This is a genomic window from Psychrobacter sp. CX21, from assembly GCF_057396255.1.
Genome location: NZ_JBXYJG010000010.1, coordinates 57,672 through 113,544 on the forward strand (window position 1 = coordinate 57,672; position 55,873 = coordinate 113,544).

Annotated in this window: 43 protein-coding genes; 20 read left to right on the forward strand and 23 right to left on the reverse strand. The window is 40.5% G+C overall.

From position 1 onward, the window contains the following. Positions 1–85: 85 nt before the first annotated feature. Positions 86–1,486, forward strand: a complete 1,401-nt coding sequence (locus AC2SLP_RS07300) for a UDP-glucose/GDP-mannose dehydrogenase family protein (RefSeq protein ID WP_486536012.1) — start codon at positions 86–88, stop codon at positions 1,484–1,486. A gap of 49 nt (positions 1,487–1,535) precedes the next feature. On the opposite strand, the gene AC2SLP_RS07305 is transcribed toward AC2SLP_RS07300, so the two are convergent. Next, on the reverse strand, positions 1,536–2,987 hold the full coding sequence (locus AC2SLP_RS07305) for a phosphohexomutase domain-containing protein (protein WP_486536013.1): 1,452 nt from the start codon (positions 2,985–2,987) through the stop codon (positions 1,536–1,538). A gap of 523 nt (positions 2,988–3,510) precedes the next feature. Between AC2SLP_RS07305 and mazG the strand changes: the two genes are divergently transcribed. Beyond that, complete coding sequence (mazG, locus tag AC2SLP_RS07310; RefSeq protein WP_486536014.1) at positions 3,511–4,362, forward strand: nucleoside triphosphate pyrophosphohydrolase; 852 nt, start codon at positions 3,511–3,513, stop codon at positions 4,360–4,362. Further along, positions 4,355–4,735 carry a ComEA family DNA-binding protein gene (locus AC2SLP_RS07315; protein WP_486536015.1) on the forward strand — a complete coding sequence of 127 codons (381 nt, stop codon included), beginning with the start codon at positions 4,355–4,357 and terminating at the stop codon, positions 4,733–4,735. Before mazG ends, AC2SLP_RS07315 begins: the two co-directional genes overlap by 8 nt. Before the next feature lie 49 nt (positions 4,736–4,784). On the opposite strand, the gene AC2SLP_RS07320 is transcribed toward AC2SLP_RS07315, so the two are convergent. The 3 genes from AC2SLP_RS07320 to AC2SLP_RS07330 all read right to left on the reverse strand — a co-directional run bounded on the left by AC2SLP_RS07320 (position 4,785) and on the right by AC2SLP_RS07330 (position 7,663). Next, on the reverse strand, positions 4,785–5,366 hold the full coding sequence (locus tag AC2SLP_RS07320; RefSeq protein WP_486536016.1) for a hypothetical protein: 582 nt from the start codon (positions 5,364–5,366) through the stop codon (positions 4,785–4,787). 162 nt (positions 5,367–5,528) lie between these two features. Next, positions 5,529–7,397 (reverse strand): sodium:solute symporter family protein, encoded by a 1,869-nt coding sequence (locus tag AC2SLP_RS07325; protein ID WP_486536017.1) that lies wholly within the window; start codon positions 7,395–7,397, stop codon positions 5,529–5,531. 5 nt (positions 7,398–7,402) lie between these two features. Next, positions 7,403–7,663, reverse strand: coding sequence for a DUF4212 domain-containing protein (locus tag AC2SLP_RS07330; RefSeq protein ID WP_486536018.1), 261 nt, complete (start codon positions 7,661–7,663; stop codon positions 7,403–7,405). Between the two features lie 1,047 nt (positions 7,664–8,710). Between AC2SLP_RS07330 and AC2SLP_RS07335 the strand changes: the two genes are divergently transcribed. Continuing rightward, positions 8,711–10,195 carry an alanine/glycine:cation symporter family protein gene (locus tag AC2SLP_RS07335; RefSeq protein ID WP_486536019.1) on the forward strand — a complete coding sequence of 495 codons (1,485 nt, stop codon included), beginning with the start codon at positions 8,711–8,713 and terminating at the stop codon, positions 10,193–10,195. Positions 10,196–10,301: 106 nt separating this feature from the next. On the opposite strand, the gene AC2SLP_RS07340 is transcribed toward AC2SLP_RS07335, so the two are convergent. Beyond that, positions 10,302–11,969 carry an electron transfer flavoprotein-ubiquinone oxidoreductase gene (locus tag AC2SLP_RS07340; RefSeq protein ID WP_486536020.1) on the reverse strand — a complete coding sequence of 556 codons (1,668 nt, stop codon included), beginning with the start codon at positions 11,967–11,969 and terminating at the stop codon, positions 10,302–10,304. Between the two features lie 348 nt (positions 11,970–12,317). Between AC2SLP_RS07340 and AC2SLP_RS07345 the strand changes: the two genes are divergently transcribed. The 3 genes from AC2SLP_RS07345 (at position 12,318) to AC2SLP_RS07355 (ending at position 14,987) form a co-directional block, all read left to right on the forward strand. Beyond that, positions 12,318–12,929, forward strand: a complete 612-nt coding sequence (locus tag AC2SLP_RS07345) for a DUF1285 domain-containing protein (RefSeq protein WP_486536021.1) — start codon at positions 12,318–12,320, stop codon at positions 12,927–12,929. Between the two features lie 275 nt (positions 12,930–13,204). Beyond that, a complete protein-coding gene (gene murI / locus AC2SLP_RS07350; RefSeq protein ID WP_486536022.1) occupies positions 13,205–14,434 on the forward strand; it encodes a glutamate racemase in 1,230 nt (409 codons plus the stop codon). A 247-nt stretch (positions 14,435–14,681) separates the two neighbouring features. Beyond that, complete coding sequence (locus AC2SLP_RS07355) at positions 14,682–14,987, forward strand: hypothetical protein (protein WP_486536023.1); 306 nt, start codon at positions 14,682–14,684, stop codon at positions 14,985–14,987. Between the two features lie 373 nt (positions 14,988–15,360). Here the strand turns inward: AC2SLP_RS07355 and AC2SLP_RS07360 are convergent, their stop codons facing one another. Further along, positions 15,361–16,776, reverse strand: a complete 1,416-nt coding sequence (locus tag AC2SLP_RS07360; RefSeq protein ID WP_486536024.1) for a lytic murein transglycosylase — start codon at positions 16,774–16,776, stop codon at positions 15,361–15,363. 481 nt (positions 16,777–17,257) lie between these two features. Between AC2SLP_RS07360 and AC2SLP_RS07365 the strand changes: the two genes are divergently transcribed. The 3 genes from AC2SLP_RS07365 (at position 17,258) to AC2SLP_RS07375 (ending at position 23,288) form a co-directional block, all read left to right on the forward strand. Beyond that, positions 17,258–19,228 carry a site-specific DNA-methyltransferase gene (locus AC2SLP_RS07365; protein WP_486536025.1) on the forward strand — a complete coding sequence of 657 codons (1,971 nt, stop codon included), beginning with the start codon at positions 17,258–17,260 and terminating at the stop codon, positions 19,226–19,228. A 13-nt stretch (positions 19,229–19,241) separates the two neighbouring features. After that, positions 19,242–20,258, forward strand: a complete 1,017-nt coding sequence (locus AC2SLP_RS07370; RefSeq protein WP_486536026.1) for a virulence RhuM family protein — start codon at positions 19,242–19,244, stop codon at positions 20,256–20,258. Positions 20,259–20,363: 105 nt separating this feature from the next. After that, a complete protein-coding gene (locus AC2SLP_RS07375) occupies positions 20,364–23,288 on the forward strand; it encodes a restriction endonuclease (RefSeq protein ID WP_486536027.1) in 2,925 nt (974 codons plus the stop codon). Here AC2SLP_RS07375 and AC2SLP_RS07380 read toward each other — a convergent pair. The 3 genes from AC2SLP_RS07380 to msrA all read right to left on the reverse strand — a co-directional run bounded on the left by AC2SLP_RS07380 (position 23,230) and on the right by msrA (position 26,047). Next, positions 23,230–24,354, reverse strand: a complete 1,125-nt coding sequence (locus tag AC2SLP_RS07380) for a D-hexose-6-phosphate mutarotase (protein WP_486536028.1) — start codon at positions 24,352–24,354, stop codon at positions 23,230–23,232. The genes AC2SLP_RS07375 and AC2SLP_RS07380 overlap by 59 nt on opposite strands. Positions 24,355–24,513: 159 nt before the next feature. Then, the gene (locus tag AC2SLP_RS07385) at positions 24,514–25,290 is read right to left on the reverse strand and encodes a class I SAM-dependent methyltransferase (RefSeq protein ID WP_486536029.1); all 777 of its coding nucleotides are present in this window, start codon (positions 25,288–25,290) and stop codon (positions 24,514–24,516) included. Positions 25,291–25,522: 232 nt separating this feature from the next. Then, positions 25,523–26,047: a peptide-methionine (S)-S-oxide reductase MsrA gene (gene msrA, locus AC2SLP_RS07390; protein WP_486536030.1), complete on the reverse strand. Its 525-nt coding sequence runs from the start codon at positions 26,045–26,047 to the stop codon at positions 25,523–25,525. Between the two features lie 118 nt (positions 26,048–26,165). Between msrA and cmoA the strand changes: the two genes are divergently transcribed. From cmoA to AC2SLP_RS07415, 5 genes are all read left to right on the forward strand, one after another. Further along, on the forward strand, positions 26,166–26,984 hold the full coding sequence (gene cmoA / locus AC2SLP_RS07395; RefSeq protein WP_486536031.1) for a carboxy-S-adenosyl-L-methionine synthase CmoA: 819 nt from the start codon (positions 26,166–26,168) through the stop codon (positions 26,982–26,984). After that, positions 26,981–27,577 (forward strand): bifunctional adenosylcobinamide kinase/adenosylcobinamide-phosphate guanylyltransferase, encoded by a 597-nt coding sequence (locus AC2SLP_RS07400; RefSeq protein ID WP_486536032.1) that lies wholly within the window; start codon positions 26,981–26,983, stop codon positions 27,575–27,577. The genes cmoA and AC2SLP_RS07400 overlap by 4 nt, the downstream gene beginning before the upstream one ends. A gap of 244 nt (positions 27,578–27,821) precedes the next feature. After that, a complete protein-coding gene (locus AC2SLP_RS07405) occupies positions 27,822–28,148 on the forward strand; it encodes a hypothetical protein (RefSeq protein ID WP_486536033.1) in 327 nt (108 codons plus the stop codon). Between the two features lie 116 nt (positions 28,149–28,264). Further along, positions 28,265–29,326 (forward strand): tRNA 5-methoxyuridine(34)/uridine 5-oxyacetic acid(34) synthase CmoB, encoded by a 1,062-nt coding sequence (gene cmoB / locus AC2SLP_RS07410; RefSeq protein WP_486536034.1) that lies wholly within the window; start codon positions 28,265–28,267, stop codon positions 29,324–29,326. Positions 29,327–29,489: 163 nt separating this feature from the next. Beyond that, on the forward strand, positions 29,490–30,596 hold the full coding sequence (locus tag AC2SLP_RS07415; RefSeq protein ID WP_486536035.1) for a DUF1176 domain-containing protein: 1,107 nt from the start codon (positions 29,490–29,492) through the stop codon (positions 30,594–30,596). 82 nt (positions 30,597–30,678) lie between these two features. Here AC2SLP_RS07415 and AC2SLP_RS07420 read toward each other — a convergent pair whose 3' ends face one another. Then, positions 30,679–30,909, reverse strand: coding sequence for a DUF2788 domain-containing protein (locus tag AC2SLP_RS07420; protein ID WP_486536036.1), 231 nt, complete (start codon positions 30,907–30,909; stop codon positions 30,679–30,681). Positions 30,910–31,420: 511 nt separating this feature from the next. Between AC2SLP_RS07420 and argS the strand changes: the two genes are divergently transcribed. From argS to AC2SLP_RS07435, 3 genes are all read left to right on the forward strand, one after another. Next, complete coding sequence (gene argS / locus AC2SLP_RS07425) at positions 31,421–33,253, forward strand: arginine--tRNA ligase (RefSeq protein ID WP_486536037.1); 1,833 nt, start codon at positions 31,421–31,423, stop codon at positions 33,251–33,253. Between the two features lie 99 nt (positions 33,254–33,352). After that, positions 33,353–34,198, forward strand: a complete 846-nt coding sequence (locus tag AC2SLP_RS07430; RefSeq protein ID WP_486536038.1) for an SPOR domain-containing protein — start codon at positions 33,353–33,355, stop codon at positions 34,196–34,198. 109 nt (positions 34,199–34,307) lie between these two features. After that, entirely contained in the window at positions 34,308–35,066 is a 759-nt protein-coding gene (locus AC2SLP_RS07435) for an IclR family transcriptional regulator (protein ID WP_486536039.1), read from the forward strand. Positions 35,067–35,293: 227 nt separating this feature from the next. Here AC2SLP_RS07435 and mmsB read toward each other — a convergent pair whose 3' ends face one another. The 13 genes from mmsB to AC2SLP_RS07500 all read right to left on the reverse strand — a co-directional run bounded on the left by mmsB (position 35,294) and on the right by AC2SLP_RS07500 (position 53,308). Continuing rightward, positions 35,294–36,232, reverse strand: coding sequence for a 3-hydroxyisobutyrate dehydrogenase (gene mmsB, locus AC2SLP_RS07440; RefSeq protein ID WP_486536040.1), 939 nt, complete (start codon positions 36,230–36,232; stop codon positions 35,294–35,296). A 100-nt stretch (positions 36,233–36,332) separates the two neighbouring features. Continuing rightward, positions 36,333–37,580, reverse strand: coding sequence for an enoyl-CoA hydratase/isomerase family protein (locus tag AC2SLP_RS07445; protein WP_486536041.1), 1,248 nt, complete (start codon positions 37,578–37,580; stop codon positions 36,333–36,335). A 282-nt stretch (positions 37,581–37,862) separates the two neighbouring features. Further along, complete coding sequence (locus AC2SLP_RS07450) at positions 37,863–38,645, reverse strand: enoyl-CoA hydratase (protein WP_486536042.1); 783 nt, start codon at positions 38,643–38,645, stop codon at positions 37,863–37,865. 75 nt (positions 38,646–38,720) lie between these two features. Beyond that, positions 38,721–39,899 (reverse strand): acyl-CoA dehydrogenase family protein, encoded by a 1,179-nt coding sequence (locus AC2SLP_RS07455; protein WP_486536043.1) that lies wholly within the window; start codon positions 39,897–39,899, stop codon positions 38,721–38,723. Positions 39,900–39,907: 8 nt separating this feature from the next. Further along, positions 39,908–40,804 carry a DMT family transporter gene (locus tag AC2SLP_RS07460; protein ID WP_486536044.1) on the reverse strand — a complete coding sequence of 299 codons (897 nt, stop codon included), beginning with the start codon at positions 40,802–40,804 and terminating at the stop codon, positions 39,908–39,910. Between the two features lie 222 nt (positions 40,805–41,026). After that, on the reverse strand, positions 41,027–42,511 hold the full coding sequence (locus tag AC2SLP_RS07465; protein ID WP_486536045.1) for a CoA-acylating methylmalonate-semialdehyde dehydrogenase: 1,485 nt from the start codon (positions 42,509–42,511) through the stop codon (positions 41,027–41,029). A gap of 238 nt (positions 42,512–42,749) precedes the next feature. Next, positions 42,750–44,801 carry a propionate--CoA ligase gene (locus AC2SLP_RS07470; RefSeq protein WP_486536046.1) on the reverse strand — a complete coding sequence of 684 codons (2,052 nt, stop codon included), beginning with the start codon at positions 44,799–44,801 and terminating at the stop codon, positions 42,750–42,752. 471 nt (positions 44,802–45,272) lie between these two features. Next, the gene (locus AC2SLP_RS07475; protein WP_486536054.1) at positions 45,273–46,400 is read right to left on the reverse strand and encodes an MFS transporter; all 1,128 of its coding nucleotides are present in this window, start codon (positions 46,398–46,400) and stop codon (positions 45,273–45,275) included. A gap of 233 nt (positions 46,401–46,633) precedes the next feature. Beyond that, on the reverse strand, positions 46,634–47,626 hold the full coding sequence (locus AC2SLP_RS07480; protein WP_486536047.1) for an SDR family NAD(P)-dependent oxidoreductase: 993 nt from the start codon (positions 47,624–47,626) through the stop codon (positions 46,634–46,636). Between the two features lie 388 nt (positions 47,627–48,014). Beyond that, positions 48,015–49,289, reverse strand: a complete 1,275-nt coding sequence (gene clpX, locus AC2SLP_RS07485) for an ATP-dependent protease ATP-binding subunit ClpX (RefSeq protein WP_486536048.1) — start codon at positions 49,287–49,289, stop codon at positions 48,015–48,017. 368 nt (positions 49,290–49,657) lie between these two features. Next, entirely contained in the window at positions 49,658–50,284 is a 627-nt protein-coding gene (clpP, locus tag AC2SLP_RS07490) for an ATP-dependent Clp endopeptidase proteolytic subunit ClpP (protein WP_486536055.1), read from the reverse strand. 438 nt (positions 50,285–50,722) lie between these two features. Beyond that, positions 50,723–52,066 (reverse strand): trigger factor, encoded by a 1,344-nt coding sequence (gene tig / locus AC2SLP_RS07495; protein ID WP_486536049.1) that lies wholly within the window; start codon positions 52,064–52,066, stop codon positions 50,723–50,725. Positions 52,067–52,570: 504 nt separating this feature from the next. Next, complete coding sequence (locus AC2SLP_RS07500) at positions 52,571–53,308, reverse strand: non-canonical purine NTP pyrophosphatase (RefSeq protein WP_486536050.1); 738 nt, start codon at positions 53,306–53,308, stop codon at positions 52,571–52,573. Between the two features lie 617 nt (positions 53,309–53,925). On the opposite strand from AC2SLP_RS07500, the gene AC2SLP_RS07505 reads away from it, so the two are divergent. Together AC2SLP_RS07505 and AC2SLP_RS07510 are read left to right on the forward strand one after the other, a co-directional pair. Beyond that, positions 53,926–54,555 carry a superoxide dismutase gene (locus tag AC2SLP_RS07505; RefSeq protein WP_486536051.1) on the forward strand — a complete coding sequence of 210 codons (630 nt, stop codon included), beginning with the start codon at positions 53,926–53,928 and terminating at the stop codon, positions 54,553–54,555. A 192-nt stretch (positions 54,556–54,747) separates the two neighbouring features. After that, positions 54,748–55,835, forward strand: a protein-coding gene (locus AC2SLP_RS07510; RefSeq protein ID WP_486535860.1) for an IS3 family transposase whose coding sequence is annotated in 2 segments (ribosomal slippage) — positions 54,748–55,000 and positions 55,000–55,835 — 1,089 coding nt in all. Because the reading frame shifts where the segments join, the coding sequence is not laid out codon by codon here. Positions 55,836–55,873 lie beyond the last annotated feature (38 nt).

The window sequence follows — 55,873 nt, forward strand, 5'->3', positions numbered from 1 at the left end:
AGTACACTGTGCACAGCGACTTAATGTTGTTATGATATGGATGTTTAGGGCTACATCTATTTGAAAAATTAAGGATTATGTGAACATGGAAACAAGGGCATCTAAAGGCAATAAAGCAGCTTCTCATAGTGTCATCATTGGTAATTCTATTGATGCGATCACTACCGCTACGGTCATGGTAAGCCTTGGCAATACAGTGAGTTTGTACGCCAATAAAACACAGTTGCAGCATACTTTAGATAACTATAGCTTTGAGCATCAGCAGCAAGCGTTATGGCAACTCTATATTGACCAGCAAACCATCAAAATTCACGATATCCCACTGCAAGCGAGTGAGGTGTTCGCTGGGAATAAAGCGCTGTCTGAAAATGAGGCACTGTCTGAAAATCAGAGACTGGACGACAATGATGAGCTGGCTGACAATAAAGCTGACTTATTTTGGATATTTTATAATGATCTTCCAGACGCTTGGATTGAACAAGATGATTCACAGCAAGCCTGGGTAAGTCAGCTAAATAACAGCACTGTATCCATTCAAACGCCCATTGTATTAAGTGGTATTAGCACGCTAGGATTGTTTGATAAGCTAAGTCGGCATTGTCAAAGACCATGGGTCTACTACGTGCCTTTTGTGTTTTTGCAAGATGGCAATGCCTATCCTTCAATGTTATCTCCAAAGCTATGGTTAATGGGCGAGAAAACAAATGATTCGCTGGATAAAATCGTACTGCTACAACCTTTAATTGCCCAAGCTAAAAGGAAGTATATTAGTGATATCGCCACCATTGAGTTTTCACGCAGTGCCATTATGAGCATGTTGGCCACGCGGGTGAGCTTTATGAATGAATGGTCAAGATTGGCGGATCATCAAGGGGTCGATATCCTAGAAGTAGCAGATATTATGGGGCTTGATTCGCGTATTGGTAGCAGTTATCTAAAAGCAGGATGGGGGTTTGGCGGGCGCTCATTACCTGCTGAAATAAACGCATTGAATCAAACCCTTGAAAACACTCAAGTAGAGCATCGTTTGATGAATGCTGTCGACCTCATAAACGATGATCAAAAAGAGCTTATCTTCCGTAAGTTTTGGCAGTATTTTGATGGGGCCATAGAAAACAAAAAAGTCAGTATATGGGGTGCAAGCTATAAATCAGGCTCTGGACGTACCTCTGAAGCGGCGATTCATCCTTTACTACATTTATTGTGGTCCTATAACATCACGACTTATGTGTATGCAGCAGAAGCAGAGTGCGAGCTTGCTAGTCTGTACCCAGATGAGCCTTTACTTAAGTTTATTAAGTCCGCTAACGATCAGTTATCTAATAGTGATGCACTATTTGTATTGTCTTGGCCAACCATAATGCGCCTACCTATCAGCGCTATAAATGATGCGGTTGTGCCAATATTTGATGCTCAAAACGCCTTCTCTAAAGATCAGATAAAGGCGCTAACTGGCGACTATCAAGGGATTGGGCGTTATAAATAAAGTCGATGAATGATGATTAAGCCCAAACTTAAGTAAAAAACGGACCTTGCTATGCTATCTTTGCGCCTTGGCTGGCAAGCCATTGTTTAATTTCAGTCGTTTTTTTTGTAAGTAAGCTCTCATTGCCTTTGGTCTCGATGTTAAGCCGAATCAAGGGCTCAGTGTTTGAAGCTCTAATATTAAAACGCCAATCGCCAAAGTCTAGACTTAAGCCATCCAATGTGTTTTTCTCAGGATGTTGGTCACTATAATATGATTCAATAGCGCTGATGATTTCATCACTTCCCGATTCAGTCAGTTTGAAGTTTATCTCTCCAGAGCTTGGATAGGCGCTAATACGCTCATCAACCAATTGTCCCAGTGACTTGCCTGTTGTAGATAAAAGCTCAATGGTTAGTAGCCAAGGGATCATGCCACTATCACAATAGAAAAAGTCTTTAAAATAATGATGCGCACTCATCTCGCCGCCATAAATGGCGCCAGACTCACGCATCACTTGTTTAATGAATGAATGGCCAGACTTGCTGATAACGCCCTCACCCTTACCTTCATCTATTATGGCTTCAGTATTATAAATAACACGTGGATCATAGACGATGGCTGCGCCTTTATTCTTTTGTAAAAATGCCTGGCTCAACATTCCTACCACATAGCTGCCTTCGACAAACTCACCGCGAGCATCAAACAAGAAACAGCGATCGAAGTCGCCATCAAATGCAATACCCATATCAGCCTCATTCTCAATGACTGCTTGTTTGGTTGACGTACGATTAGCCAATATCATTGGATTTGGGATACCATTTGGAAAGCTACCGTCAGGGGTATGATGCACTTTGATAATATCAATGGGTGCACTGCGCTGCTGTAGACGTTGTTCTATTAAATCAATTGTAGGGCCAGCGCTTCCGTTACCTGAATTAATAACAATTTTTAAGGGTACTAGCTTGTCTGTATCAATAAACCGCATCAAATGATCGACATAGGCGGTTTTATCCGTCTCTTTTATCACATTTCCTTGTTCTTGAGCGGCAAACTCTCCTTTTTGTGCCAGCTGCTGAATATCAGCTAAGCCTGTGTCGACACTAATAGGTTTAGAGTTTTCACGGACCAGTTTAAGTCCGTTATAATTTATTGGATTGTGACTGGCAGTTACCTCAATACCTCCTAAAGCGTTAAAATGACTGGTCGCAAAGTACACCTCTTCGGTGCCCGTCATTCCCAAATCAATAACATCCACACCAGCGTCCGTAATTCCTTTAATTGTCGCCTGTTTTAAGGTTTCACTTGAGTCTCTAATATCGCTACCAATCGTAATACAGTTATTTATATGGTTCGGTACCCCATTCTCATCACGGCGACTGGACAAAATTTGTGCAAACGCACGTCCAATCCGATAAGCAATGTCTTCATCTAAATTAACGCCGAGCTCACCTCGGATATCATAAGCTTTAAAAGAAGTGATTTCACGATAAGGTAGGGCAGATTGATTTGATGTGGTCATGTGTTGCCTTTATGATTAGGTTTAAGATATGGGTATATTAAAGACGATTTAATGATAATGCGTGTGCTTAGAAATATACCTTAATGTGGCGCGGCTGTTAAGAGCATTTAACGATAGCCACACACAGATACTGCACCGCTCAGATTAAAACAATATACATTAGCCGCTAATAACGCGATTTATCATAGCGATATAAAGTTGACGCTATATAATGTCGCTATAAAATGCTTTAAAAATTACCGACACAACGGTGTTATATAGTCGAAGAAGTCTAAAATAATTACAAGGCAAACAAGTGAAAGTACTACTTGTGTAAGCTTAGCGAGGTTTACACCGTCATCGTTAAGAAGTTCGCTGACTATGAATTTAAAATCTTTAAGTGCCTTGTATTAGCGTCTTGTATTCGTGTCTAATTATAAAGTCTTGTATTAATGGTACACTGCCAATATTAAGAGTCAACGGACTCAAATTTAGATTTATATTTTAAATGTTTTGTCATATGCAAATAATAGAGAATAACGGTATGAAAGCTGATTTAATTCACCCGCCAACGCCCGTAGAGGGCATACCAAACGCCAGTCGAAACTTGGATGATTTACTAGCGCTTATGGCTCGATTGCGTGCCGATTGCCCTTGGGATATTAAGCAAACCAATCATAGCTTGATCCCTTATGCAATTGAAGAAGCCTATGAGCTAGCAGAAGCAATACAAGATGGCGATATCGAAGATATCAAAGGCGAGCTAGGGGATGTGCTGCTGCAAGTGATTTTTCATTGTCAGATTTATGCAGAGCAACATGAGTTTGATTTGGGTGAGGTGGTTTATACGCTGCAAAGTAAACTTATTCGCCGACATCCGCATGTTTTTGAAGCCGACAAACTGTCAGATGATACAGCGGTCAAACAGCGCTGGGATGAAATAAAGGCGCTCGAAAATTTAGAGCGTGAGCGCCGAGGCAAGCCTAAAAGACGTTTGGATAGTATTAAATCAGGTAGTGCCCTCATGCAAGCGCAAAGTCTACAAAAATCCGCCAGTAAGATGGGATTTGATTGGGAGGGTATTGAAGGCGCAGTAGAAAAACTTGAAGAAGAAATCGCTGAGCTAAAACAAATACTGCCCAAACAAGGCGAGCATGTGGATGATCAAACCAAAATTGAATTAGAAAAAGAGCTTGGCGATTGCGTATTTGGATTGGTGAATGTTGCTCGAAAGATTGGTATAGATGCCGAAGCAGCCACGCTGACTTGTGTGCATAAGTTTCGCTCGCGATTTGCCTATATAGAAGATGAGCTTAAAAAACAAGGCCGCACGCCTGAAGATAGCAGTATAGATGAGATGGATGATTTGTGGGAAGCTGCTAAGCAATATGAATAAACAACCGTTAGCAGTCCTCCTTGCTAAACGAATTAAGCAGGGTATTTGTATCTTATTGATGTTGTTAGTAAAGCCTATTTATGCGCAGCAGTGTTTTAGCGATGCCAATAGTGCGTATGCGTACTTGATATCGCAAGAGCAATTGGCGGCTCAAGAAACCAAGCTTGCGAGTCGTCATCGTCTGGTGTATATCAATAGGGCAACGGAGGCTGAATTAACCACGTTAGAAGGTATTGGAAGTAATAAAGCCAAAGCAATTATATTGTATCGAGAGACTTTTGGTCCTTTTGCTTCTATTAATAGTTTGACTCAAGTCAAAGGCATTGGCGCAAAAACCATTGAAAAAAATAGAAGTAGACTGTCTATTGAATAAATGCCTAGGGGTAAAGCTCGCTTAAGTTTGGATAGACATGCTTGACGATTTACTGACATACGGTTTTAAATAATGCATCATCAGCATTAATTTTAGACCATTTAAGCTGTTTTAGTGCTGCTACGTAAACTGTGGTATCTGACGCCGTATCTGGCGCAATAGATGTGGTGGTGTGTTTTGTACAGTTTATGAGCTGCGGAATAATCTTAGTGCTTATGCGTCTTTCAAATAAATATATATTCGTGCGTTTAATGTCGTCATTAAAATCCTTATTGGCGTTATTTTCATCAGTATCTTTATCATCTGCGTTATCTATAATGTTTAAGTCGTGAACTTCACTGACAGCCATAAATCGAATAACTTGTGGCTTTAAATAACTCCAAGGTCGATACCAGACCTTGTCTTCAATGGTTTTGACTACTTGTACTTTTTCTGAAAGAATGCGAATTTGCTGTGCTTGCCAGTTGTACTCTTGATGGATTTGAAATCCTAACATACCCAGTCCGGCGAATATAGGAATGAGCCACTTTGGTGTTTGAATACCAACAAGTTTGGTTAATTGTCTGATCAATAGAGCAAGTCCTGCCATGCCAAATCCAGCAGCAACCGTCGCAATAAATTCGTAAATCATTAAATATTTCCAGTAGGAGGTATAAAGGTGAGTATATACTCAAAAGCAAGTTTATATACTAAAAAGGGTGATTAAATCAGTTGCTGACTTAATCACCTTAAAGTTATTCTTTTAATTTATTTATCAAATCTAGTTATTGAAACTAGCAATGATACTTAGCTTTTAATGATCTACTGCGGTTCCAGCACCACGTGGCATACGAACACTTTCAACCAATTCTTGAATGTGTGCAGGCGGCGGCGCAGTCATTGAAGACACAACAAAGGCAACAACGAAGTTGATTAAGGCACCAATTGCACCAAATGATAGAGGTGAAATACCCATAAACCAATGCTCGACAGTATCTGGGAAGTTTGCTGTTCCTGATACAAAGAACCAGCCTTTGAACATAAAGATATAAACTAAGGTAATAATCAGACCGGCTAACATACCAGAGATGGCGCCAATACTATTAATACGTTTAGAGAATATACCCATCATTAATGCTGGGAACAATGACGCACCCGCAATACCAAAGGCCAATGCAACAACCTGTGCTGCGAAACCTGGTGGATTGAGTCCTAAATATGTGGCCACCACAATAGCAACTGCCATTGATATACGCGCAGCCATCAGCTCACCTTTATCCGAAATATTAGGATTAATATTACGTTTGATTAAATCGTGACTAATGGCGGATGAAATAGCCAACAATAGACCAGCAGCAGTTGATAATGCAGCAGCAAGGCCACCGGCCGCGATCAGACCAATAACCCATGGTGGTAAATTTGCAATTTCAGGGTTGGCAAGTACCATGATGTCTTTATTAACATCAAGCTCATTACCTGCCCATCCTGCTTGAGTAAATTTACCGTCAAGCTCGCTATCTTGAGCCGCTTGAGCTTGTTGTAGTGCCGTGGTAGCAGCGGCAACATCACCGCCTTCAGCTTCAGCAGTAGCAAGTGCTGTTGTTGCTGCACCTAGACCGCCATCGTTATACATTTGAATACGGCCATCATTATTGAGATCGTTATACTTTATCAAACCTGTGTCTTCCCAAGTTTGCATCCAGCTAGGACGATCTTCATATTTGAGGGCAGGCGCATCAACACCTTGGGGATAAACGGTGTCAATTAAGTTCAAACGAGCCATAGCGCCAACAGCTGGTGCTGTGAAATATAGTAGAGCAATAAATACTAATGCCCAACCAGCAGACCAGCGTGCATCTGAAACTTTTGGTACGGTGAAAAAGCGAATAATAACGTGAGGAAGACCTGCTGTACCAATCATCAGCGATAGCGTAAACAGTACCATATTAAGCTTATTCGGTACGTCTGCCGTGTAAGCGGCAAACCCAAGATCGGTAACTACCTGATCAAGCTTAGTTAATAACGGTACGCCTGTATCGCCATATTCTGAAAATAGACCCAGACCCGGTATTGGGTTACCCGTCAGCTCCAAAGAGATGAAAACAGCAGGTACGGTATAGGCCACAATAAGTACCATATACTGTGCAACCTGTGTGTAAGTAATCCCTTTCATACCACCAAGTACGGCATAAAAGAAAACCACAACGGCTGCAATAATAAGCCCAGTGGTATTATCTACTTCTAAAAAGCGGGAGAATGCCACGCCCGCACCAGTCATCTGACCGATAACGTATGTGGTAGAAGCCACAATCAAACAAACAACGGCAACAAGGGCAGCTGTTTTTGAATAGAAACGATCGCCAATAAAGTCTGGAACTGTAAACTTACCAAATTTGCGTAAGTAGGGGGCTAATAATAAAGCCAATAGAACATAACCACCTGTCCAGCCCATAAGATAGCTTGACGCACCATAACCACCAGCGGCCAATAGACCTGCCATGGAAATAAACGAAGCCGCACTCATCCAATCAGCACCAGTCGCCATACCATTAACGACGGGATGAACACCGCCGCCTGCAACATAAAACTCTTTCGTTGACCCAGCGCGGGCCCAAATTGCTATGCCAAAATATAATAAAAATGACGCACCAACGAATAAAATATTAATCGTAAATTGACTCATTAGACTTATTCCTCATCTACACCGAATTGTTTATCAAGCTTATTCATACGCCAAGAGTAGAAGAAGATGATAGCGATAAAGGTCCCAATGGACCCTTGCTGAGCAAACCAGAAGCCTAAATCAGCACCGCCGAATTGAATTCCTGATAGAAGAGGTCTTAGTAATATGGCAAAGCCATAAGGAACAATTGCCCAAACAGCTAGGCAACCTAATATGAGCCGGACATTGGCTTTCCAATAACCTGATGTGTCTTGAGGGGAATGCATAAGACAAACTCCTTTTGTCGTTAAGAGTTGAAATAATCAACTCTAGTGGGGGAACTGCGTCCTGCAGTTATGAAGTAAAAAACGACTTAAGAATACTATCGTTAGTCGCTATTAAGTGACGTATTAAATTTCGATGAATTTAATCTAGAAATTTAATCTAGATAAGTCACTTATGTTTTTATTCTACATAGGTGACGAGCATTGAGCAATCACCTATTTTCAATAAATCATGATTAATAATAATGTGATTAGCGATAATATATGAAATAAAGCTTGTTATCATATTAATTAGCTTCTCTAAACGCATAATTAATTAAAAAATTGCATCAGTATATGTGCAGCTTAAAGGTATTATTTAAATCAAACTGAAAAGTTACCTCTATTAACACTATTAAGGCGTTTATAAATCAGATGTTGGGAGATGTTAAGTAATCATGATCCCTAAAAGATTAAGAACATATCGAGATTAGATTAATTACAACTTTTATATAATAATTTCTTAAATAACGATGTAAGCCTAAATTTTATTTATCGTTTTTGTAAAATTTACTATGCGCATACTTAATCATAAACGCATCTATGATTAACTATACAGTTTAGCGGTCTCACTTACACAGTCTCACAATATTGAGATAAAAGGGTGAAATCAATAATTTTATTCACACAGTTTTATCCAAACTAGGGGCTGTATAGAATTTATTTATGGAACTGGCAGTAGCTATTTTTTAGTCAATATGCAGGGAAATTTTCGCAGCTTAGTTGTTCTAAGTTAGATAATTTCACAATATATTGGCAAAAAATAGCCCTGCCCTGTAAGGCTGATGCTAAAATTGCCCCAAACGTTGTTGTAAACCTAGCTAAGGTCCAATACGCTTCGGGTATTATCGTCGGTTTACGCCTAGTTTGGAACACAGCTTGGGTAAATTGGTAGCTATCAGCAGTCCTAATTAATCAATTCTATACAACCCCTACAAATACTAAATTTAAGCCATTGAACATGAACGTTTAAACATAAACAAGAAAAGTTTGGGGTAAAGGAGAGACATTATGGTAGATGCTTTTAATGCATTTGTTGGTTGGGGGAACGGAATTATTTGGGGGAATGATGACTGGCTCATCTTCAATAACCCATGGTTTGGTTTGCTAGTCTTTGTTCTTATAGGTGCAGGTTTGTATTTTACAGTGGCCACGCGCTTTATCCAAATACGTCATTTTGGTCATATGTGGTCATTGCTACGTACGTCAAACCAAGGCCGCAAAGATGGTGGTATTAGCTCGTTTGAAGCATTGATGACCTCACTGGCTGCCCGAGTAGGTACGGGTAACTTAGCCGGTGTTGCTATTGCTATATATATCGGTGGACCCGGGGCGATATTTTGGATGTGGATGACCGCTATTGTAGGGATGTCTACCAGCTTCATAGAGTCCACCTTAGCACAAGCTTACAAAGTACCTCATAATGACAACGTATATCGTGGGGGTCCGGCTTATTATATTGAAAAGGGACTTGGACTACGCTGGATGGCCATTTTATTCTCAGTGTGTTTATTAATCGCTTTTGGCTTAGCCTTTAATGGCGTGCAAGCCAATACCATTGCTCAAGCAACTAATGAGGCATTTGGAATTCCAACTTGGGCAACAGGATTGGGTTTGGTGGCTTTGGTGACACCTGTTGTGTTTGGTGGACTGCGCTCTGTGGCGCGTGTGGCAGGTAAAGTTGTTCCTATTATGGCAATACTTTATATCTTGCTTGCACTGTTCATTATCCTGACCAATTTTACCCAGTTCCCAGCTGCCATTGCATTAATCTTTAAATCAGCATTTGGATTTGAGCAAGCGGCGGGCGGTGTATTAGGCTATGGTATTGCTCAAGCCATGATCAATGGTATTAAACGTGGTTTGTTCTCGAACGAGGCGGGTATGGGTTCGGCGCCGAACGCTGCTGCGACCGCTCAAAGCCATCCTGATCATCCTGCGGTTCAAGGTTTTATGCAGATGCTAGGTGTGTTTATTGATACGCTAGTTATATGTACGGCAACTGCTTCAATCATTATTTTATCTGGCGTGGTAGATCCTAATGTAGAACAAGAAGGTATTCAGTTAACTCAGCTTGCTTTATCAGAATATGTGGGCGATTTAGGGGTTTACTTTATTGCCATAGCTATTTTCTTCTTTGCGTTTACCTCAATTATTGCTAACTATAGTTATGGTGAATCTAATCTTGAGTTTATTTCTGGGGCCAAAAGTGCAAAGATCGCTATCATGATCTTCCGTGTGTTTGTATTGGCGATGGTATTTATCGGATCTATTGCAAGCTTACCTGCTATTTGGAACTTTGCGGACTTATCAATGGGGCTGATGGCGCTCACTAACTTGGCCGCTATTGTCATGTTGACCCCTGTGGCGCTACGTATCTTAAGGGATTATGAGCGACAAATAAAAGAGGGTAAGTCGCCTGATCAAATCAAATTTGATCCAGATAAGTTTGTGAAGCTTAAAGATGAAGCAAACCGTGATGCGTGGTCAGATTAAGACATTCATAGTGTGCTATAACACTTATCCAAAATAAAAAAATCCCGTTCATAGATTGAACGGGATTTTTTGTACTTTAAGACTGGGTCAATAGCGCCCTATGCCGCTACATATTAGGGTAGTTTGGACCACCGCCACCCTCGGGCGTTACCCAAATAATATTTTGCGCAGGATCTTTGATGTCACAGGTTTTACAGTGAACACAGTTTTGCGCATTAATGACAAATTTTGCCCCTTCAGCGTCTTTAACAACTTCATAAACACCTGCTGGACAATAGCGCTGAGCAGGCTCTGCATAAATTGGTAAATTTACTTCAATTGGGACCGTAGGATCAACAAGTTTCAAATGACACGGTTGATCTTCAGCGTGATTGGTATTTGAGATAAATACTGAAGACAGCTTATCAAAGGTGAGTTTGCCATCTGGTTTTGGATAGTCAGGCTGATAAGTGGTACTTGCCTTTTCTAATGCGTCATAATCTGGCATCGTATCACGAATTGTTAAAGGCATATTTCCTTTGAGCACATTGTGCTCAATAAACGTAAACGCACCACCCATTAATAGGCCCATACGGTGGATAGCAGGGGAGAAGTTACGCGACGATTTATTGTCTTCATACAACCAAGATGCTTTATATGCATCCGCATATTCTGTCACTTCATCATGTTGTCTACCAGCAGCCACAGCGTTATAGACAGCTTCAGCAGCAAGCATGCCAGACTTCATAGAAGTATGCGTTCCTTTAATCTTGGCAGGGTTTAAGAAACCGGCATCATCACCAACCAATACGCCACCTGGGAAGGTGAACTTAGGTAGTGAGTTAAGACCGCCTTTGGTTAATGCACGTGCTCCATAAGAAATACGCTTACCCCCTTCAAGTACTTCTCTAATGACAGGATGCGTTTTTAAACGCTGCAACTCATCAAAGGTAGACAGATAAGGGTTATGATATGACAAGTCGATCACTAAACCAAAGCTAACTTGGTTATTCTCATCGTGATATAACCACCAGCCGCCAGTAGAACCCGTTTCAGTTAGCGGCCAGCCTAGTCCGTGCATCACTACGCCTGGCTCGTGTTTACTAGGATCGACTTCCCATAGCTCTTTTAGACCGATGCCGTAATGTTGTGGATCGCTGTCTTCATCTAGACTAAAGCGGCTAATCAAACGCTTACCTAAGTGACCACGGCTACCCTCAGCGAATATCGTGTATTTTGCTAGCAGCTCATACCCGGGCTCATAGCCCGATTTTTGAGAACCATCCTCAGCAATACCCATATCACCAGTTAAAATTCCGCGTACTGAGCCATCGTCATTATATAAGATCTCAGAAGCTGGGAAACCTGGGAACATCATTACCTCAAGCTCTTCAGCTTGCTCGGCCAACCAGCGTACTACATTGCCTAACGAGACAATATAGTTGCCGTGGTTGTGCATAGGAGCAGGTACAAGTGCATCAGGTACTCTGGTAGAACGGGTCGCAGAATTGAGATAGTAAATGCGGTCTTCAGTCGCAGGTACGTTAAGCGGCGCGCCTTTTTCTTTCCAATCTGGGATAAGCTCATTTAAAGCGCGTGGCTCAATAACCGCACCCGATAGGATGTGAGCGCCGAACTCTGAGCCTTTTTCGACAACACAGACCATAAATTCATCATTACCAGCTTCTAATGCAAGCTGACGCAGACGAATGGCTGCTGACAGGCCAGAGGGACCACCCCCAACAATAATGACATCAAACTCCATCGACTCACGTTCTATTTGTTCATCTTGCATTTCTAACTCCTCGTAGCTGGCTCAATAAAACCACTCTGTACCCTTAATATGTTCGAGTGGATTATTATACTTTGATCAAAAGAAAACTAATTGCATTTTATAAATAGTGTATAAGTACTATTTATATAAGCGGTTGTTCATAGGGATGATACTGATATCAGTATGACCTAAATAGCAGTGCTTTTCGACCAAGGCTGGCGGAAATATAAAAAAAGGGTTGCATTTGGTTACCTATTATAAAATAAAAGTTAGATAAAGACGACAAGATTTGTGACTCAGTCGTGATAAAGTAGTCTAAAAATGTATTTATACTCATATGTATAGACCATAATGAGAAAGGATTTATAAATGACAGAACAAGATAACGATAATTTTCCGGTAGGGCGTAGTTTAGATAGTTTATCTGAATATCTTAAAGCAGAAACCAGTGAACGGCGTGGACGCTCCATTCCACCTCTTGATAAATGGCATCCTGAACGTGTTGGCGATATAGATATGGTTATAAAAGCCAATGGCGAATGGTGGCACGAGGGCAGTCAAGTTAATCGTCAGTCTTTGGTCGATTTGTTTGCTACTGTATTATGGTCAGAGGGTAGCGGCGAGTCAAAAGCGTATTTTCTCAAGACTCCTGTTGAGAAGCTCCGCATTACTGTCGAGGACGTGCCTTTTTTGATTACTGAGGTTAATTTAGTTCATAAAGAGGGCGAGCAGTTTGTCGAATTTTTGACCAGTACGGGTGATGTCGTATATTTAGATAATGAGCATCCGTTAGAGATGGGGTCATATGATGGCGAAGACAGACCTTATATTCCAGTACGCTTTGGTATGAAAGGGCTAATCTCAAGAAACGTCTTTATGCATTTGATAAAACTTGGGGAGCTAAGTGAGGAGAATGGCGAGACCACCCTCACTTTGAAAAGTGGTGGGCAAACTTATTCTGTCTCTGTACCGAATCAATAGCGCGATTAGTGTTCCCTAAACTTTTGATGTAACCTAAACGAGTGGTTCAACCTTAAAACGTGAAAACCAAAGCTACGGCTATTAGGACGTGCCCATAATTGGTACTCTAGAGATTGATGGCCAAAAAAATGGCAATACTCTCGCTAATCTTTGCAGATTTTTAGATAATATATCTATATTGTATGCAAAATTTACTTTAATTAGCAAAAATCTATCTCATTTTTAGCCTCACCTACCAAATAGGGACACGCCCTAAAAATCTGTGACTCATTCCTATGACTACTGCGCTATCTGAGCATGAACATCCACCATCTAATCAGATCAATAGAGCTTCTGATGTACTTGAACAGCAGCAGGCACCTATTGGCTTGTTCGATTCTGGCGTGGGCGGTCTGTCTATCTATATGCATTTGCAAGAGACTTTACCCAGTGAGCGCTATATTTATTATGCTGATACGCTTAATGTTCCTTATGGCACGCGCAGTAGCGATGAGATAACGCAATTAACGTTAACAGCAATTAGCTGGCTGGTACGTTCTGGTTGCAAATTAATTGTTATCGCTTGCAATAGCGCCTCAGCGCACGCTCTTGAAAAAGCGCGTATCCATTATCCAAACATTCCAATTGTCGGTCTTGTGCCCGCGTTAAAACCTGCAGTCTTAAACAGTCAAAGCAAAAGCGTGGCAGTTTTGGCAACCAAGGCTACCTTAGAGGGCAGCTTGCTAAACAATGTTATTGATAATTATGCCAAGCCATCAGGTATCAAGGTCATCAAATGGTTTGATCCCCAATTAGTGCCTTGGGTTGAATCGGGCATGCCTAGCAATAGTGATACTGCACGAAACTTAAAGCAGCATCTAAAAGAATTTGCTCACAATCAAGTTGACCACTTAGTGTTAGGGTGTACTCATTATCCATTTTTTAGAGAGTTTGTGACCGATGAGATTCGTAAGCAGGGGTTAAACATATCGGTGATAGACTCAGGCTCCGCCATTGCCGCACGTGTTAAAGACATCCTACATTCCACCAATAAGCTTGCGCCCATTAACATATCTGAGTCTGTCAATAACCATAACCTTGTAGTTAACAACAAACAGTATGGTAAGCCTTCGGTTGATAACGATAATACTGATGTTTCCATAAGCTCAAACGGGCTTGATCAAGAGGGTGTTGAAGATATTGAAGATATTAAAGTCAATCCAATCCACTATCAAGACATTCGCGTGGGGGTTATATATACTATAGATACCGCGCACCATACCAGTAGCGAACCCTTAACGACAACTCATACAGCTGTTATAAGTCATACAACGACATGTAACCCTAGAACCGCTCACACAACAACAGACAATTCAACAGCAGCTATGCCCAGAACGCCTGTTACTGACGTAAGTGTGAAACAACCTAAGCAAAATAATAATAGTCATTTAGCATTTTATGTTACGGATACTAATACCGATATTGAAGAGTTGACAAAAATGATCAAACGGCTGATATGTGATTGATGAATGAAGTTGTTATAAAATGATGTAAGAAATATAAATATTGAGCCTTTAAGTAAGTACTAATCGACAAAGCCAATAAACAACTTTTAATATAAATCATACGCGTTAAAATTGTTTAATAAGTATGCTTACAGTATGATTTATACAATCAACTATAATTATAGAGTCAAATGGCTTTTAACGCTTGTTTTCGATATAGATCAATAAAGAACTGACTAAATCTCCACGAATATAAAAGGATAATAATATGTCTGATAGAAATAATTTGAAAAATGAGATTAATGAGATTAACGAATTAGAAGACAGCATGCATGATGCTGAGCAGTTTCATACGCTGGAAGAACAAATTGCCGATATGAAACGCCGTGGCATCGATCCTAGTAAATCGTTTAAAAAATGGGATGACGGAAAAGAAGAAGACGATGACTGGGGTGATGACACGTGGAAAGAGAATGGTAAGTGGGAACGTAAGACACCTGCTGACTTAGACAAAAAAGCGCAAGAAGAATGGGATGGGGAGACAGGTAAGCCAAATCCACCGCCTATCGTTTAAACTAAACAACCGTCTAAGCGAAAAGACAAGATGAGTTAATTCGTCCAGTTTACTTGCAATAGAACAACCTAAATAGCAAAAGCCGTGTTATACACGGCTTTTTTATGTCTAACATACTTTATAGTCAAAGAAGTCTAAAATGGTTACAAGGCAACCGAGTGCAAATAGCAATTAATACAAAGGCAGCAGTAGGCCTAGCGAGTTTAACAACGTGACGCTTTGTGACTCTTTATAAGTTCGCCGACTATAGTTCTTTGACTATATTACTCAAAGTAGCTAAATGTTCAAAGGATTTGGATACCTATCAATCCTCATGTGATTAATCCTCATGAAATCCTCCTACAACCTACCTGCAAAATAAACTTTTTAGCGTCTATTGCCCCGTGTCAATACGAACCAAGCGCACATTGCCATTAGCATCAACAGTACGGCGATAACCATCTTGCTTTTCAATGAGCTGACCAATGGTGTCACTGGATGTACTAGGGACTCTATTGTTTGAAGAAGGGTATTGCCGAAAGGAATTTTGAGTAGGCTGCACTTGTTGATTGCCCATTGTGCCATTACTCATAATTAAACGATAGAACTTCTGCCCTGCACGGCCGTCAGCAGGATACACACCTTGGCTGGTTTGATATTGCTGAATGGCAGTACGGGTATTGTCACCGATAATGCCATCAACCGCACCTATATCATAACCTGCATTAAGTAAGGCCTGCTGAATCTCTTTAGCTTGCTTGCGGCTGATACCTGGATCGTCAGTTGGCCAAGCGGTGATAAAGTCTATCTTATTACTATTCTCGCTTTCAATCAGATCTGACAAATGAGCAATGGCTAACGCGTAGTTTTCTGACGCATTGTACGAATAAAAGGTATCAAAGTTTTTACCTACCAAAAATGCGGGACCATCCATACCTGCCGGTAATAATAAGCCTGCACGGTCTAAATCATATGGTAGTGGACGACCATCTGCTAAAGTAATACCTTGATTGCGCCAGTGACTCATTGTTTTCTTATTTTTGCGACTGCTAGCGCCCCAAAACCCATCAGGGAGTTTTACCTCATATCCCCAAGGCTCGCCGCTACGATAGCCGCGATTTTTTAAGAAGTTTGCCGTAGAGGCCAGCGCATCAGGTTTACTATTAACTAAATCTCGGCGCCCATCGCCATCAAAGTCTACGGCTAAATCGAGGAAAGTACCGGGCATAAATTGTGTTTGCCCAAACGCACCCGCCCATGAGCCTTTCATATCACTGGGCGCAATATCGCCGTGTTGAACAATTCTAAGCGCGTTGGCAAACTCACCACGGAAGTAGGATTGACGACGATCGAAGCACGACAGCGTCGCCAAAGAGCTAAATAAATCTTTTTTACCTAAGGTCTGACCAAAGTTAGACTCAACACCCCACACACCTAACACGTGCTCCGCTTTAACGCCATATTGGGATTCAATACGGCGCAAGGTATCTGCCATTTCACGCTTAGCCTGAATACCATCTTCAACACGTTCTTTATCAACGAGTGACGACAGATAGTCCCACACGTCTTTTTGAAACTCAGGCTGATAGTTGAGTGATTGAATCACGCTTGGGTCTGGGGCGGCAGGACGATAGTTGTTAAAGGTATAGCTATCTACATCAGCAAATTTACTCGAATTTTTTAATGAGTCTAAACATTGCTGGAACTCTGCATTAGATAAATAAGGCGCAGGTGGTTTGGCAGCTTGAGCACTGGTGGCAGCTAAAGCGAGTCCAATAGTAACGGCAGAGGTAATGGCAGTAAGACGCATACAGATCTTCCTTCAAAATAAATATTTACTAACTTTAATATAATCACAGAGGTAACTTAGCCTAGAGTAACTAAATTAGATTTTAAATTAAAGCGGTTGTGTTATTTGGTTACGATAAGATGACGTGCTGAGAGTTTGGAGTAGGATATAAAGTCGCCCATTAGAAAAGCGTATGCAATAGACTATTGTTTGAAACAATAAAAGCTAAAAGATAAAAAGCAAAAGACTAGCTTCTGCATATCTAGATTATCAAGATTTGAATTATGCGGTAAAAAGGCGGTCTATTCTACATTACTTTGCTCGGCTCTCGTCCCTCGAGCAAAAGCAAAGCTTTGACCTTTTTATGGTATTTGCGATAGGTTTTTTATAAGTCTCAATTATCTTTTCTAAAGCTTAGCTGTGGCTAATTTGTTTGCTCGCTTTTTTGGGCTTGGCATTGGTATACTAAATCACCAAAAATTCAATTAATTAAAAGACGATTATGACCGACTCTAATACAAAAGCCGCAACTAATAATATCTCCCCTGTGAGTCAAACGCCTGATAGCATCTTAAAAGACAAGCTTAAGCAGCTTATCCCCGAAGCCTTTAAGGAGGGCAAGCTAAATATAGACACGCTAAAAGCCGTATTGGGTGACAACATACTTGCGCCAAACTTTGAATCCTATGGGCTAAATTGGGCAGGCAAGCATGAGGTGTATGGCGAGCTGAAAACGCCAACCAGTCAAACGCTTACACCGCAGCCTGATGAGTCAGTAGATTTTGATAGCACCCAAAACCTATTTATCGAGGGTGATAATTTGGCTGTCTTAAAAATACTGCAAAAAAGCTATTACAACCGCATCAAGATGATATATATCGACCCACCGTATAACACAGGTAATGATAGATTTATCTACCCCGATGACTTTAGCGAAAGCATTAAAGCTTATAAAGAGCGGGCAGGGCAGACCGATGATGAGGGCAACCTTACTCATAGCGATGGCATGCGCTCAAACCGTAAAGAGAACGGACAGTATCACAGTAATTGGCTGAATATGATGTATCCACGATTGGCATTGGCAAAGAATTTATTGCGTGATGATGGGGTGATCTTTGTATCGATTGATGATAATGAAGTGGCAAATCTGCGGTTGTTGATGGATGAGATATTTGGGGAGGAAAATTTTGTTGCAAGTTTTATTTGGGAAAAGCGAACAAATAGAGAGAATAGAAAGGTAGTTTCTAATAGACATGATTATGTTTTATGTTATCGAAAACACGATTTACCAAATGAGAAACCTTTAAAACAGTTACCAATGACCAAGAAAGCATTATCTAGTTATAAGAATCCAGATAATGACCCAAGAGGATTATGGAAGTCAGATCCTGCTACAGCGCAGGCAGGTCATGCAACCAAAAGTCAGTTTTACGAACTTAAAGCTCCTAACGGAAAGATTCATCATTTACAGAGTGGTCGTTGTTGGCTTTATACCCAAAAAGAAATGAATGAAGCCATTAAAGACAACCGTATTTGGTTCGGCAAAGACGGTAACGGTGTTCCAAGGGTTAAAACATATTTAGAAGCTAAAGAAAGAGGCTTAACTCCAGAAAGTATCTTATTTTCAGAGTTAAATGGTACGAACGAATCAGCTAAAAACAACCTTAAAGAAATTTTCGATGGTGTCGCTGTTTTTAATACTCCTAAACCTATTGAGTTGATGAAAACCCTTGTTCAAATGACAGATGATGAAAACGGAATATACTTAGACTTCTTTGCAGGTACTTCAGCTTTAGCTCAAGCAGTTATAGAACTGAATAGTGATGATGGCTATAAACGTAATTTTGTAATGGTACAAATTCCTGAAGCTATCGATTCAGATAGAATGAAAGATGCCTATGAATTCTGTATCGTAAACGATTTACCGCCAACCATCGCCGAGATATCCAAAGAACGTATCCGCCGAGCAGGTCAGCAGATATTAGCAGACAATCCCGACCTGAAAGATTCAAACCTAGATATTGGCTTTAAAGCCTACAAGCTTACTGACAGTAACTTTATACCGTGGCAACAGCCAGACAGCTACGATGCCGATAGCTTACTGGCGCAACTTGAAAAACACGTCAATCCGATAGTAGAGGATGCGACCGATAGCGGACTCGTTACCGAGCTGATGCTTAAAGAGGGCTATCCGTTGACTGCTAATATTGAGCAGAAAGACGGTTATTATCTCGTCACTCAAGACAATTCAGCTGGTGTTAATAACGAGATAAATACGAACAGTACGACAACAGACGAGCTAATGACGCTAGCTGTGGTATTAAAAGATATGACCACTGGAAAAGCCAACCAAATTATCCAACTTGAACCTAGTAAAACCATTATTATCGACAATGCCTTTAGCGATGACGCCAACAAAGCCAATATTGTGTTGCAGTTTGAGGATGCAGGTATTTTGGTTGGGTGTGTTTAGGAGTTTAAAAATTATGGAAGAACAACAATCGCAATTAGTTATCTATCAAACACCAAATGGTGATACCCGATTAGATGTCCGTTTCTATGAAGAGACGGTATGGCTCACACAAAAACAAATGTCTGAGCTGTTTCAAACAACTACGGATAATATAGGTTTGCACTTAAAAAATATTTACAATGAGGGTGAATTGATAGAGACTTCAACTACCGAGGATTTCTTAGTAGTTCAAACGGAGGGCAGCAGACAAGTTAGAAGGCAGCTTAAACACTATAACCTAGACGCTATCATTTCAGTTGGCTATCGAGTACAAAGCGTGACTGCTACCAAATTTCGTCAATGGGCAACCAAGCATTTGCGTGAATATTTGATAAAAGGTTTCGTTATGGATGATGAACGCTTAAAAAATCCAGACCTTCCTTTTGATTACTTTGATGAATTATTACGTCGTATTCAAGATATTCGGACAAGTGAACGACGTTTCTATCAAAAAATCACTGATATATATGCGACTAGCGTTGATTATGACCCAAACTCAGAGTTGAGTTTGATGTTTTTCAAAACAGTTCAAAATAAAATGCATTGGGCTATAACAGGGCATACTGCAGCGGAATTGGTCTATAAGCGAGCGGATGCTTCTAAGATAAATATGGGTCTAACAAGTTGGAGAGGAATGGATAAAGGTTACCTACCTAAAAAATCTGAGGTTAGTGTTGCTAAAAACTATTTAAATGAACAGGAGCTAGCAGCATTAAACAACTTAACTGAGCAATATTTAGTATTTGCTGAGAGTCAGGCTATGCGCCGAATACCAATGACTATGAAAGATTGGTTAACTAAATTAGACGGTTTTTTAACCTTGAATGATAGAGATATTTTAACGAATGCGGGCTCTATGTCTCATAAAGTAGCTAAAAAAACCGCAGAAAAGCAATATGAATTGTTCAAGCAAAATGAACTAGCAAAGCCTAAAGAAGTCGATAAACTACTTGCGGATATCAGTAGCAATACCAAAAAAATAAAGAAATAAGTATTTAAAATCGGAATGTAAAGTTTTGTAATCTAACTACCGAGTAATCCTCGGCAGTTCAAATTATATTAAATATTGATAATAATTTAAGTCGATGTCCCCACCATGATAACCCTAAACTTCGAGCCCAATCTAGAGCACCAAACCCACGCCATCAATGCCGTGGTAGACTTGTTTAATGGACAGTCCACCCAAGCGAGTGGCTTAAACGATAGCTTTAACCTTATACAGCCCTTAGATGCTATAGGCAATAATACGGGGTCAGAAAGCTCGCAAGCTAGCCAAACCTCGATGAGACAAGCTATCAACAGACAAGCCATCGACAGCCAAACTATTGCCAACCAGCGTATCATCAGTGATGAACAACTACTCGATAACATTCAATCTATTCAAAAAGCCAATGGTATAGAGCCCTCAAACCTACTCTTTGATGAAGAAGTAGAGTCAAAATCAGCAAAAAGCAAGCAAGTCATCAAATATGGTCTGCCTAAATACGGTATCAACGCCTCGATAGAGATGGAGACAGGCACAGGGAAAACCTACGTCTATTTGCGCAGTATTTTTGAGTTATACCAAAAATACGGCATGCGTAAATTTGTAATAGTTGTCCCATCAGTAGCGATACGAGAAGGGGTGCTTAAATCTATTGAAATGACAGAGCGTCATTTTGCAAATTTGTATAACAATACGCCCGTTAATGCCAGAGTCTATGACAGCAAAAAATTAAACTTATTGCGAGACTTTGCTACCAGCAATGTACTACAAATCTTAGTGATGAATATTGATGCCTTTGCCAAAGATGAAAACATCATCAACCAAGTACGTGAGCGAGGTATTGCTCCCATTGAATACATTCAAGCCAGTCATCCCATCGTCATTGTGGACGAACCACAAAATATGGAAACGCAAAAGCGTCTTGATGCCATTGCCAGTTTAAACCCGCTGATTACTTTGCGCTATTCAGCAACACATAAATACAGCCGCCATCTACTTTATAGTCTTAACCCTGTCAAAGCCTACGATGCAGGACTGGTCAAGCAGATAGAAGTCGATTCTGTCATGTCGCAAGATAAGTTTAATGACGCTTATATTGAGCTATTAGACATTGTTCCCAAAAAGACCAAAATCACTGCAAAAATTAGCGTCTATGCCAATGTCAAAGGGGTGGTTAAGAAAAAAACCATCAGTATCAGTGATAATGATGATCTTTATAAAAAAACAGGACGTGAAATTTATGCCAATGGCTATGTCGTTGCAGGTATTAATGCCGTCGATGGCTATATAGAGTTCAGCAACGGGTCACTGGTTCAATTAGGTCAACAGCTTGGCGGTATGAATGATAGTGTCATGCGTTATCAAATTGAGCGCACCATTGAGGCGCATCTAGATAAACAGCGCAAACTATTGCCAAAAGGTATCAAAGTATTGTCGTTATTCTTTATCGATAGGGTGGATAACTATCTGCAGAATATCGCATCAGATGAGGGTAGTGCAAGTTATGCACGTACGGGTAAATTTGCAAAATGGTTTGAAGCTTTATACCAAACTATATTAAACAAACCAAAATATAGCAACCTAAAACAACAGTTAGCAACTCTTTATCAGACGGACACTAGCGGTATTCATAACGGTTATTTTTCAGTAGATAGCAAGGGCAGAGCCAAAGATACCTCTGGTACGACCAAAGCAGATGATGATACGTATAGCCTAATTATGAAAGATAAAGAGAAACTGCTGGATTTAGCAAATCCATTACAGTTTATTTTTAGTCATTCTGCGTTGCGGGAAGGGTGGGATAACCCAAATGTATTTCAAATATGTACGTTAAACGAAACCAAGTCGACACTAAAAAAACGTCAAGAAATAGGGCGAGGGTTACGTTTGTGTGTTGGTGCAGATGGCAATCGAGTATATGATAAGCAGGTAAATATTCTTACCGTTATCGCTAATGAAAGCTATGAAGACTTTGCTAAAAACTTGCAAAACGAGATAGCAGAAGACTACGGTATCGAGTTTAAAAATCGTATTAAAAACCAAGCTGATAAAAAAGAAGTCACCTATCGCAAAGGCTTTACACTTGATGAAAACTTTAAGTCTATTTGGGAGCTGATTAAACATCAAACTCAATACCAAGTTAAGTTCGATACTAACGAGTTGATAGATGCAGTGAGTTATGAGTTAAAAAATATGGAAGCGGTAAATCCACCGCAACTATCTGCAACTAAAATGCGCTTACAAATTAGTGATGATGGAATTGATAGTAGCGTCGTTGCTGTGAATAGTCGTCAGCACAAATATCAAGTTGAGCAAACGACAGATTTAAATGATCAAAAACCAGACGAACATCAATCTGATTCTGTTATCAGTCAATGGCAACTACCCGACGTATTAACTTATTTAGCCAGACATACGAAGCTAACGAGACAAACCTTATTGCAAATTTTGCATCAAAGTGGACGCATTGGTGATTTGTTAATCAATCCTCAGCTGTTTTTGGACAGAGTTGTGGCAATCATTAAGCAAACCCAAACTAACTTGATGGTACAAGGTATCGAGTATCGTAGAAATGGTAGAAGCTATGCGCAGCGATTGATTGAAAGCTTAGAGCATCAACACTCCGTAGTATACGATAGTGATTATCACTTTGAGGTCAATGATACGGCCAAAACTATTTTTGAAAATCTTATTCCACTTGACTCTAATACCGAACATCAATTTGCTAAAGATTGCGAAAGCATGGAAAATGTTCGATTTTACTTTAAACTACCAAATTGGTTCAAAATTAATACACCAGTAGGTAATTATAATCCCGATTGGGCAGTGGTGAAAGAAGATGAGGCAGGGATAAGCCAGTTGTATTTTGTCGCTGAAACCAAAAATACAGGGGGTAAAAGCGCCACAGGTCAGGCAGTGGATATTAGCAAATTACCTATGCCTCAACAGCAACGTATTCAATGTGGTAAAGCTCATTTTAAAGCTCTGGAAAATGAGGTGCAGTATAAGGTTGTGGAGAGGGTAGCGCAGTTGTAGAAGCTTGAATCCGTTGCACCCCAACCCCCATCTCCCAAGCCTCACCCGCACCCAACTCAACCACATCCAAATGAGCATTAGCCGTCTCAATACACAACATACGCTGATAGTCGTCATTGGCAAATTGCGAAACTTGTTTTGACTTTTCAATCCACGGGCTCCACACCACCGTACTATTACTGCCTTCGGCATGCAGATGATACGTTTGCTTTGGCGTGTTTAAAGTAATATCTGGAGCACCGTCATAAATACGGTCAACTTCAGAGTTAAACCTAATATCGCCTTGCTGAGTTTTGGTTTGCCAACTATCGGTTAGCGTATCACTGTAATTTATACCATCAAAGCCACTAACCGTGGTTTGAGTGATGTCCTCAGTAGGCAGATAAGAATGCAGGGCTTGCGAAAAAGTAATGGATTTACCGCTGTTATTTTGAGTAATTAACGAGATTGCAAATCCAGTAGCGCTAAATTCAAATTTAACTTTAAGGTCCAGATGCGGCGTGGTAATACAACCAGCCGAGTCAGTTTGTTTGAGCTTTAGAACAAGCTGAGATGCTGGGTGGTGATTTAAGTTTCCTTTATTAGACGCATCAAACGTTTCAAAGCTATCCATTTCAAAAATTTGAGTACGAGCATAACCGTGTTGACTTAAATTATAAGCACAGTCTTTAAAACTATCCTGTACGGATTGAGGATTAGCATCAAACTGCCCGAATACAGGCCAGCAGATAGGAACGCCGCCTCGAACTGACTCACCCTGTTTATATTCGGCTTGTTCGCTTACCCACAACCAGTTATTGCATAGATTATCAACGTAATCGTTTGTTGAAGAGGGTGATGTATCAGCTATTTCTCGTGAAGCGACTGGCGGCTTCGGGTGTTCTTGCTGTAATGGTTCGACTAAATCATCCTCCCCATTATTGTTGGTTAAGAAATGTAGTAACTGTGCCCCTTGCAATAAGATTACTGCTCGATAGCCGTCTCCAGAGATGGTTAAGGTGTCAAGCTCGCCGATTTTATTGAAGTTTAGAGTAGTAGCATGATTGTGAGCGGGATGATACGGCATGATGCTCTCCTTATATATCATGTGCTCCTCATAAATAATCAAAGAAGCCTAAAATGGTTAAAGGGCAACCGAGTACAAATAATACTTATATTTAACGAGTATATAAGTTTGAAAAGGTTAGCACCGTAATCGTTCAATAGTTTGCTGACTATACATGACTTATAGTTTTGGCGTTAAATGCCATGCAAAGTTCAGAAATGGATGACCATCTTTATTGACTCGCTGCGTTTCGTAAGCTTCAAGCAAGGTGATGTCATAAGCATGCTTATAATAGTCATATATTTTGTTATTTGGAATAAGAAACGGAGGCCCAGAATAACTGGCGTATTCAGAGTCATCGACGCCGCTTAAACCAAAACTTAATAAAAGCTGCTGCGCTTGAGGAGCAAGCTTAATAAGATGCTGGCTATAGCGCACCCGTATCGACGCTTCATGACTATCAGCATTGTTAGCGTCATTTGGATTAATACCATCCGTATCATCCATAATTTCATTGTCAGGCAGTGCCACCAAAGCTGCTCGATCGTATATGGCTGCAATAGGGTTTGCTTCATTAGCGGCCAAGTCTTTCGCAGTTAAGTCGAATATATCGCCTACCCAAATGGTAATCTTTCGCGGCCCATGGTCACCTTGAAACACACCATGATAAGATTTTAAGCCAGCAACTATAGGATGCTCAGTAACGGTAGGCTCCATCTGATTTTCAGCATAAAACTGCTCGACCGCAAGCTCTACAAGCTCCGCCCCAATCACCTCCATACCTTGCTCGGCAAGCCAAATCATATCGATACTCTTTCCACATAGAGGAACGAACACACGATCGCCTTCACGTAGCTCTAAAGTGCTAAAATATTTCATCAGCAAGAGATTTGTTTTAGATTGATTAAAGCCTTGTTTGTCGCTTGTCCATTTGTCATGCCAAAAGTCGGGTTGCATAGTTTCTGCCTGTATTATGAGATAAGGTTTGAGAGGTTGTTATAAGGTTTAGAAGGTTATTTTAGATTAAAGCGCAAATTATAAGCGCTATAAGGTATGAGTATATGGTTAGCGTCTATTAAAAAACAAAGACTGCCACATAAGGCAGCCGTTGTAGGTTAGAGCGTTTATTCAAGCACTTATTATCGCATTACGCTCAATTAAATACTGAGTATATATTAAGCCTTAGAGCCTAATCCATCAGATACTGCTTAAATTCTTTACGCAATTTACCAAGCTTTGGTGGAATGACCGCTTGGCAATAGCCTTGCGTTGGGTTTTTATTGAAGTAGTCTTGATGATAATCTTCGGCTTCATAGAATTCTTCTGCCGGATGTACTTCGGTGACGATATCCAATCCCATGTCACGCAGTTTGTTGATAGTACGGTCGATGGTTGGTTTTTGAGCCTCTTCATCGGTATAAAATACCACTGAACGATATTGAGGCCCCACATCGTTACCTTGACGGTTTAATGTTGTGGGATCATGGGTCGCAAAGAAAATATCCAAAACCACTTCTAAAGGAATGACAGAGTCATCAAAATCTACGCGAACCACTTCGGCATGTTCTGTACTGCCTGAGCACACGTCTCTATAATTGGCAGAGGTGGCATCGCCGCCCATGTAGCCTGAGGTTACTTTTTGCACCCCTTTTACAGATAAAAAAACTGACTCGGTACACCAAAAACAGCCGCCACCTAGAATAATTGTTTGCATGGTTGTGTCCTTTTTATTCGAATTTATACCCCTAATCTTAGCAAACCATAATCTTAAGATAAGTTAAAAATAGTAATGATATAATACAGCCTGTTCAAAATTTGATAAGAGAGCTTAAATGTCAAATACTGCTGATACCAACCTAAATCGCGTCCCCAATCAACACACTGAGACCATAGTCTACGACCAAGTATTCACCACACCGCTAGACAAAGCTGCGCGTTTTTCATTCGATGAGCAAGTTGTCGCTTGTTTTCCAGATATGATTCGTCGCAGTGTGCCAGGCTATGGGCAAATGCTGGCCATGCTACCGATTTTTGCCAAACGCCATTGCCAATTTGGGCAAATGACTACGCAAGGCAAACGGGTCAGCCGGGTCTATGATTTGGGCTGCTCGTTAGGTGGAGCCACGATGGCGCTGCTAAATGAGTCAGGTGGTTTTGCTCCTGATGAGCTGCAAATCAAAGCGGTAGATATCTCTCCTGCCATGACTGAAAAAGCGCAAGTGCTGCTCAATGAAAATTATCCAAACCATGATATTGAGGTAATAACGGCAGATATTCGCGAGCTTGAGTTTGAGCCATGTGATATGGTGATTCTAAACCTTACTTTACAGTTTTTACCGCCCAAAGATAGAAAGCAAGTGCTGCAATCAGTATTCGATGCACTAAATGAGGGCGGCATTTTGGTATTAACCGAAAAAAATCACACGGGCGATGAGCAAGATGATGCGTGGCTGGTTGAGCGTTATTATGATTTTAAACGTGCTAATGGCTACAGCGAGCTTGAAATTAGTGGCAAACGTAATGCATTAGAGAATGTGCTGATAACGGACACCTTAAATCAACACCATCACCGCTTAAAACAGGTTGGATTTAGGCGTAGTTTAACGTGGTTTCAGTTTTTAAACTTTGCGTCTATGGTGGCTTTTAAATGATTCACTACATTACTGGCGGTGAGCGATCCGGTAAAAGCAGCTATGCACAAAGCTTAGCTGAAAAGGTGAGTGATACCCCTTATTATGTAGCAACCTCTCGTGTGCAAGATGATAACTTTGCTAAGCGGGTTCAGCGTCATATCGATGATAGGTCCAAGTCATTTAATCAGTGGACTACTATTGAAGCGGATTTGAATTTAGCTAATGCTTTAAAAGACTATTTTAATAACAATAGCAGTGTTTCAGAACAAAGCTTTGATAAAAAGCAGCATAGCCAGCCGCTAGCCATTGTTATTGATTGCGTTACGCTATGGCTAACCAATTACGTCATGGATTACCAGTACGATATAGACGAGTGTATAACTTTAGCCAAACATGAGATTAATCTCTTGGTCGATTTTGCCAGCCAGCACAACGCCACACTTTTTATCATCTCTAATGAAATCGGCATGAGCTTACATGCCAGCTCCCCTGAAGGCCGCAAGTTTGTATCATTACAAGGCTGGATCAATCAGTATTTGGCGCAAGTGGCGGATAAAGCAACTTTGGTTGTATCAGGATTGCCGGTTAGTTTGAAGGGTGGTATAAGATAAAGCTATGCACACAATCCCATTTTCACTTGAACAAAAAATGCATCAAGTTATCACCGAAAAGTTGAACCTAAAAGACTTTGAACAGTGGCTATATCAAAATGACGAGCTAGAGTTTTAAAGTCCAAATTTATATTTTGAACTTATTTCTTTTGATTATAGTAATAAATTAAGTCTTAAATCATTTCAACTTAATTTTTCAAAATATATTGGTTGTTACAAGTTTGAAGCAGAACGCATAAACGAGATGCTACACTCGATTATTAATAGAGATGAAAGCTGTGTTGATGTAACTTATGAAATATATAATTTATATTGCCAAGGTTATGAGTTTCTATATCAGTTAGGAATTTACTATGGTCTTGATTTAGTGATAGTAGATCATGATACATCTGGCTTTACAGAAAAAGTAGATAAAATCTTAGATAAATTTTATCCTAATATTGTTTATTATGCTAAAAAAGTAAGTAATTGGCTTATAGAAGATAAAATAGTGTTCAAGAATGAATATAACGATTGTGGTCTCTATCAATATGACGATTTTCGTAGCGAAGAAGAGCAACTAAAAGAGTAGGCGTAAGATGAAGTCTACTATCATAGTCCTTTTTTGCTTCACTTCGCCCTAATGCCTTTAACCTATTATAATAGCCACCTCTTCAACTCCGTAGCTAAACACACAACGAACCTTCTATGACAAACCAAACCATCGCCACCGCCGAACGTGAGCTGTATCTGGCACTGATTCAGCGAGCTCAGTATCGCCCGATTGCTAATGAATGGTTAGCAAACTTACCAAAATGGCTTAGCGATATTAAAGACAAACGCCGTAATTCGCACGCACCTGCTTACCTGTCTTCAGTAGAGAATTTACCGCAGCTGAATATTAACAATGTGGATTTAAATAGTGATGTGTTGACCATTAATACGCAATTATCAGACGGTCACAACAAACAAATAACCGCACTGATGAAGCAGCTGATGCCGTGGCGCAAAGGTCCGTTTCAAATTGGTACAGGTGACAATGCGGTATTTATCGATACCGAGTGGCACAGTGACTGGAAGTGGAATCGTATCGCACCTCATATCGGTACGCTTGAAGATCGTTATGTACTGGATGTAGGCGGCGGTTCAGGCTATCACGGCTGGCGCATGGCGGGAGCGGGTGCTAAGCAAGTGGTTATTATTGACCCGTCTTGCTTGTTTTATCATCAGTTTATGGCAATTCGGCATTTTGTAGCCGGCTTTGATGCGGATTCCGATGATGATAAGACAGGGGTTGGCTACCGTACTCACTATATACCGGTAGGTTTAGAAGAATTACCGTCAAGCTCAGATCAGGGTAATCAATTGTTTGATACCGTGTTTTGTATGGGGGTGTTATACCATCGCCAATCCCCGTTTGAGCATCTTAATCAATTAAAAAACCAATTAATCAATGGTGGACAGTTAATATTAGAGACACTGGTCATTGAAGGGGATGCTAATACGGTATTGGTGCCACACAATCGCTATGCCAAAATGAATAATGTGTATTTTATCCCTTCCGTGGCTGCTTTAATTGGCTGGCTAGAAAAAGGAGGATTTAAGGAGGTGACATGTGTCGATGTTGATGTGACCTCAATAGAGGAGCAGCGAGCCACAGAGTGGATGAATTATCAGTCGTTAAGCGATTTCTTAGACCCTAACGATCCTACCAAAACCGTAGAAGGTTATCCAGCTCCGATGCGAGCAACACTGATAGCGACTAAGTAGATAGTCATCTATTAAGTCATAATCACCCCGTCACTAATTAATTGTTTATTTAGTAAATTCATTAAATTTTCTTAATGCAGCCTGCCTAGATTGGTTATGATAATAATCATGACTCATGTCTGTTAATAACAATCCGCAAATAATTTAAATAGGCAATATGGCTATGTTTACTGTCAATTTTAAATCTAAATTACTATTAAACATTGGCGTAATAGGAATCGTAGGGTTGGCAACGTCGCCTGCATCAGCAATGGACCCTTATGGCGAGCCATTTACGGGCAGTGGCTTTGTCAATCAGGACTGGCAGGTGGTCTGTGATAATACATTGACCTGCCGTGCCACAGGATATGCTGATGAAAGCCACTATGATAGGCCAGCATCCATTATGATTACGGTTGAGCCGATGCAATCTAAACCAACTGCGCAATTAAACTTTTATTCAGAAAGTGAAGATGGTTTAAATCTTAATGCACCAACATTATGGTTAAATGGTAAAAATTATGGGGCTATCGGATCTGAATTTACCTTAAATACTCAACAAACAAATGCACTAGTTAAACTAGCTCGTCAAAACGCAGAAATTGAGATTAAAGCCGGTAATCTCGTCTGGCAGATTAGTGACAAAGGTATGGCATCGGTATTACTCAAAATTGATGAAGTCCAAGGTCGAGTCGGTACGCCGTTGGCATTAGTGAGTAAAAACAATCCAAACCGCCACACACCCAAAACCATGAAGTCCCTGCCAGTTATCGCAAAGGGATATGCTTATCCAGAAACGCTTAATAAAAAATTAGACCCAAAGTTGTTGACATATTTTCAAAACAACATTGATCATTGGGTTATATCGAGCATGACGGAAGGGGATGCTTCAGATTGTGAAGCCTTGAGTGGCAATGACTCATGGTATGACGACACTGAGAGTAGAGAGTGGATATTTTTACCTATAAATAACCAAAAAACATTAGCTAAGCATTTGTGCTGGCGCGCTGCATATAACCAAGGTGATGGCTATTGGCTGATTGATAATGAAAGACCTAGTAAACCCCAGCTTATCACGACGTCAGGCAGTTATTATGCCGATGGTGAGATTTTATCGGCTCATAAAGGTCGAGGTTTAGGTGATTGTTGGGGACTAACAAAATGGCAATGGAATGGGGATACATTCATTCAGTCATATAAAGCAACTACAGGGCTGTGTCGCGGCTTTGCTGGTGGGGCATGGGAGCTACCAACTTATGTTAGTCAGGTCATTGACAGCACAAATAGATAACTAAAGACGGCACGGACTAAAAAAACACAAAAATAAGGGAAAGCAGATGTTATATATACTACGTCATGAATAAATAAGTCTGTTACAAGACCCATTTTTCAAAGACAATCTCTAGTACTATTTTTAGTAAGAATCCTACAAAGCCTGCACCAAGCGCTAAGAAAATCCAAAACGTTCCCGCCCGTCCTGCATCAGACTTCTTTGAGATATCCCACATAATGAAAAACAGAAAAGCAATAAATATGGGCAGTAAAACATACAAGCCCCAATTGGTGACAGTTTCAGCAGAAATAGCGAAGACAGTGGCAATCATAAGTACATTCCATTATGAATATTTATAATAAGTGATGAGCCTTAATAGGCAATGTGGGCAAAGGCACCTAAAAATAAGCCTAACATAGTTATAAGACAGCTAAGCATAGGTGCATTAGATAAGTAAGTATAGGTACATCGAATTTTTGTTAGTGCTTATTTTGAGTTGTCTCTATTAAGTGCTATCTATTATAGAGCACAGTCGCCATATAATGCTATGAAGTGGAAAAAAGTATAACAAATCAACAAACAACGAATTTTATGGAAAAATTAGCCAATCCTTGATATATTAAAGGGTTGCTCAAATATGTTCAAAATAAAACTATTTAAGTTTAGGTGAATTTTAGTAAAAAGACCTATCTTAAAAAATACATATTAAATAATGTGAGCAGTATCATAAATGCCGTGCCGTATTAGGCACTAGTTATGACTACTATGTATTGTTATGAAGTAATCCCCATTAGTATTTAGCGTTAAACCTCAGTCTATTAAACTTTAGAGTTCATAAAATTATGTCGCAAGCTCAAATTGATGAAATATTTTCCTTATTAGATAATGCAGCCAATGTTCTAATTGAGCAGGGAATATTGCCAAACAATTGGCAAAATAACAGTCAGATTACACGCAGTAAAAGCCCTGAGCATGGTGATTATGCCAGTAATATCGCTTTAACTGCGGCTAAAGCGGCCAAAACAAATCCTCGCACGCTTGCTGAGCAGTTGACGACAGCTTTACCAAAAAATGACAGTATTGCAAAGCTAGAAGTAGCAGGCCCTGGATTTATTAATATCTTTTTAAACGCCGATGCCAAATTTGCGGTATTAGACGCTATTTTTGCCAAAAATGAGCGTTATGGTTTAACAGATGAATTCGCCGATAAAAAAATCCAAATAGAGTTTGTCTCCGCTAACCCAACTTCAAGTCTGCATGTCGGGCATGGACGTGGTGCTGCCTTTGGCATGAGTGTGGCTAATTTACTTGAAGCAGTGGGTTATAACGTAACGCGCGAGTATTATGTGAATGATGCAGGCCGTCAGATGGATATCCTTGCGGTCAGTACTTATCTGCGTTATTTAGAATTAAATGGCGAACAGGTGCATTTCCCAGTTGGTGGTTATCAAGGGGACTACGTTACTGAAATTGCGCAAACGTTAAAAACGCAACAAACTGATGCATACGTGCACTCTTATGCTGACACCATCAGTTTAAATGCGCCTGAAGATGAAGTCTCAAAGCTTAATGATTCAGGTGAAAAAGAAGTTGTTTCTGGCGATAAGAATGCGCATATAGACGCTATCATTGCTAATAGTAAAGCAGCGCTTGGGGAGGATTATGAGATTTTCTTAAATGCTGCATTAAGTGAGATTTTAGGTGATATTAAAGATGATCTTAATGACTTTGGGGTGCGCTTCGAGCGCTGGTTTAGTGAAAAGTCTATCGCTGATGAGATTGAACCAGTACTTGCAGAGCTAGATGACAAAGGCTATTTGTACGAAAAAGATGGCAATACTTGGTTTAAATCAACAGAATTTGGCGATGAGAAAGACCGAGTGGTGCGCCGTGCCAATGGATTAACCACTTATTTTGCCTCGGATATTGCTTATCACAAAAATAAATTCGAGCGTGGCTTTGATACCGTGGTAAACGTTTGGGGCGCTGATCATCATGGTTATATCGCCCGTGTTCGTGCTGCATTGACGGCCTTAGGTATTGATGAAAAACGTTTAGACATTATCTTGGTTCAGTTTGTGGCATTGTGGCGCGGGGATGAAAAAATCCAAATGTCCTCACGCTCAGGAAAGTTTGTAACATTGCGTGAGCTTCGTGATGAGGTCGGTAATGACGCCGCTCGTTTTTATTACGTGGCGCGTAAGCCTGAGGTACATATCGACTTTGATTTAGAATTGGCAAAATCTCAAAGTAAAGACAATGCCGTTTATTACATTCAATATGCACATGCTCGGGTTTGTAGCGTACTAGAAAAATTGTCTGAAAAAGGTTTTGATGTTGATGATGTGAGTGGTGCAAGTCATCAAGCTTTGTTATCTAGCGATGCTGAAAGTGAGCTCATTAAGCTTTTGGCAGCGTATCCTGCGACTTTAAAACGTGCAGCAATCGGTTATGACCCCCACGTATTGACCAATTATCTCAAAGATTTGGCATCATTATTTCATGGGTGGTATAACGACAATCGTATTTTACCAGTCAGTATTATTGCCGGTGAAACACCTACCGAGGATGAGCTAAACTTAATGCAAGCTCGCTTAAGACTGTCAAAAGCGGTGCGTCAAGTACTGGCAAACGGTCTAAGTTTATTAGGGTTGTCTGCACCCTCTAGTATGTAAGTCGCTTTTATAAAATGTTCTTAAAAAAGCATATAAAAATAGCAGTGGCAGTAAATAGCGAAAGCCTTTAATTGAATAAGCCATAAATGGAGAGAGTGAATGTTAGCTAAAAAACCGAAAGGGGCAGTAGAACGTAAGCGAGGCGGTGGTGCTGCAAGTTTGCTATGGATGTTTGTTGGCGCAATATTAACCCTAATGTTTGGTCTGTTTTTGTATTTATGGAACCCTTTTAATATAGGATCTGAAACCAAAGTGGAAGAGCGTCAGGTAGAGCCAATCAATCAAAATAAAGACCAAGAAGGCGATTATGAATTTTATGACATATTGCCTGAGCAACAGATCACCAGAATTCCTGATGAATCTATAGTACGAGAAGAAGACACAATACGTGATCCTAGTCAGCTTGAGCCTGATGTGGTTATTACAAGTCCGACCGTCCAAGAGCGTGACTCTAACACCACTGCTGAAAATTATGGCGTGGAAGAAAACACGGGGACTAACCCAAATACGGACCGTGTTGAAAGCGATCAAGAAATGGTCATTGTTGAAGAGCAAGGGACTTATGACGAGCCGATAGAAAGTAGGGGTAATCAAAGCGCGGCCACGCAGGGCAATCGCGAATCGGCTCCCACATCGAACCCGTCATCAACTAACAGTACAAATGCTGCACAGCCGCAACGAGCAAATATAGAGCAGGCACAGCCTAAGCAGAGCTATATATTGCAAATTAATAGCTTTAGTAATGCTCAAGAAGCAGACAAACGACGCGCTCAAGTGTTGATGGCTGGTGTAGACGCACAGGTAGTCAAAAATGAATTGTCTAGTGGTCAAGTACTGTATCAAGTTGTTTCTACAAAAATGAATAATAGACAATCCGTAGTTGCCGCTCAGCAAAAGCTACAAAACAATGGTATTGATTCTTTGATTGTTGAACAGCGCCGATAGTGATTCTTAAGTCAATTTTTTAACATTATTTTTTTGCAGTAATTTTGCTCATATCTCGTTGCTAGTATATGTAACAGTTTGCGCTTCTTTAACCAAGGTTTGACGTATTATGCCAAAGGTATCGTCCATTACTCGAGTCTTACAAATAGTTGAAGCGGTATCATATGCTGCCAAGCCAATAACGCCGTTAGAGCTTTCTAAAGAATTAGACATTCCTAAGCCCACTATTCATCGCCTTATTCAGCAGTTGGTAGATGAAGGATTTGTTATGGTAGACATAGCCGGCGGGGTGATACCGGGCAAGCGGGTTCGAAATCTGAGTGTGGAGCTTTGGCAACAGCGCCAATTTTATAGTGAGCGTCAGGTGGTGCTAAGACGACTTGTTGATGAATTAAAAGAAACCTGCGGCATTGCCGTACCGCAAAATTTAAGTATGGTATATACCAATCGGGTGAATACAGATTCGCCGCTACAAATTTTTATGCCCATAGGTTCTAAAACACCGGCGTGGTGCACTGCTTCTGGAAAGTTGTACTTAAGCCAAATGCCCTCTGAGCGCCGCCAGAAGATGTTAGAGAATTTTAACTTTAAAGCCTATACACCAAACACAATTACCAATCTAAAAAAGGTAGATCAAGAGCTTAATAGAATTGCGGAAACAGGCATCGGCATTGATAATGAAGAATTTATCCCTGACATGGTCTCTGTTTCCGTACCGATAATGGATAAACAAAACCGTTACTTGGCGTCACTATATATTCATGCCCCTACAGTAAGAATAACGCTGAACGGATTGTTAGAATATGTGCCACGTTTGCAAGAAGCTGCCATAGATGTGGGCGAATTAGTCTATCAGTTACAAAGTTAGGCACAATTTTACGCGTGTTATTATACCAAAATGGCCTCAAGTCTAAACTTGAGGCCATTTCGGTTAGTATGTGAGTAGGCTTAGCGTGGCATGATGGTTATTGAGTCAGATATTTAAGAATCGTACACATAAGTTTCGTACTTAAGGATCAAAAACAGGAATCAAGTTTAAGGATCCAATTTAAGAATACGACTTAATAAGTCTCAAATACGCAACAATCATACACTCTATAATACTGACTTGTCGTAATAACCCATGATGCTTGAAAAATCCTTAGTACTGTTATCTTCAACATGCTCATCATAAAGCGTGGTCGCTTGAGTTCCCATCGGTACTTTAGCGTCTATATCTTTAGCAGTTTCAAGCGCTAAATGAAGATCTTTATGCATATGTTGGCTCATAAACCCACCTGCATAGCCATGACTAGATGGTACGTTCTCTAAAACATTCGGGTAGGGGTTGTATACTTCCAATGTCCAATTACGGCCTGAGCTTTGCATCATGATTTCAGATAATACACTGGCATCCAACCCATTTTTTACGCCTAAATTGATGGCTTCAGCCGTGCCCGTCATGAGTATGCCAAGTAGCATGTTATTACAGATTTTAGCCACCTGACCTGCACCGTGATCGCCAGCATGGAATATATTTTTACCCATAACCTCTAAGATACTTTTGGCACGATCAAAGGCAGCCTTTTCACCCCCAACGATAAAGGTTAAAGTACCTGCTTGCGCGCCTGCTGTACCTCCAGATACAGGGGCATCCACAAAATCTATACCCTTAGCACTCGCAATACTGGCCACTTCACGCGCATCAGCAGCGGCAATCGTAGAGCTGTCAATGACAAGCGTGCCCTTAGGAAGCTCTGACAACAAGCCCTCTGGGGTTAGCTCTGATGCATTGGCATCGCCTAAATAGACACTTTTAACGTGTCTACCAGCAGGTAGCATGGAAATAACAATATCTGCATGGTTTGCAGCATCTTTGGGCGAAGAAGACGATGATGAGCCTGCATCGGTTAGGGTCTTGACCGCATCTTCTGACAAATCAAAAACGGTAACGTCATATCCTGCCTTAACGAGATTTAACGCCATAGGTCCGCCCATATTGCCGAGCCCGATAAAGGCGACTTTAGTGTTATTTATATCCTTTCTATTTGGCATATCACCACTCCTTGAAGTTTGACGCGGGATGTTTAGTACATGGTTTAAATAAAGACGCTATAAATATTATATAGCGCTATTACATACTTTGATTTAAATACTATTTAATTTTTTGGGCAGCTAGCGAATCCGTACCTAGCCAATCGCCAAAGATATGTTCTCCTTTGGGATAAGGGTTTTTAAAGTGGCTATTGATGTACTCAATGCCTTCACTGTTTAAGCACTGCTCAAGGGTGCGTGACCAATTTGGGTTTTTGTCTTTGTCGATAAGTAACGCACGTACACCCTCGCGAAAGTCTGGATTGTTGGCACAATGTACGGCAACGATGACCTCTATATATAGCACTTGCTCTAATGATAAGTCCCGAACTCTTTGGAATAACTCATAGGTAAGCGCAGCCGTGACTGGGCAACCGGCACGATAAGTGGCTAGTGCTCTTTGCGTCCATTTATCGTTAGCAAAATCGCTGTCAATTTCATTCAATAACGCATCGTCTTGTAAGATGGCATCAATATCTTCTAGCCCGCCACTGACCATAATAGATTCGATGGTTTGCCAGTATTGCGCCAGCTTGCTGGGTTTTAACTCAACTTGTTCCTGTTTAGATAAGTTCGCTAAACTTTTACTAACAATGGCATGGGCATTAACTGCAGTTTGAGTGGCGTTCATTTGGTTATCAACATTTACGTCAATCCAATCTGCATCAGTCAGCGTTTCTACTAGTTTGTCATAACCGTCACTCGGTAATACGTATTCAGCAATATTGCTAAGTTTAGCATCACTAGCATTACCCATCGCCCCAGTTAGCCCCATAAACAACCCCGTTTTTGCCGGCATACGTTGCAGAAACCAACTGCCTGTAGCATCTGGAAATAAGCCAATGGTAATCTCTGGCATGGCAAATTTGGTGGCCTCAGTAACGATACGATGACTACAACCCCCCAAAAGCCCCATGCCACCGCCCATGATAAAGCCGTTGCCCCATAACACGATAGGCTTGCTATAAAAGTGCATTTGACGATATAGCGCATACTCGCTACCAAAAAACTCATTGGCATACGGATTTGGCAACGGCGCACCCTCGACCATACTGTCGTACAGTTTACGAATATCTCCACCTGCACAAAATGCTTTATCGCCTGCGCCCCGTAGAATAATTGCAACAATACTGTCATCGTCTTGCCATTCAATAAGCTTTTGACTCATTGAATGACACATTGATACACTTAACGCATTAAGTGACTTCGGGGAGTTAAGCGTCATCTCACCAATTGTATGACCATCTTGGGTTTGGTGAGTATTGAATAACACTGGGGCACTGTCATTATTAGCAACATTAGTGGACATAAAGTTTCCGTCAAATTACTGGTTATTTTTAATTAGGACTTACGCAAACAGTGATACTAAAACTTTTATATGCGACTGGGAATTATTTATTGCGCCTCTGGAACTATAGTCGCAGGCAGATAAATGAGGTACAAGGCAATCGAGTGCAAGTACTACTGGTGTAGGCTTAACGAGATTAACACTGTAACTCTTTTATATGACTATGACTATACTGTAAAGCCAGCGCAAATAAATGATTACCAATCGCTATTAATTTTAAATTATGCGTAAATCTTATAAATGTTATTTATTCTGCCAAGTCGGTTTACGCTTTTCTAAAAACGCATTAACGCCCTCGCTCTGGTCGGCAGTATCAAACAGTTTAACAAAAGCTTCACGCTCTTTAATTAGATTTTGCGCAGGTGGATTATGGCGTGACGCTTGTATCAATTGCTTAGAATAGGTGACTGCAACGGGAGATTGCTTAGCAACTTTTTTCGCTAATGTTTGCGCTGTGCTTAACCCATCGCCTTTTTCAACCACTTCTTCAACCAAACCAATCTCTAACGCTTTTTCGGCATCGACACGCTCACCGCACAGTATCATGCGTTTTGCCCATCCTTCACCCACTAGCATAGTCAGGTTTTGCGTACCACCGGCACAGGGCAATAAACCCACGCTCGCTTCAGGCAATGCCATCACTGCATGGCGCTCGGCAATACGAATATCGCAAGCCATTGCGCATTCCAGACCGCCGCCCATTGCATAACCGTTGATGGCGGCAATACTGACGCCACGATAGTTAGACAACGCTTCGAATGCCTCACCAAAAGCGATTGCCATTGAGATAGCGTTGCCTTTGTCACCGTCTGCAAAGGTATTTAAGTCAGCTCCAGCGGAGAAGAACTTCTCCCCTTCGCCATGAATCACTAACGCATAGACGTCATCATTTTGGTTTAAGTCTGATACTAGTGTTTTTAGGGCGTTAAGACTTTGCTGTGTCCATGTGTGCGCTGGCGGGTTGTTTAAGGTTAATGTTGCCACAGTGCCGTCAATAGATAGGTTAAGGTTGGTATATTCTGTCATTTTTAATCTCCGTGATTTAGTTTTTCTTTACGAATATTTTTTATTATATTGAATCATAATTATGTTTCACACGCCCTAACGCAACCGGCTTAAATTGTCGTCCTCCATCATACTACGTGACACAATCACGCGCATAATCTCATTGGTACCCTCTAATATCTGATGCACACGCAAATCACGTACATGACGCTCAAGCGGATATTCTTTTAGGTAACCATAACCGCCATGTAATTGTAATGCTTGATTAGCCACTTCAAAACTCAAGTCGGTAGACATTCTTTTAGCCATGGCACAGTAACTTGCTGCATTGACATCATTGGTATCGACCTTATTTGCTGCCATATATATCATCTGGCGAGCCGCAATGGTTTGGGTCAGCATATCTGCCAATTTAAATTGTACCGATTGCAGTTTAGCCAACTCTTTGCCAAATTGCTTGCGCTCTTGCACATAATTCACCGCAGTTTCTAGGGCAGCTTGCGCTGTACCGACGGCGCAGATACCAATGTTGATACGCCCACCATTTAGACCTTTCATGGCAAACTTAAAGCCTTCGCCCTCATCACCCAATCTATTTTTGGCAGGTACGACCACATCTTTAAAATGAATGGTACGGGTTGGTTGTGCTTTCCAGCCCATTTTATCTTCATTTTTACCGTAGCTGATACCGTCGCTATGTGCATCAACCACAAAGGCAGACACGCCTTTTGCACCCTGTTTATCATGATCAGCACCACCAGTACGTGCCATCACTAGTAATATATCAGTAGACCCTGCGCCAGAGATAAAGGTTTTCTCGCCACTAAGTAGATACGAGTCATCCTCTTGCTTGACTGCCTTTGTGGTTAATGAACCTGCATCAGAGCCTGCATTAGGTTCGGTCAAGCAATAACTGGCTAATAACTCACCGCTGACCAACTTAGGAACAATGTCATCTAGCACTTCTTGTTGCCCATATTCGCCAATCATCCAGGTGACCATATTGTGAATACTGATATATGACGCAATCGCAGTATCGCCCCAGGCTAATTCTTCAAACACAATAGCAGAGTCTAAGCGAGGCAATCCGAGTCCACCGCAGTCAGGATTGGTATATAATCCTAGAAACCCCAGCTCCCCTGTTTTTTTGATAACATCGACAGGGAAGTGGCTTTCTGAATCCCATTTAGCGGCATTGGGCTTAAGCTCTTTTAGCGCAAACTGGCGTGCCATTTGTTGAAAAGCAAGTTGGTCTTCGGTTAGTGCGAAATCCATAGTTGTCCTTATAAAATAGGCTTAATTGATTTATCGCTTCGTTTTAAATGTTTCTGATCGAATAAAGCGACTAAAAATATAGATAAAGATATCAATACAATACCAAAACTTTGAAAAATTGATATATGACCGTCTAAAAAGATTATTGATAAAAATAGGGCAGCTATTGGCACCAAATAAAATAAGCTCGAAACTTTACTAATGGATAGCTGACGAATTAATACATACAATAAGCTTATAGCACCGATGGAGACCACAATTGCCATCCATAATAGTGAAAAAACAAAGGCTGGTGTCCATTCAATAAAGTGCTGCGGATAAAATAGCCACACTAACGTACACAAACCTAAAGAGGCTAATGATTGTAAAAACCCGCCAAACATTAAATTCATATTAGCACAAAAATATTTTTGATAGACACTACCAAAAGCGACCCCAACTAGCCCAAAAAAAGCCATCGACAACCCAATAAGACTTGGGGTTTCAAGACCCAAAAGAACGATTAAAAACACACCTACTAGGCCAATGATTAACCCCACCCACTGCGTCACTGATACTTTGGCATCAAATAAAACTCTGGCAATTAAACTGGCGAACAAAGGCTGAAATGAGATGATGAGCGCCGATGTTGATGCTGATATACCATAGTCTATGGCAACAAACACACCCAAAGTAAAGAATCCAACAATGAACGTGCCTGCTACTAAAGTATGCAATATCTCAGTTTTGTTACTTGGCATGGGAGGTTTGATCACATAACAAATTAATCCCAATACCACTACCGTAATCGTAAACCGAACTACTAAAAACGAAGCAGGATCGGCAAAGGGAAGACCATACTGTGCTGCGACAAATCCAGAGCCGTACAGCAGAACGAATAATACTGAGAAAACTATTGTATACATATCATCCTTGCTATCCCTCAAACTGTCTCGTCAAGTACACTATTCTTCAGGTAAATTATCTCTTCAAATAAACTGTCTCTTCAAATGAGTTATATATTCAAATAAACCCAAAGCTATCTATCTAACTTTATTGATTTAATGTACCCAAAAATCGTAACTATCTGATTAAATTGACTATCTTAGTTGAATAGCAAGGTATCTTACATAGAATATCAGGGTATCTTACATCGAAATCGTGGTATTCACTTTGCTGGAGGCTTCATCGTCAAACCAACGCGCGGTCACGGTTTTGGTTTGGGTATAAAACTGTACCGCTTGCTTACCATAAGGTCCTAAATCGCCCAGTTTACTACCGCGTGAGCCTGAGAAGGAGAACATCGGTAGTGGCACAGGGATTGGTAGGTTGATACCTACTTGTCCCACATCAATATCTTGTTGGAATTTATGCGCTGCTGCGCCCGACTGGGTAAAGATAGCGGTACCATTGCCCATTGGATTGCTATTTACCAATTTTATTGCCGCATCTAAGCTATCTGCACGCATGATAACCATCACAGGACCAAAGATTTCCTGCTTATAGATTTGCATATCCGTAGTGACATTATCAAAGATGGTAGGACCTACAAAGTTACCGTTTTCATATCCTTCTACTTGGATACCTCGACCATCCAACAAGAGGTCAGCGCCTTCATCAACCCCAGTTTGAATGAGGTGTTCGACCCGAGCTTTGGCTTGCGGGGTAATGAGTGGACCTAAATCCTTGTCATTTTCACCTGCTGATACCACTAGCGTTTCGGCTTTAGCTTTTATTTCATCGACCCAATTACCTGCTTCGCCCACCAATACCACAACAGACAATGCCATACAGCGTTGCCCTGCTGCGCCAAAGGTAGCGCCTGCCAATTGGTTTAAGGTTTGTTCTTTGTTGCAATCTGGCAGGATAACCGCATGGTTTTTAGCGCCAATCATACATTGGACGCGTTTGCCAGTACTGGCTGCGGTATCGTAGACGTGTTGACCTACTTTGGTAGAGCCGACAAACGATACGGCTTTAATATCAGGATGAGTACAAATTGCATCGACCGTTGGTTTGCCTCCATGTACGACGTTCAATACGCCCTCAGGTACGCCAGCTTCTAAAGCAAGCTCAACTAGACGCATAGGTACCATTGGGTCTTGCTCGGACGGCTTTAATACAAAAGTGTTACCCGTGGCGATTGCCATTGGGAACATCCATAAAGGAATCATCGCTGGAAAGTTAAATGGGGTGATACCCGCACACACGCCCAGCGGTTGCCAGATACTATAAGTATCCACGCCAGTACCTACATTTTCAACAAAGTCACCCATTTGCAAGTTGGTAATGCCCGCTGCATGTTCAACCACTTCTAAACCACGGAACACGTCACCACGCGCATCGGCAAGAGTTTTACCTTGCTCCTTGGTCAATAGTGCCGCAAGTTCATCCATATTTTCACGGATAAGTGCTTGATAGGTTAGAAAAATACGTGCTCGTTTGCTAATCGGGGTTTTGCGCCACGTTTTAAAGGCTTCTTTGGCGGCAGCAACGGCTTCATTGATTTCATCGTCGGTGGTTTGCGGTACTTTTGCAATAACTTCCTGAGTGGCAGGATTGGTCAAATCAATCCATTCTGAGGTGTTTGAATCGACAAATTGTCCGTTAATGAGTTGTTTTACTTGTTGCATAAGGTGTCCTTATCCTGAGGTTTATAACTATTGTACTTAAGAAAAAATTTAATCTATACATAGTATATGGCACTTATCAAAATATATAAACAGTAATTGCTAGAGATCTTGTCTGCTTATAAAATTGTAAATTCTTAAATGAAAGCCATCCTGTGACCTTATTCGAAAGAAATAATTCCCATTAATATGGAGGTAAGTATCTATATGCTATGTTCAAAACTGTACTATGTTCAAAACTTTAATAATGTTCAAGTGCTTCTTGCACTGCCTTGATGGCACTAGGGTCATCTAGCGTCGACATATCCCCCGTTGGTTGACCTTCAGCCAATGCGCGAATGGCACGGCGTAATATCTTGCCAGAACGGGTTTTGGGAAGTGATTTGGGAAAATAAACAGCGACGGGACGCGCAAGTGAACCCAAAGATTTTGCTACCACACCAAAAATTTGTTGTTCAACACGGAATCTGTTTTCGGTATCATCAACAATGGAGGGGTCACGCAGTATACAAAAGGCAATAGGCAACTCACCTTTTAATTCATCTTTAATGCCCACCACACCCACTTCTGCAACCTCAGGATGCTCACTGATAGCCGCTTCAATTTCTTGTGTGCCGAGGCGATGTCCGGCCACATTGATGACGTCATCATTACGACCTAGTATATAGAAATAACCGTTTTCATCGGTTTTGGCATAATCCGAACTTGAATACTGCTTACCATCAAACAAATTAAAATAACTGTTAATAAAGCGCTCGTCGTTGTGCCAAACAGTCGTCAAACATCCGGGTGGTAAGGGTGCCGACATGGTTAGTAAACCTTTTTCGCCAGGTGCACACACTTCTCCGGTTTCCTCATCCAATACGTTGGCATTAAAACCAAACATAGGATAGCCGGGTGTACCTGATTTATGCGGTTTATGGTTGAACTTTGGGGCATGACTTAAAATGGGCCAGCCTGTTTCGGTTTGCCAATAGTGATCGATAATCGGCACGCCAAAGTGATCGGATAACCATTGACCTGTCGGCTCATCTAGCGGTTCACCTGCTAAGAAGAAAGACTTCACACTGCTGGTATCATAGCGGGTTAGCCATGTTTCATCCGCCTTTCTAAGCATACGTATGCCAGTGGGTGCAGTGAATAATATATTCACTTTGTTTGCTTCAACTATACGCCACCAAATACCCGGATTAGGGTTGTGCGGTAGACCCTCATACATAATGCTGGTCATGCCGGCAAGTAGGGGCGCATAAATGGTATACGAGTGCCCAACTGCCCAACCAATATCCGATATCGCCCAAAAGGTTTCCCCCGGTTTGCCATCATAAATTAAATCGATTGAGGTCGTTAGCGCTACGGCATGTCCGCCAGTGTCTCGTTGTACTCCTTTTGGCGTACCCGTTGTGCCAGAGGTATATAGCAAATACGATGGCGCATTGGACTCCAGCCACACAGGCTCTACAATTGCTTTAGCTTCGCAACTAATACGGCGCTCAGTGGCATAATCTACATCAATATCTTGTGGCGTAAATGGCATAATACCGCGGTCAACCACTAAGACATGTTCAGGTTTGACAGTTGCTTGCTCAACCCCTTGAGTAACAAGATTTTTGTAATTAATAACCTTACCGCCACGTAAGCCTGCATCTACAGTAATTACCATTTTCGCTTCGGCATCATCCATGCGAATGGCCAAGTTATGAGCTGCAAAACCACCAAATACCACGGAATGCACCGCACCAATACGTGCGCAGGCGAGCATGGCATAAGCCGCCTCTAAAATCATTGGCATATAGATGACGACTCTATCACCCTTGCCAATGCCCAAACGCTGCAAGACATCAGCAAAATAATTGACCTCTTTGTACAAGCGATTGTAAGTCAACCGACGTTTTGCATAGTCGGTGTAAAACTCTACATGGTTGTCCAGCGCCTTAAACGCATCGACAACACCGGGGTGGTTATCGAGTAGGGATTGATTAATTTCGGAGGATACCCAGACAAAGGCATCCTGCTCGGCGCGCGTATCCAAATGTTTATCGACGCAGTTGTAACAAAGATTGGTTTCGCCGCCGACAAACCATTTGGCAAAAGGTAAGTTGCTATCGTCTAGTATTTTATCGGGCTGTTTATGCCAATAAATGCGCTCAGCTTGTTTGCGCCAAAACTCAGTGGCGTTATTAATAGAGTTATCGTAGAGTTTTGCAAACGACACATTGCTATCATTGTTTGGGTTAGCAACGTCGCTATTTGAGATAGGGGATGGAGAAGAGGTGTTGATTTGTGAATTCATAATGCTGTCCTTAGCAGAGGTGAGTAATGAATAAAACAGTCGACACAAGTTTGATATAACCTATGCAAATGCTGTGCTGTTAGCTATCCTTACCAACAGTTTTTGAATTTTTTAAAAAGAAATAACGATGTTATCGTCAATTGTATTATTTAAACAGGTATTCATAATAAATAGAAGACTTTCATGCCTATTAATTTTTGTAATTTGTTACTTTAAATGATTTCTCACAGCCCTTTTTATAGGTGCTTTAAGGAGTAAATAAAGTTTTAGTAAGTACAAATATTATAATACAATATATATGAGACAAATTATATCGTTTTAATAAGTAAACTTAACAGATTGTATAGTTATAGGTCAATAGTGCTACTTCAATAGAATGTAAGTGTCTTAATAAAAAATGATTGCAAGAATCTTTTATTACATGAAGGGTGAGCATCGAATGAACGAATCAATTTAAGAAGAGGAGAACACTTATTGATGAGCCTGCAAAGGGGTTCGTATCATGCCATATATCGCAATCAACAGCGCCAGCACCTGTATAATGAATAAACATATGACAGTGACGGGCCACTGACCATACGCATACGCTATACCGCAAAGCCATGCACCAACAGTACCGCCCGCATAGTAGCTCATATAATATAATCCCGAAGCTAACGAACGTCCTTCATCCACGTTGGTGGCAATGTAGCCTATGGTTGCAGACTGCGTAATAAAAACGCCTGAAGACATGATGGTTAAGCCTGTTATAATTAGCCATAGTTGGGTGGATAGCGTCAACAAGACACCGCCCATAGATAACATCACGGCGACAATAATGGTGCGAGCAGAACCGAAGCGCTGCATAAGTTTGGACGATAGCGGGGTGATTATGACGCCTATTAAATATACTGCAAATATATTAGCAAGTTGACCTGTCGTTAATGAATAAGGGGCAACGGATAGATGAAGGTTGATAAAGGTAAAACAGCCGACAAGCGAAAATAACACACAAAACCCCAATAACGAGGCCGAAATCACGTATCGATTGGTCAAATGATTCTTTAAAGTATGTAGTGCCATACGAAATTTAGGACGTGGCACAAAATGCTGAGAGACAGGGAGCGTTTTTGCTACCCAAATAGCACCTAATAACGTTAAGGCCGCCATGATGTAATAAGCGGTACGCCAACCGACCAGTTCGTGCAAATGCCCTAAGATAAACCGTCCCAAAAAGCCGCCTAATACACACCCAGACACGTAATAGGACATAAGTTCAGCTACCGCATTGCTTTTAAACTCCTCTCCAATATAAGCTATCGTCACCACACTGATACCAGGCACTGATAACCCTTGTAGAAACCGCCACAGCGTCAATGATTCAATATTATTACTAATAGCTATGAGCGCGGTAGGGAAGGCTAAAAAAAATAGCGATCCCACGATTAGAACCTTGCGACCTATGGCATCTGACAACATCCCAAGAAAAGGTGACATCAAGGCAATGGCCATAACAGTGGCGCCAACCGCCATGCCTGCTTGAACCTCACTCGCCGCAAAATCTACCATCAATACAGGCAAAATAGATTGAATGGAATACACTTGCAGAAAAGCAAACATACCGATTAGAATCGCAGTTAACTTTAATATGAAGCTTGGCGCAGAGTTAGGGGATGCTAAAGGGGTGCGCGACTTAGTTGAGCGGTTAGATTGTGAAGAGGAATGCATAAAGACGCCACGTCTGGGGTAAATTAACGCAAACTAACGGATGTATTAAGATCAAAATATAAATGACTTAAAACAAAATAAGTTACCTAAAATAGGTAACTTATAATTAAATATCAATCTTAATCTTACTTGTTTCTGTTACGCTTTTTTTTACGCGAGCGGTACAGTTTGTTCAACGTGAGCATCACATTATTATAATTTGCTGGGAAAAAACGCTGAATCAAATCAGCAACCCTGGCATCATCACCAATCAGACAACGCGCCTCATTATTTGCAGCAGCCATTAGAATGATTTGAGCAGCAGTATTAGGATCGAATTTTAACAGTTTATTAAAGCTTTTAAGTGCCTTTTCGCCAACAGGAAGTCCTAAGGTGGTCAGACTGTCACTGATACGAGCGCTAGTAGCTATACTGGTCTTGATACCTCCAGGATGAATAGAAGTAATCGATACCCCACTTTTCTCCATGACAAGCTCATGTCGCAAGCTTTCGTTGAATCCGCGTACAGCAAACTTACTGGCATTATATGCTGATTGAGTAGGCTGAGCAATAAGACCAAATAGACTTGAGATATTTATAATATGCCCATTTTGAGATGGTTTGCCGTCTTTTTCACTCTGACGTACGCTCTCTTTGATTAAAGGCAAGAATGCTTTAGTGCCATACACCACACCCCAAAAATTGATATCCATTACCCATTCCATATCTTCAATGCGACTGCCTTCTGCCGTAGAAGATAAAGCAACACCAGCATTGTTGAAGATGAAATTGACTTGACCATGTTCTTTTTTGACCGTATCTGCCCAATTAAAAACAGCCTCTTTATCTGAGACATTGACTATGGCCGTGGTGACTTTGATGTCATCGTTTTCTAACAGCGCTACCGTTTGCTGTAAATTGTCTTCATTGATGTCGGCTAGGGCCAAATGGCAGCCAGCATTAGCAAGGTTTATGGCGAGTTGTCGACCAATACCAGATCCAGCTCCAGTAATGGCTGCAACGTGGTCTTTATAAAAGTCTGTGAGTTGTTCACTATCAATAATGGGCGGTATGAAAGGGAGTGTTAATGACAGATGTTTTGAAAGTGACTCGGGAAAATGAGAAAGTAAAGCGGGCATAAATGTACCGTCCTTGATAACATATAAAAGATTAACTATAAAAAATAACCAATAAAAATAGTATATTAAAATTTTAATATAGCATATGTAAGAATAGGGGAGGGAACCCCTAAGCGCAAATAAATAAGATACTGAATAGTCGTCAATTTAAGTAATAGTTGATAAAACAAGGTTACTCGTAATAAGCGGATAAAGCTTGTAGCAAAACCAAACAACAAAAAAACGCCTATCTAAAAGATAAGCGCTTAATTAGAGTCTGTTCGACTCATCAAATTTTAGGACTGATCATCAAATATTAGGACTGCTAATAGCTAAAACAAATCCAAGCTAAGCCTAAACTACAATGAACGCTCAGAGCTTTTAAATTACAAAACTTTATAAAGCAGTTTTAAGCAATCTTAGGTGTTTTACCCTCATTAATAACATCTTCATCAACAGTTACAGATTTTGCATTCTCCATCGAAGGCAATTCGTACATGGTATCTAACAAAGCATTTTCAACAATTGAACGTAGACCACGCGCACCGGTTTTACGCTCCATTGCTTTTTGAGCAATGGCCTCTAAGCCTTTTTCGGTAAATTTAAGCTCAGCATTCTCCATGTCAAACAAATACTGATACTGTTTTACAATCGCATTCTTGGGCTTAGTCAAGATTTGCATTAATGCTTCTTCATCAAGTTCTTCAAGCGTCGCTATAACTGGTAGGCGGCCGATTAGCTCAGGAATTAAACCAAACTTAATTAAATCTTCGGGCTCTACTTTTTTAAACAGCTCAGACAACTGCTTACCATCATCTTTCGCTTTCACCTCAGCATTGAAACCAATGCCTGTCTTTTCGGTACGCTGTTGAATGACTTTATCTAATCCTGAAAAGGCACCGCCAACAATGATTAGGATATTGCTGGTATCGACCTGAATCAATTCTTGGTTTGGATGCTTACGACCACCGTGAGGCGGTATAGAAGCCACTGTACCTTCGATAAGCTTAAGTAAGGCTTGTTGCACGCCTTCACCCGATACATCGCGAGTAATAGACATGTTCTCGCCTTTTTTGCTGATTTTATCGATTTCATCGACGTATATAATACCTTGCTCAGCCTTAGTGACGTCATAATCAGCAGCTTGCAATAGCTTTTGTACTATATTTTCAACATCTTCACCAACATAACCCGCTTCGGTGAGCGTGGTGGCATCTGCCATCGCAAAAGGCACATCGAGCATACGGGCAAGGGTTTGAGCTAACAACGTCTTACCAGAGCCTGTCGGACCAATAAGTAGGATATTACTTTTAGATAGCTCTACCATCGCATCATCAGCACCTATACGAGCTTGCTTTGAGTCTTCTGCGAGCTGTGCGGCTACTTTCAGGCGTTTATAATGGTTATAAACAGCAACTGACAGCGCCTTTTTTGCCGTATCTTGACCGATCACATACCCATCTAGATGTTCACGAATCTGTTTTGGCGTGGGGAGCTTTTTAGCCAACCATGCATTAGCATCGTCTGCCGATTCTTCGTAGTCTGTATCACCATCTTCTATTAAATCAGTGCATAGCGCCACACATTCATTACAAATATTGGCATCGTCAGCGGCAATAAGCTGCGCGACTTCATCTTTCTTTTTGCCACAAAACGAACAATGTGGTGTGTTGTCTTTAGCCATGCTTAGCGCTCCTTATAAAGTGCTCAATATGTCCAGCTGAGCGTCATAGACAGTACAAGAGAATAAAATAATATTGTGTCATATGACATATTCTAATAGCGACCTATAGTCAGCAAAATACTAAAAGACTACTGGACTTTGAGAAAAACGTATTTAGGTAAGTAGGTTTGGATGCAAGGTTAAATAAAAAAATTAAATACTTCGATAAATTAAATACTTCAATAAATCAAATATAGAAATTCAAATAGAATTAACCGAACCATAAGTTGTCATGTAAACCATACTAAAACCGTAAAACCCAAGCAGTTAATTACAGACACGCCCTAAAGGGTTTAATAACGCGTAACTGCTTGAGCTTAAATTGGAATTTACTTTTCTTCTTCTGGACGACGTTCAAGAACATCATCAACTAAGCCATATTCTTTGGCTTCTTGGGCATCTAGCCAGTAGTCACGCTCAACATCTTTTTCAATTTTCTCAAGCGGCTGACCGGTACGCTCCGCTAAAATACGGTTTAAACGATCACGTATTTTTAAGATCTCGCGTGCATTAATTTCAATATCTGTCGCTTGACCCTGAGCGCCGCCCGATGGCTGGTGAATCATCACACGCGAGTTAGCTAGCGCATATCGTTTGCCTTTTTCACCCGCAGCAAGCAGGAATGAGCCCATGCTATAAGCACCACCCATACAAATAGTAGACACATCAGGTTTGATAAAGTTCATGGTGTCATACATCGCAAGTCCTGCACTCACAGAACCACCCGGTGAGTTAATATACAAGTGTATGTCTTTTTCTGGGTTTTCCGCTTCTAAGAACAACATTTGCGCCACGATAAGATTGGCCATATTGTCTTCAACTTGACCGGTCAAAAAGATAACACGCTCACGCAATAGACGTGAGTAGATATCAAAAGAGCGTTCGCCGCGAGCAGATTGCTCAACAACCATCGGTACTAGGGCAGCTTGAGGGACGCTAACGGTAGCATCTTGCATATCGCGTAATACCAAATCTTGAGCTGCACTCAAAGTCTCAAAATGCGGATTATTCATGATGCGTTCGATATCGTTTCTATTATTGTGTTGAGTCATAAGTAGTCCTGTCGTTTGTTCAATTTTACTGATTTATAAGTTGTTCTTTATATATAGCATTTTAGAGAATATATAGCATTTTAAAGATTTAAATAGTATTTTGGGGTACGCATCAATAAATCAAGCAATAATCATGCTAACTGCGCTTTATATTACTCGAAGGCGGCGTAATAATATACAATTATAGCTACGTATATTAATAATCACATTAAGTTAACAATGGTATTCAATCAACACTGACCTCAAACTAACAACGCTAATAAATTTACATGGCTATTAAAGTAAAATGCCTCGAAAAAATCGAGGCATTTTTATGACTAAAGATAATTCAATGCTTATCGCTTACATCATGCCCTGTTGCTGCTGCTGAGAAGCGATCAGTTCTTGATAGCTCACCTCTTTGTCAGTTACTTTACTTTGATCAATCAAGAAGTCCACAACTTGATCTTCAAGAACAACAGATTCGATATTTGCACGTTGCTGTCTATCGTTAGTGTAATACTCGATAACCTCGGCAGGATCTTCGTAATTTTCAGCCGTTTCATTAATGAAAGTCTCAACGCGATCTTGATCCACTTCTAGGTTGTTTTCTTCAATGATACGCGATACTAAGATACCTAAACGAGCAGCACGAATGGCTTGCTCTTCAAATAATTCGCGTGGCAACATATCTTTATCGATGCTATCCGTATTACCGCCAAACTGCTGCGCAAAGCGCTGCATCATCATGTTACGTTGACGATCGACTTCTTGATCGACCATGGCACTTGGCACATCGAATTCATTTTTTTCAAGTAAGGCGTCAAAGGCCGCTTGTTTTACTTGGTTGCGTGCCGCATTTTTGATTTCACGCGTCATGTTTTTACGCACATCTTCTTTTAGCTGTTCAACACCACCTTCTTTAACGCCAAATAGCTCAAGAAACTCTTCATTGATTTCAGGAAGCTTAGATTCTTCAACCTTTTTAACATTTATTTTGAACTGTGCTTCTTTGCCAGCTAAGTTTTCAGCTTGATAATCTTCAGGGAAAGTCACATCAATGGTTTTTTCATCACCAGCACTCATGCCTTTAATACCATCTTCAAAGCCTGGGATCATTTGGCCACTGCCTAATACCAGTTTGAAATCTTCAGATGAACCGCCTTCGAATTTCTCACCATCAATAGAGCCTTCAAAATCAAAAGTGACTTGATCCCCTTCGTCCGCAGCACCTTCTTTATCAGCAAACTCTTGACGCTGTTTACGTAGATTTTCAATCATAGTATCTACGTCTTCTTCATTAATAGAAGCATTGTGGCGTTCAACTTCTATGTCGCTAATGCCTTCAACTTTAATTTCAGGGAAGATTTCAACCGTCGCTTGATAAACTAAAAATTCATCTTCAAGCTTGACGTCATCGATATTTGGCATGCCTACCGCACGAACATCTTCTGCTTTAATGGCTTCAAAAACAGTATCACGAATTACATCGTTGATAACTTCTTGTTGGATGCCAGCACCATATTGAGCACGGATGTGCGAAACAGGTACTTTACCTTTACGAAAACCATCAATCTTGGCAGTTTTGGCCACATTGCGGATACGGCCTTCAACTTTATTTTGAATTTGTTCAACGGGCACTTTAACTGTCAGTTGAGTTTGGTTATCGTTCAGTTTATTGGTGGTAATTTGTAAATCTTTTGCCATGGTCTTAAACCCTATATATTAATCAAATGATTGTTATGTGGAATATGTTTAACGCTAATATTATGAACGCTATTTACTAAATAGAATCTGGTATTAAGGGCTGTATAAGTTATCAGTACAATGAGCATCCTAATTATGCTGCTCAGCTATTTATAATATAAAAAGCTTTCATTTAATCCACATGAATACGTATGCAAATTAAATACACTGCAAACTTATACAGTACGCATATACAATACGGGCTTATACACTCGCCGAAACCATCCACAGTCTTGAATTACAAGTGTGTTGGAGTGACTGCTATAAAATTATAAAAGTAGAATAGTATAATGTATCAGCCCAGGAAAGTAAAAATAAAGTATAAATTATTGATATAAACGCCAATAGCGGCTCATATAAAGCTCTCAATATAGTTAAAACACGAGGTCTTTCCTTTATGAATTGATGGTTATTCTATCTAGGCTATCTAAGAGAAATTTCAATATTAAGGTATAACATTCACCCTTAAACCTTTTGTGTTAATTGGTATATCAAATCTTGCAACGCTTGACCACGGTGACTAAGCTGGCTTTTTGTTGCAGCATCGAGTTGGGCTGCGCTTTGATGACGTTCGGGTAGCCAAAATATGGGGTCGTAACCAAAGCCGTTATCACCGATAGGGGTCTCAAGTATTTGACCGTGCCATAAACCTTGTGCAATAAGGGGTAAAGGATCGTCTGCGTGCTGAACCATTGCTAATACACAAACAAAAAATCCGCTGATAAAAGTATCAGAAGCTGTTGAATCTGGTTCAACCAAAGTCTGAGTTTGCTCAAGTTTATTACGAATAGGTGCTAACTGGGCAATCAATTTATCGATATTCTTGTCATCATTACCATGCTCTCCCGCGTATCTAGCCGAATGTATGCCAGGAGCATTATCCAATATAGGCACACACAGTCCTGAATCATCAGCAATAGCAGGTAATCCACTCGATCGGCTGGCATTACGCGCTTTAATAATAGCGTTTTCTACAAAGCTTAAGCCGTCTTCAATAGCATCTTCAATGCCCAATTGACCTTGAGGTACAATCTCAATACCCAAATTCGTTGCCGTAAACAATCGCCTAAACTCACTTAGTTTGCCTTTGTTATTACTAGCCAATACCCATTTTTGTTTCGATTTAGTATTTTCATTGTCTGTACCAATATTAGTGTCATTGTTTGGACCAATGTGTGTAAAACATTTATTAGTTTGTTTCATATTATCTCGATATTTTACGCCGCTATCTTTTACAAGTTTTATTTAAGGGCAGTATTTTTGATTTTCTAGTTTGGTATATATGTTTGATGAACTACAAATACCTAACTAGGTATAACAATCGGTAACTGAGTATAACATTTTGCTTTGTTATACTAGTTATCAAGTCCAAGCAGACCTATATCAATATTATGTTTTTATTATTAATTGAACTTTATCATTCATTTACTTTTATAAAACATTGATATTTAGGTTTCTAGCTTTATATTAAATTCGAATTATTTTATAGTAATGTTGAGTTTAGTCTTTCGCCTATACTAATCACATTTATATTACATATTTATATTAAAGGGTATTTTCTAGATTATTCCTTTTTATCTAGTCTAATTTTTTACGTAGTCTAAATTTGAATATGTGTTGGAAAATTAAAGTTGGTCACACATATAAAATACTGGAATACTGGTTCAAATACTTATATATTTAAATACTTATATATAATCATGTGATTTTAGGATTTCAAATAATTATAAGCCACTTAGATCAATTATTTATTCAAACTCTATAATTTTAAGAGTTATGCTATAAAGGAATGATCTATATTAGCCAAGGATAAAAATAATATGTCACATATCAATCTACCACCTCTTCCTTATGCAAAAGATGCACTTGAGCCTCATATTAGTGCAGAAACTTTAGAATTTCACCATGACAAGCACCATAATGCTTATGTCACTAAGCTTAATAACATGCTGCCTGGTTCTGGTCTAGAAGGTAAGACTTTACCAGAAATTATCAAAGCAACTGCTAAAGATGACAACAAGCAAGGCATGTTTAACCAAGCAGCTCAAGTTTGGAATCACACGTTTTACTGGAATAGCATGACACCTAATAATGGTGGCGGCGAACCTACTGGTGATCTTAAAGCAAAAATTGAAGAAGATTTCGGTTCGTATGACAAATTCCGTGAAGAATTTAAAAATGCTGCGACTTCACAGTTTGGTTCTGGTTGGGCATGGTTAGTTGCTGACACTGAAGGTGGCAAACTATCTGTTATGAAAACTTCTGATGCAGATACGCCTTTAGCTCACGATAAAGTTGCTGTATTGACGTGTGATGTTTGGGAACACGCTTACTACATCGATTATCGTAACCGTCGTCCTGATTATGTGGATACGTTCCTAGACAAATTAGTGAACTGGGACTATGCAAACGCTAAATATAAAGGTCAAGATGCGGGTGTTGAAGAGTAATTGACTCTGTATTAGGGTTTTAAGCCCTATTTAGATTTGAGTTTATCTAGATTTAACTTGTCTAGACTAAAAAGGATACCTACGGGTATCCTTTTTTGGTTTTAAATATTTTAAGGTTTGGTAATCCTCCCAAAAAATAATAACACCTAAAAGTAGAAACTAACTGCTAAAATACTAGCAGGAGATTTCGACATGAAAAAATCAAGATTTACCGACACACAGATTGTTAACATACTCAAACAAGCAGAACAAGGCGTACCCGTCAGTGACATATTACGTGAACACAATATAAGTCAGAGCACCTTCTATAAATGGAGGAGCAAATACGGTGGTATGGATGCCTCACTCATTACCCGTCTTAAAGAATTAGAAGCTGAGAACGCTCGCTTAAAGAAGATGTACGCTGAAGAGCGTCTAAAATCAGACATCTTACAGGATGCCATGTCAAAAAAGTGGTAGCGCCGTCTAGGCGCAAAGAGCTTGCTGAGCATTACATCAAAGCCAGAGCCATTAGCGTACGCTTGGCCTGTCTGATCTTTAACATCAGCATAACCTGCTATTACTATCAGCCAAAGACAGCGGATGATAATGAGCAAATAGCCAAGCTGTTGATTAATCTGACAAACGACCATAAAAACTGGGGCTTTAAGCTATGCTTTCTATACTTAAGAAATGTACTCAGACTACCTTACAACCATAAGCGTGTTTATCGTATCTACCGTGAGCTTGAATTAAACTTAAGAATAAAGCCTAAACGCCGTATTAAGCGAGACAAACCACAAAAGCTTGCTGTACCAACTCATATCAATCAAAGCTGGAGCATGGACTTTATGCACGATGCTTTAACCGATGGTAGAGCCATTAGACTCTTTAACGTCATTGATGACTTTAATCGTGAAGCATTAACCATAGAGGTCGACTTCTCACTACCAGCTCAAAGAGTCATACGCAGTTTAAATCAGCTAATAGAATGCCGTGGCAAACCTGATCAAATCAGGTGTGATAATGGCCCTGAATATATCAGCAATGATTTAAAAGACTGGGCAACTGAGCAAGGTATTGTTATCGAATACATTGAGCCTGGCAATCCTCAGCAAAATGCTTATGTAGAGCGCTTTAATAAAACAGTTCGTTATGATTGGCTTAATCAGGAGTTGTTTAATAGTTTAGAGCAAGTGAGACAGCAGGCTGAGGCTTGGCTCAATCACTATAATAACGAGAGACCCAATATGGGTAATGGTGGCTTTACGCCGATTCAGAAACTTAATATGGCAGCTTAGTTCTACTTATTTAGTGTTTTAAATATGGGGGTATTTCC

What these genes read in the sequence shown, in the direction of transcription:
- argS (WP_486536037.1), top strand. Translation starts at nt 31,421, where the DNA reads ATGTCGCAAGCTCAAATTGATGAAATATTTTCCTTATTAGATAATGCA.
- AC2SLP_RS07345 (WP_486536021.1), top strand. Translation starts at nt 12,318, where the DNA reads ATGACAGAACAAGATAACGATAATTTTCCGGTAGGGCGTAGTTTAGAT.
- AC2SLP_RS07470 (WP_486536046.1), bottom strand. Translation starts at nt 44,801, where the DNA reads ATGAATTCACAAATCAACACCTCTTCTCCATCCCCTATCTCAAATAGC.
- AC2SLP_RS07465 (WP_486536045.1), bottom strand. Translation starts at nt 42,511, where the DNA reads ATGCAACAAGTAAAACAACTCATTAACGGACAATTTGTCGATTCAAAC.
- mmsB (WP_486536040.1), bottom strand. Translation starts at nt 36,232, where the DNA reads ATGCCAAATAGAAAGGATATAAATAACACTAAAGTCGCCTTTATCGGG.
- AC2SLP_RS07420 (WP_486536036.1), bottom strand. Translation starts at nt 30,909, where the DNA reads ATGATTGCCACTGTCTTCGCTATTTCTGCTGAAACTGTCACCAATTGG.
- AC2SLP_RS07370 (WP_486536026.1), top strand. Translation starts at nt 19,242, where the DNA reads ATGGAAGAACAACAATCGCAATTAGTTATCTATCAAACACCAAATGGT.
- cmoA (WP_486536031.1), top strand. Translation starts at nt 26,166, where the DNA reads ATGTCAAATACTGCTGATACCAACCTAAATCGCGTCCCCAATCAACAC.
- AC2SLP_RS07325 (WP_486536017.1), bottom strand. Translation starts at nt 7,397, where the DNA reads ATGAGTCAATTTACGATTAATATTTTATTCGTTGGTGCGTCATTTTTA.
- clpP (WP_486536055.1), bottom strand. Translation starts at nt 50,284, where the DNA reads ATGCAAGATGCTACCGTTAGCGTCCCTCAAGCTGCCCTAGTACCGATG.
- mazG (WP_486536014.1), top strand. Translation starts at nt 3,511, where the DNA reads ATGAAAGCTGATTTAATTCACCCGCCAACGCCCGTAGAGGGCATACCA.
- AC2SLP_RS07330 (WP_486536018.1), bottom strand. Translation starts at nt 7,663, where the DNA reads ATGCATTCCCCTCAAGACACATCAGGTTATTGGAAAGCCAATGTCCGG.
- AC2SLP_RS07385 (WP_486536029.1), bottom strand. Translation starts at nt 25,290, where the DNA reads ATGCAACCCGACTTTTGGCATGACAAATGGACAAGCGACAAACAAGGC.
- AC2SLP_RS07300 (WP_486536012.1), top strand. Translation starts at nt 86, where the DNA reads ATGGAAACAAGGGCATCTAAAGGCAATAAAGCAGCTTCTCATAGTGTC.
- AC2SLP_RS07435 (WP_486536039.1), top strand. Translation starts at nt 34,308, where the DNA reads ATGCCAAAGGTATCGTCCATTACTCGAGTCTTACAAATAGTTGAAGCG.
- AC2SLP_RS07500 (WP_486536050.1), bottom strand. Translation starts at nt 53,308, where the DNA reads ATGAAACAAACTAATAAATGTTTTACACACATTGGTCCAAACAATGAC.
- AC2SLP_RS07480 (WP_486536047.1), bottom strand. Translation starts at nt 47,626, where the DNA reads ATGCCCGCTTTACTTTCTCATTTTCCCGAGTCACTTTCAAAACATCTG.
- msrA (WP_486536030.1), bottom strand. Translation starts at nt 26,047, where the DNA reads ATGCAAACAATTATTCTAGGTGGCGGCTGTTTTTGGTGTACCGAGTCA.
- AC2SLP_RS07335 (WP_486536019.1), top strand. Translation starts at nt 8,711, where the DNA reads ATGGTAGATGCTTTTAATGCATTTGTTGGTTGGGGGAACGGAATTATT.
- AC2SLP_RS07415 (WP_486536035.1), top strand. Translation starts at nt 29,490, where the DNA reads ATGTTTACTGTCAATTTTAAATCTAAATTACTATTAAACATTGGCGTA.
- AC2SLP_RS07360 (WP_486536024.1), bottom strand. Translation starts at nt 16,776, where the DNA reads ATGCGTCTTACTGCCATTACCTCTGCCGTTACTATTGGACTCGCTTTA.
- AC2SLP_RS07505 (WP_486536051.1), top strand. Translation starts at nt 53,926, where the DNA reads ATGTCACATATCAATCTACCACCTCTTCCTTATGCAAAAGATGCACTT.
- murI (WP_486536022.1), top strand. Translation starts at nt 13,205, where the DNA reads ATGACTACTGCGCTATCTGAGCATGAACATCCACCATCTAATCAGATC.
- AC2SLP_RS07445 (WP_486536041.1), bottom strand. Translation starts at nt 37,580, where the DNA reads ATGTCCACTAATGTTGCTAATAATGACAGTGCCCCAGTGTTATTCAAT.
- AC2SLP_RS07430 (WP_486536038.1), top strand. Translation starts at nt 33,353, where the DNA reads ATGTTAGCTAAAAAACCGAAAGGGGCAGTAGAACGTAAGCGAGGCGGT.
- tig (WP_486536049.1), bottom strand. Translation starts at nt 52,066, where the DNA reads ATGGCAAAAGATTTACAAATTACCACCAATAAACTGAACGATAACCAA.
- AC2SLP_RS07365 (WP_486536025.1), top strand. Translation starts at nt 17,258, where the DNA reads ATGACCGACTCTAATACAAAAGCCGCAACTAATAATATCTCCCCTGTG.
- AC2SLP_RS07450 (WP_486536042.1), bottom strand. Translation starts at nt 38,645, where the DNA reads ATGACAGAATATACCAACCTTAACCTATCTATTGACGGCACTGTGGCA.
- AC2SLP_RS07375 (WP_486536027.1), top strand. Translation starts at nt 20,364, where the DNA reads ATGATAACCCTAAACTTCGAGCCCAATCTAGAGCACCAAACCCACGCC.
- AC2SLP_RS07305 (WP_486536013.1), bottom strand. Translation starts at nt 2,987, where the DNA reads ATGACCACATCAAATCAATCTGCCCTACCTTATCGTGAAATCACTTCT.
- clpX (WP_486536048.1), bottom strand. Translation starts at nt 49,289, where the DNA reads ATGGCTAAAGACAACACACCACATTGTTCGTTTTGTGGCAAAAAGAAA.
- AC2SLP_RS07380 (WP_486536028.1), bottom strand. Translation starts at nt 24,354, where the DNA reads ATGCCGTATCATCCCGCTCACAATCATGCTACTACTCTAAACTTCAAT.
- AC2SLP_RS07355 (WP_486536023.1), top strand. Translation starts at nt 14,682, where the DNA reads ATGTCTGATAGAAATAATTTGAAAAATGAGATTAATGAGATTAACGAA.
- AC2SLP_RS07455 (WP_486536043.1), bottom strand. Translation starts at nt 39,899, where the DNA reads ATGGATTTCGCACTAACCGAAGACCAACTTGCTTTTCAACAAATGGCA.
- AC2SLP_RS07320 (WP_486536016.1), bottom strand. Translation starts at nt 5,366, where the DNA reads ATGATTTACGAATTTATTGCGACGGTTGCTGCTGGATTTGGCATGGCA.
- AC2SLP_RS07400 (WP_486536032.1), top strand. Translation starts at nt 26,981, where the DNA reads ATGATTCACTACATTACTGGCGGTGAGCGATCCGGTAAAAGCAGCTAT.
- AC2SLP_RS07475 (WP_486536054.1), bottom strand. Translation starts at nt 46,400, where the DNA reads ATGTTTGCTTTTCTGCAAGTGTATTCCATTCAATCTATTTTGCCTGTA.
- cmoB (WP_486536034.1), top strand. Translation starts at nt 28,265, where the DNA reads ATGACAAACCAAACCATCGCCACCGCCGAACGTGAGCTGTATCTGGCA.
- AC2SLP_RS07340 (WP_486536020.1), bottom strand. Translation starts at nt 11,969, where the DNA reads ATGCAAGATGAACAAATAGAACGTGAGTCGATGGAGTTTGATGTCATT.
- AC2SLP_RS07315 (WP_486536015.1), top strand. Translation starts at nt 4,355, where the DNA reads ATGAATAAACAACCGTTAGCAGTCCTCCTTGCTAAACGAATTAAGCAG.
- AC2SLP_RS07405 (WP_486536033.1), top strand. Translation starts at nt 27,822, where the DNA reads ATGCTACACTCGATTATTAATAGAGATGAAAGCTGTGTTGATGTAACT.
- AC2SLP_RS07460 (WP_486536044.1), bottom strand. Translation starts at nt 40,804, where the DNA reads ATGTATACAATAGTTTTCTCAGTATTATTCGTTCTGCTGTACGGCTCT.